The sequence below is a fragment of the Cellulomonas sp. HD19AZ1 genome, from assembly GCF_004535805.1.
Classification (GTDB): Bacteria; Actinomycetota; Actinomycetes; order Actinomycetales; family Cellulomonadaceae; genus Cellulomonas; species Cellulomonas iranensis.
The window spans coordinates 1-55,629 of record NZ_SPHX01000008.1 but is presented as its reverse complement, the minus strand read 5'-3'; the positions used below and the strand labels follow the sequence as shown (position 1 = coordinate 55,629).

At 73.9% G+C, this 55,629-nt stretch carries 55 protein-coding genes and 1 pseudogene (1 of these 56 only partly in view); 29 read left to right on the top strand and 27 right to left on the bottom strand.

The features are described 5' to 3' along the window. Window positions 1-1,933, top strand: partial view of an RNA degradosome polyphosphate kinase gene (locus tag E4A51_RS17170; RefSeq protein ID WP_046529093.1) — the 3' portion only. The gene continues 302 nt to the left of window position 1, outside the view; 1,933 of the gene's 2,235 nt are visible here — the last part of the coding sequence; its start codon lies beyond the left edge, outside the window; its stop codon occupies window positions 1,931-1,933. Beyond that, window positions 1,930-2,910, top strand: coding sequence for an NUDIX hydrolase (locus E4A51_RS17165; protein ID WP_134852473.1), 981 nt, complete (start codon window positions 1,930-1,932; stop codon window positions 2,908-2,910). The genes E4A51_RS17170 and E4A51_RS17165 overlap by 4 nt, the downstream gene beginning before the upstream one ends. Window positions 2,911-3,005: 95 nt before the next feature. Here the strand turns inward: E4A51_RS17165 and E4A51_RS17160 are convergent, their stop codons facing one another. The 3 genes from E4A51_RS17160 to E4A51_RS17150 form a co-directional block, all read right to left on the bottom strand. Next, window positions 3,006-4,010: an inorganic phosphate transporter gene (locus E4A51_RS17160; RefSeq protein ID WP_134852472.1), complete on the bottom strand. Its 1,005-nt coding sequence runs from the start codon at window positions 4,008-4,010 to the stop codon at window positions 3,006-3,008. A 6-nt stretch (window positions 4,011-4,016) separates the two neighbouring features. Beyond that, entirely contained in the window at window positions 4,017-4,637 is a 621-nt protein-coding gene (locus tag E4A51_RS17155; protein ID WP_046529096.1) for a DUF47 domain-containing protein, read from the bottom strand. 277 nt (window positions 4,638-4,914) lie between these two features. Beyond that, window positions 4,915-5,514 (bottom strand): hypothetical protein, encoded by a 600-nt coding sequence (locus tag E4A51_RS17150; protein WP_046530754.1) that lies wholly within the window; start codon window positions 5,512-5,514, stop codon window positions 4,915-4,917. 252 nt (window positions 5,515-5,766) lie between these two features. Between E4A51_RS17150 and E4A51_RS17145 the strand changes: the two genes are divergently transcribed. After that, complete coding sequence (locus E4A51_RS17145; protein WP_046530755.1) at window positions 5,767-7,239, top strand: sugar porter family MFS transporter; 1,473 nt, start codon at window positions 5,767-5,769, stop codon at window positions 7,237-7,239. Between the two features lie 221 nt (window positions 7,240-7,460). Continuing rightward, window positions 7,461-9,068 (top strand): MFS transporter, encoded by a 1,608-nt coding sequence (locus tag E4A51_RS17140; RefSeq protein WP_046529097.1) that lies wholly within the window; start codon window positions 7,461-7,463, stop codon window positions 9,066-9,068. A gap of 49 nt (window positions 9,069-9,117) precedes the next feature. Here the strand turns inward: E4A51_RS17140 and E4A51_RS17135 are convergent, their stop codons facing one another. From E4A51_RS17135 to msrB, 3 genes are all read right to left on the bottom strand, one after another. Continuing rightward, window positions 9,118-9,588, bottom strand: a complete 471-nt coding sequence (locus E4A51_RS17135) for a MarR family winged helix-turn-helix transcriptional regulator (protein ID WP_046529098.1) — start codon at window positions 9,586-9,588, stop codon at window positions 9,118-9,120. A gap of 42 nt (window positions 9,589-9,630) precedes the next feature. Continuing rightward, the gene (locus tag E4A51_RS17130; RefSeq protein ID WP_046529099.1) at window positions 9,631-10,407 is read right to left on the bottom strand and encodes a hypothetical protein; all 777 of its coding nucleotides are present in this window, start codon (window positions 10,405-10,407) and stop codon (window positions 9,631-9,633) included. A gap of 103 nt (window positions 10,408-10,510) precedes the next feature. Continuing rightward, window positions 10,511-10,942, bottom strand: coding sequence for a peptide-methionine (R)-S-oxide reductase MsrB (msrB, locus tag E4A51_RS17125; protein WP_070320429.1), 432 nt, complete (start codon window positions 10,940-10,942; stop codon window positions 10,511-10,513). A gap of 203 nt (window positions 10,943-11,145) precedes the next feature. On the opposite strand from msrB, the gene E4A51_RS17120 reads away from it, so the two are divergent. The 6 genes from E4A51_RS17120 (at window position 11,146) to E4A51_RS17095 (ending at window position 17,162) form a co-directional block, all read left to right on the top strand. After that, window positions 11,146-13,284, top strand: coding sequence for a bifunctional diguanylate cyclase/phosphodiesterase (locus tag E4A51_RS17120; protein ID WP_240696535.1), 2,139 nt, complete (start codon window positions 11,146-11,148; stop codon window positions 13,282-13,284). 104 nt (window positions 13,285-13,388) lie between these two features. Continuing rightward, window positions 13,389-14,096, top strand: a complete 708-nt coding sequence (locus E4A51_RS17115; protein WP_134852471.1) for a hypothetical protein — start codon at window positions 13,389-13,391, stop codon at window positions 14,094-14,096. Window positions 14,097-14,107: 11 nt separating this feature from the next. Beyond that, entirely contained in the window at window positions 14,108-14,836 is a 729-nt protein-coding gene (locus tag E4A51_RS17110; protein ID WP_226238913.1) for a signal peptidase I, read from the top strand. Between the two features lie 25 nt (window positions 14,837-14,861). Continuing rightward, the gene (locus tag E4A51_RS17105; protein WP_134852470.1) at window positions 14,862-15,083 is read left to right on the top strand and encodes a hypothetical protein; all 222 of its coding nucleotides are present in this window, start codon (window positions 14,862-14,864) and stop codon (window positions 15,081-15,083) included. A 106-nt stretch (window positions 15,084-15,189) separates the two neighbouring features. Further along, window positions 15,190-16,368 carry an LLM class flavin-dependent oxidoreductase gene (locus E4A51_RS17100; RefSeq protein WP_046529102.1) on the top strand — a complete coding sequence of 393 codons (1,179 nt, stop codon included), beginning with the start codon at window positions 15,190-15,192 and terminating at the stop codon, window positions 16,366-16,368. Between the two features lie 173 nt (window positions 16,369-16,541). Further along, complete coding sequence (locus E4A51_RS17095; RefSeq protein ID WP_046529103.1) at window positions 16,542-17,162, top strand: FMN reductase; 621 nt, start codon at window positions 16,542-16,544, stop codon at window positions 17,160-17,162. 98 nt (window positions 17,163-17,260) lie between these two features. Here E4A51_RS17095 and E4A51_RS17090 read toward each other — a convergent pair whose 3' ends face one another. Both E4A51_RS17090 and E4A51_RS17085 read right to left on the bottom strand, forming a co-directional pair. Further along, window positions 17,261-17,533 (bottom strand): adhesin, encoded by a 273-nt coding sequence (locus tag E4A51_RS17090; protein ID WP_046529104.1) that lies wholly within the window; start codon window positions 17,531-17,533, stop codon window positions 17,261-17,263. Window positions 17,534-17,806: 273 nt separating this feature from the next. Beyond that, a complete protein-coding gene (locus E4A51_RS17085; protein ID WP_134852469.1) occupies window positions 17,807-18,568 on the bottom strand; it encodes an endonuclease/exonuclease/phosphatase family protein in 762 nt (253 codons plus the stop codon). 166 nt (window positions 18,569-18,734) lie between these two features. Between E4A51_RS17085 and E4A51_RS17080 the strand changes: the two genes are divergently transcribed. Continuing rightward, window positions 18,735-19,415 carry a nucleotidyltransferase family protein gene (locus E4A51_RS17080; protein WP_205601541.1) on the top strand — a complete coding sequence of 227 codons (681 nt, stop codon included), beginning with the start codon at window positions 18,735-18,737 and terminating at the stop codon, window positions 19,413-19,415. Between the two features lie 91 nt (window positions 19,416-19,506). On the opposite strand, the gene E4A51_RS17075 is transcribed toward E4A51_RS17080, so the two are convergent. Continuing rightward, the gene (locus E4A51_RS17075; RefSeq protein WP_134852468.1) at window positions 19,507-21,423 is read right to left on the bottom strand and encodes an ABC transporter ATP-binding protein; all 1,917 of its coding nucleotides are present in this window, start codon (window positions 21,421-21,423) and stop codon (window positions 19,507-19,509) included. A gap of 132 nt (window positions 21,424-21,555) precedes the next feature. Here E4A51_RS17075 and E4A51_RS17070 point away from each other — a divergent pair, with 132 nt between their 5' ends. Then, window positions 21,556-22,335, top strand: a complete 780-nt coding sequence (locus tag E4A51_RS17070) for an aldo/keto reductase (protein WP_070320724.1) — start codon at window positions 21,556-21,558, stop codon at window positions 22,333-22,335. A 489-nt stretch (window positions 22,336-22,824) separates the two neighbouring features. On the opposite strand, the gene E4A51_RS17065 is transcribed toward E4A51_RS17070, so the two are convergent. The 3 genes from E4A51_RS17065 to E4A51_RS17055 form a co-directional block, all read right to left on the bottom strand. Beyond that, on the bottom strand, window positions 22,825-24,420 hold the full coding sequence (locus tag E4A51_RS17065) for a glycosyl hydrolase family 18 protein (protein WP_240696534.1): 1,596 nt from the start codon (window positions 24,418-24,420) through the stop codon (window positions 22,825-22,827). A 346-nt stretch (window positions 24,421-24,766) separates the two neighbouring features. Next, window positions 24,767-25,231, bottom strand: a complete 465-nt coding sequence (locus E4A51_RS17060) for a glyoxalase/bleomycin resistance/extradiol dioxygenase family protein (protein WP_134852466.1) — start codon at window positions 25,229-25,231, stop codon at window positions 24,767-24,769. Beyond that, complete coding sequence (locus E4A51_RS17055; protein ID WP_134852465.1) at window positions 25,170-25,607, bottom strand: MerR family transcriptional regulator; 438 nt, start codon at window positions 25,605-25,607, stop codon at window positions 25,170-25,172. Before E4A51_RS17055 ends, E4A51_RS17060 begins: the two co-directional genes overlap by 62 nt. A gap of 30 nt (window positions 25,608-25,637) precedes the next feature. Here E4A51_RS17055 and E4A51_RS17050 point away from each other — a divergent pair, with 30 nt between their 5' ends. The 4 genes from E4A51_RS17050 to E4A51_RS17040 all read left to right on the top strand — a co-directional run bounded on the left by E4A51_RS17050 (window position 25,638) and on the right by E4A51_RS17040 (window position 27,100). Further along, window positions 25,638-25,904, top strand: coding sequence for a hypothetical protein (locus E4A51_RS17050; protein ID WP_134852464.1), 267 nt, complete (start codon window positions 25,638-25,640; stop codon window positions 25,902-25,904). Window positions 25,905-25,909: 5 nt separating this feature from the next. Further along, window positions 25,910-26,179: a hypothetical protein gene (locus tag E4A51_RS17045; RefSeq protein WP_134852463.1), complete on the top strand. Its 270-nt coding sequence runs from the start codon at window positions 25,910-25,912 to the stop codon at window positions 26,177-26,179. A gap of 133 nt (window positions 26,180-26,312) precedes the next feature. Then, window positions 26,313-26,471 (top strand): hypothetical protein, encoded by a 159-nt coding sequence (locus tag E4A51_RS18470; protein WP_167748956.1) that lies wholly within the window; start codon window positions 26,313-26,315, stop codon window positions 26,469-26,471. After that, window positions 26,468-27,100, top strand: coding sequence for a Fic family protein (locus tag E4A51_RS17040; protein WP_134852462.1), 633 nt, complete (start codon window positions 26,468-26,470; stop codon window positions 27,098-27,100). The genes E4A51_RS18470 and E4A51_RS17040 overlap by 4 nt, the downstream gene beginning before the upstream one ends. 185 nt (window positions 27,101-27,285) lie before the next feature. On the opposite strand, the gene E4A51_RS17035 is transcribed toward E4A51_RS17040, so the two are convergent. The 6 genes from E4A51_RS17035 to E4A51_RS17010 all read right to left on the bottom strand — a co-directional run bounded on the left by E4A51_RS17035 (window position 27,286) and on the right by E4A51_RS17010 (window position 32,976). Then, a complete protein-coding gene (locus E4A51_RS17035; protein ID WP_134852461.1) occupies window positions 27,286-28,329 on the bottom strand; it encodes an alcohol dehydrogenase catalytic domain-containing protein in 1,044 nt (347 codons plus the stop codon). Between the two features lie 90 nt (window positions 28,330-28,419). Further along, entirely contained in the window at window positions 28,420-29,250 is an 831-nt protein-coding gene (locus E4A51_RS17030; protein WP_134852460.1) for an alpha/beta fold hydrolase, read from the bottom strand. A gap of 150 nt (window positions 29,251-29,400) precedes the next feature. Continuing rightward, on the bottom strand, window positions 29,401-30,867 hold the full coding sequence (locus E4A51_RS17025; RefSeq protein WP_134852459.1) for a DUF4232 domain-containing protein: 1,467 nt from the start codon (window positions 30,865-30,867) through the stop codon (window positions 29,401-29,403). Window positions 30,868-31,057: 190 nt separating this feature from the next. Beyond that, complete coding sequence (locus E4A51_RS17020; protein ID WP_070320954.1) at window positions 31,058-31,690, bottom strand: class I SAM-dependent methyltransferase; 633 nt, start codon at window positions 31,688-31,690, stop codon at window positions 31,058-31,060. A gap of 111 nt (window positions 31,691-31,801) precedes the next feature. After that, entirely contained in the window at window positions 31,802-32,731 is a 930-nt protein-coding gene (locus tag E4A51_RS17015) for a hypothetical protein (RefSeq protein WP_134852458.1), read from the bottom strand. Then, window positions 32,728-32,976, bottom strand: coding sequence for a hypothetical protein (locus E4A51_RS17010; RefSeq protein ID WP_046529118.1), 249 nt, complete (start codon window positions 32,974-32,976; stop codon window positions 32,728-32,730). Before E4A51_RS17010 ends, E4A51_RS17015 begins: the two co-directional genes overlap by 4 nt. An 87-nt stretch (window positions 32,977-33,063) precedes the next feature. Here E4A51_RS17010 and E4A51_RS17005 point away from each other — a divergent pair, with 87 nt between their 5' ends. Then, entirely contained in the window at window positions 33,064-33,651 is a 588-nt protein-coding gene (locus E4A51_RS17005) for a TetR/AcrR family transcriptional regulator (protein WP_070321006.1), read from the top strand. A 249-nt stretch (window positions 33,652-33,900) separates the two neighbouring features. Next, on the top strand, window positions 33,901-34,311 hold the full coding sequence (locus tag E4A51_RS17000; protein ID WP_046529120.1) for a TIGR03618 family F420-dependent PPOX class oxidoreductase: 411 nt from the start codon (window positions 33,901-33,903) through the stop codon (window positions 34,309-34,311). 87 nt (window positions 34,312-34,398) lie between these two features. On the opposite strand, the gene E4A51_RS18465 is transcribed toward E4A51_RS17000, so the two are convergent. Together E4A51_RS18465 and E4A51_RS19010 are read right to left on the bottom strand one after the other, a co-directional pair. Beyond that, window positions 34,399-35,028 carry a hypothetical protein gene (locus E4A51_RS18465; RefSeq protein ID WP_082131442.1) on the bottom strand — a complete coding sequence of 210 codons (630 nt, stop codon included), beginning with the start codon at window positions 35,026-35,028 and terminating at the stop codon, window positions 34,399-34,401. 196 nt (window positions 35,029-35,224) lie between these two features. Further along, window positions 35,225-36,268, bottom strand: a pseudogene (locus tag E4A51_RS19010) (MFS transporter); the annotation flags it as partial. 87 nt (window positions 36,269-36,355) lie between these two features. On the opposite strand from E4A51_RS19010, the gene E4A51_RS16985 reads away from it, so the two are divergent. Beyond that, complete coding sequence (locus tag E4A51_RS16985) at window positions 36,356-37,111, top strand: TetR/AcrR family transcriptional regulator (protein ID WP_134852457.1); 756 nt, start codon at window positions 36,356-36,358, stop codon at window positions 37,109-37,111. On the opposite strand, the gene E4A51_RS16980 is transcribed toward E4A51_RS16985, so the two are convergent. Further along, a complete protein-coding gene (locus E4A51_RS16980) occupies window positions 37,084-37,629 on the bottom strand; it encodes a DUF488 family protein (RefSeq protein WP_070320843.1) in 546 nt (181 codons plus the stop codon). The genes E4A51_RS16985 and E4A51_RS16980 overlap by 28 nt on opposite strands. A gap of 296 nt (window positions 37,630-37,925) precedes the next feature. Between E4A51_RS16980 and E4A51_RS16975 the strand changes: the two genes are divergently transcribed. Together E4A51_RS16975 and E4A51_RS16970 are read left to right on the top strand one after the other, a co-directional pair. Beyond that, the gene (locus E4A51_RS16975; RefSeq protein WP_070320842.1) at window positions 37,926-39,467 is read left to right on the top strand and encodes a non-reducing end alpha-L-arabinofuranosidase family hydrolase; all 1,542 of its coding nucleotides are present in this window, start codon (window positions 37,926-37,928) and stop codon (window positions 39,465-39,467) included. Window positions 39,468-39,669: 202 nt separating this feature from the next. Beyond that, entirely contained in the window at window positions 39,670-39,882 is a 213-nt protein-coding gene (locus E4A51_RS16970; RefSeq protein ID WP_046529122.1) for a hypothetical protein, read from the top strand. A 210-nt stretch (window positions 39,883-40,092) separates the two neighbouring features. On the opposite strand, the gene E4A51_RS16965 is transcribed toward E4A51_RS16970, so the two are convergent. After that, window positions 40,093-40,773 (bottom strand): TetR/AcrR family transcriptional regulator, encoded by a 681-nt coding sequence (locus E4A51_RS16965; protein WP_134852456.1) that lies wholly within the window; start codon window positions 40,771-40,773, stop codon window positions 40,093-40,095. Window positions 40,774-40,841: 68 nt separating this feature from the next. On the opposite strand from E4A51_RS16965, the gene E4A51_RS16960 reads away from it, so the two are divergent. Together E4A51_RS16960 and E4A51_RS16955 are read left to right on the top strand one after the other, a co-directional pair. Continuing rightward, window positions 40,842-41,678: an NAD(P)H-binding protein gene (locus E4A51_RS16960; RefSeq protein WP_134852455.1), complete on the top strand. Its 837-nt coding sequence runs from the start codon at window positions 40,842-40,844 to the stop codon at window positions 41,676-41,678. Window positions 41,679-41,787: 109 nt separating this feature from the next. Further along, window positions 41,788-42,057, top strand: a complete 270-nt coding sequence (locus E4A51_RS16955; RefSeq protein ID WP_134852454.1) for a hypothetical protein — start codon at window positions 41,788-41,790, stop codon at window positions 42,055-42,057. A 50-nt stretch (window positions 42,058-42,107) separates the two neighbouring features. Here E4A51_RS16955 and E4A51_RS16950 read toward each other — a convergent pair whose 3' ends face one another. Further along, on the bottom strand, window positions 42,108-43,613 hold the full coding sequence (locus E4A51_RS16950; RefSeq protein WP_240696533.1) for a VWA domain-containing protein: 1,506 nt from the start codon (window positions 43,611-43,613) through the stop codon (window positions 42,108-42,110). A 462-nt stretch (window positions 43,614-44,075) separates the two neighbouring features. On the opposite strand from E4A51_RS16950, the gene E4A51_RS16945 reads away from it, so the two are divergent. From E4A51_RS16945 to E4A51_RS16930, 4 genes are all read left to right on the top strand, one after another. Beyond that, window positions 44,076-44,624, top strand: a complete 549-nt coding sequence (locus tag E4A51_RS16945; RefSeq protein WP_134852452.1) for an SMI1/KNR4 family protein — start codon at window positions 44,076-44,078, stop codon at window positions 44,622-44,624. A 168-nt stretch (window positions 44,625-44,792) separates the two neighbouring features. After that, entirely contained in the window at window positions 44,793-45,062 is a 270-nt protein-coding gene (locus E4A51_RS16940) for a hypothetical protein (RefSeq protein ID WP_134852451.1), read from the top strand. 841 nt (window positions 45,063-45,903) lie between these two features. Continuing rightward, window positions 45,904-46,833 (top strand): hypothetical protein, encoded by a 930-nt coding sequence (locus tag E4A51_RS16935; protein WP_134852450.1) that lies wholly within the window; start codon window positions 45,904-45,906, stop codon window positions 46,831-46,833. Next, complete coding sequence (locus tag E4A51_RS16930; RefSeq protein WP_134852449.1) at window positions 46,818-50,324, top strand: DEAD/DEAH box helicase; 3,507 nt, start codon at window positions 46,818-46,820, stop codon at window positions 50,322-50,324. Before E4A51_RS16935 ends, E4A51_RS16930 begins: the two co-directional genes overlap by 16 nt. Window positions 50,325-50,455: 131 nt before the next feature. Here E4A51_RS16930 and E4A51_RS16925 read toward each other — a convergent pair whose 3' ends face one another. The 3 genes from E4A51_RS16925 to E4A51_RS16915 form a co-directional block, all read right to left on the bottom strand. Beyond that, on the bottom strand, window positions 50,456-50,830 hold the full coding sequence (locus E4A51_RS16925; protein ID WP_134852448.1) for a hypothetical protein: 375 nt from the start codon (window positions 50,828-50,830) through the stop codon (window positions 50,456-50,458). 421 nt (window positions 50,831-51,251) lie between these two features. After that, window positions 51,252-51,578, bottom strand: a complete 327-nt coding sequence (locus E4A51_RS16920; protein ID WP_134852447.1) for a hypothetical protein — start codon at window positions 51,576-51,578, stop codon at window positions 51,252-51,254. Window positions 51,579-52,095: 517 nt separating this feature from the next. Further along, on the bottom strand, window positions 52,096-53,046 hold the full coding sequence (locus tag E4A51_RS16915) for a hypothetical protein (protein WP_134852446.1): 951 nt from the start codon (window positions 53,044-53,046) through the stop codon (window positions 52,096-52,098). 190 nt (window positions 53,047-53,236) lie between these two features. On the opposite strand from E4A51_RS16915, the gene E4A51_RS16910 reads away from it, so the two are divergent. Together E4A51_RS16910 and E4A51_RS16905 are read left to right on the top strand one after the other, a co-directional pair. Further along, window positions 53,237-54,130 (top strand): site-specific integrase, encoded by an 894-nt coding sequence (locus E4A51_RS16910; RefSeq protein WP_167748955.1) that lies wholly within the window; start codon window positions 53,237-53,239, stop codon window positions 54,128-54,130. Further along, window positions 54,127-55,407: a hypothetical protein gene (locus E4A51_RS16905; RefSeq protein WP_134852444.1), complete on the top strand. Its 1,281-nt coding sequence runs from the start codon at window positions 54,127-54,129 to the stop codon at window positions 55,405-55,407. Before E4A51_RS16910 ends, E4A51_RS16905 begins: the two co-directional genes overlap by 4 nt. A 9-nt stretch (window positions 55,408-55,416) precedes the next feature. On the opposite strand, the gene E4A51_RS16900 is transcribed toward E4A51_RS16905, so the two are convergent. Then, the coding region (locus E4A51_RS16900) for an IS3 family transposase (protein WP_167748954.1) at window positions 55,417-55,629 on the bottom strand (213 nt) is incomplete at its 5' end.

Sequence of the window (55,629 nt, the reverse complement as noted above, 5' to 3'; positions counted from 1 at the left end):
GTCGGGGCTGTCGCCGCGGCAGGTGCTCGAGGCGATCAGCGAGCGCGCGCACGAGCTCATGGAGCGGCACGCGCGGGTCTTCGCGCAGGACGTGCAGCCGGCGCTCGCGGCCGAGGGCATCACGATCGTGCGCTGGGACGACCTGGGCGACGGCGAGCAGGACCGTCTGCACAAGTTCTTCCGCCGGCAGATCTTCCCGGTCCTGACGCCGCTCGCGGTGGACCCCGCGCACCCGTTCCCGTACATCTCGGGGCTGTCGCTCAACCTCGCGGTGAGCGTCGTCAACCCCGCGAGCGGCAAGGAGCACTTCGCGCGCGTCAAGGTGCCGCCGCTGCTGCCGCGGTACATCGCGGTCGACGCGGCGGGCCGCCCCTCGGCCCCGGACCACGCGACGGCGGCGCCCGAGCGCGGGCCCATGTCGTTCGTGCCGGTCGAGGACGTCATCGCCCAGCACCTCGACGCGCTGTTCCCCGGCATGGAGGTCCGCGAGTTCCACACGTTCCGCGTCACGCGCAACGAGGACGTGGAGGTCGAGGAGGACGACGCCGAGAACCTGCTCAAGGCCATGGAGAAGGAGCTGCTGCGGCGCCGGTTCGGGCCTCCCGTGCGGCTCGAGCTCGCCGAGGGCATCAGCCCGCGCGTGCGCAAGCTCCTGGTCCGCGAGCTCGGCATGTCCGAGGACGACGTGTACGAGCTGCCCGCACCGCTGGACCACACGGGCCTCAACCTCGTGGCCGACCTCGACCGGCCCGAGCTGCAGTTCCCGAAGTTCGTCCCGGCGACGCACCGCCACCTCGCCGAGGTGGAGTCGGCCACGCCGACCGACGTGTTCGCGGCGATCCGGGCGCGCGACATCCTGCTGCACCACCCGTACGACTCGTTCTCGACGTCGGTGCAGACGTTCCTCGAGCAGGCGGCGGCGGACCCGCACGTGCTCGCGATCAAGCAGACGCTGTACCGGACGTCGGGCGACTCGCCGATCGTCGACGCGCTCATCGACGCGGCGCAGGCCGGCAAGCAGGTGCTCGCGCTCGTCGAGATCAAGGCGCGGTTCGACGAGCAGAACAACATCTCGTGGGCCCGCAAGCTCGAGCAGGCGGGCGTGCACGTCGTGTACGGGATCGTCGGGCTGAAGACGCACTGCAAGCTGTCGCTCGTGGTGCGGCAGGAGTCCGACGGGCTGCGCCGCTACAGCCACGTCGGCACGGGCAACTACCACCCGAAGACCGCGCGGCTGTACACCGACCTGGGGCTGCTGACGGCCGACCCGGACGTGGGCCAGGACCTCACGCGGCTGTTCAACCAGCTGTCGGGCTACGCGCCGAAGTCGCGGTTCCACCGGCTGCTCGTCGCGCCGCGCTCGGTGCGCACGGGGCTGCTGGAGCGCATCGAGCGCGAGGCCGAGGCGGCGCGCCGCGGCGAGCCCGCGTGGATCAAGATCAAGGTCAACTCGATGGTCGACGAGGCGACGATCGACGCGCTGTACCGCGCGTCGCAGGCGGGCGTGCCGGTCGACATCAACGTGCGAGGCATCTGCGCGCTGCGCCCGGGCGTGCCGGGCCTGTCGGAGACGATCCGGGTGCGGTCGATCCTCGGCCGGTTCCTCGAGCACTCGCGGGTGTTCGCGTTCGCGCACGCGACGCCCGCCGACGGTGACGGGTTCGAGGGCCCCGAGGTGTTCATCGGCTCGGCCGACCTCATGCACCGCAACCTGGACCGCCGCGTCGAGGCGCTCGTGCGGGTCGCCGAGCCAGCGCAGGTGACCGAGCTCGTGGAGTACCTCGACGAGACGATGGACGACGGCACGTCGTCGTGGCACCTGGGCCCGGACGGCGTCTGGGTGCGGCACCACCGCGGGCCCGACGGCCCGCTGGTCGACCTGCAGGAGGTGCTCGTCCAGCGCCAGAAGCGCCGGCCGGGCGCCCCCCGGTGAGGGCCGGGGCACCGGACCCCGTCGAGGCGGCGGGCGCGCTCGTGTGGCGCGTGCGCGCCGGGCGGCTGCAGGTCGCGCTCGTGCACCGCCCGCGGTACCGCGACTGGTCGTGGCCCAAGGGCAAGCTCGACCCGGGCGAGATCCCGCCCGTCGCGGCCGTGCGCGAGGTCGAGGAGGAGACGGGCATGGCCGTGGTGCTCGGCCTTCCCCTGCCGGGCCTGCGGTACGCGCTGTCGGACGGACGCCGCAAGGTCGTGCACTACTGGGCCGCGCGCGTCGCGGGCCGAGGCGACGACGTGCCGCTGCGTGCGCGCCCGCCCGTGCCGCACGCCGACCGCACCGAGATCGACCACTGGGAGTGGTTCGACACCGCGCAGGCCGCCCGCAAGCTCACGCGCCGCGACGACGGTCGGCCGCTCGACGCGCTCGTCGAGGCGTACGCCAAGGACCGGCTGGACACGCGCGCGCTGGTGGTGGCGCGGCACGGGCAGGCCCGCAAGCGGGCGCTGTGGGGCGGGACGGAGGACGACCGCCCGCTCACGGGGCTGGGCCTGCGGCAGGCCGCGACGCTGACGCCCCTGCTCGCGGCGTTCGGCGTCGAGCGGGTCGTGACGAGCCGCTGGGAGCGGTGCGCGACGACGGTCGCGCCCTACGCCCAGGCCGCGGGCGTGACCCCCGAGGTGGCCGACGGCCTGACGGAGGCCCGTCACGACGAGTCCCCCGCGCGGGTCGCGGCGATCGTGGCGGACGCGCTCGAGGCGCGGCGCGACACCGTGCTGTGCACGCACCGGCCGGTGCTGCCGACCGTGCTCGACGTGCTGGAGGTGCAGAGCCGCCGGGCGGTGGCCGACGCGCTGCCGCGCGAGAACCCGTTCCTCGCCCCCGGCGAGGTGCTCGTCGCGCACGCCGCACGGACCCGCCGGGGCACGCGCGTGGTGGGGGTCGAGCGGCACCGGTCCCCCGCCGGCGCGGACTGACCCAGCCGGGGCGAGCCGGCACCGCCGGGCCGGGCCGACCGCGAGCACGACGACGCCCCGGTGCCGTGCGGCACCGGGGCGTCGGGCGTGCGGGCTCAGCCCAGGATCGGGTGGATGATCCAGAACACGACGGCCGCGACGAGCGCGGCGGCCGGGATCGTGAGGATCCACGCGCCGGCGATGTTCTTGGCGACGCCCCACCGCACGGCCGAGAGCCGCTTGGTGGCGCCGACGCCCATGATCGCGGACGTGATCGTGTGGGTGGTCGACACGGGCGCGTGCAGCGCGAACGCGTTGACGTAGAGGACCACCGCGGAGACCGACTCGGCGACGAACCCGCGCGCGGGGTCGAGCTCGATGATCTTGCGGCCGAGCGTGCGCATGATGCGCCACCCGCCCGCGTAGGTGCCGAGCGAGATCGCGGCGGCCGCGGCGAGCTTGACCCACAGCGGGATGCCTGCCTCCGGGTCCGCCCAGTTGGCGGTGAGGAGCGCGAGGTAGATGACGCCCATGGTCTTCTGCGCGTCCTGCAGGCCGTGCCCGAGCGCCATGGCGGCGGCCGAGACGGTCTGCGCGAACCGGAAGCGCCGGTTGACGCGGGTCGGCGGGCGGTTGCGGATCAGCCACAGCAGGCCGGCCATCGCGAGGAACGCGAGACCGAACCCGATGATCGGCGAGAAGACCATCGGCAGGACGACCTTGTCGATGATCGCCGAGCCGTAGATCCCGAACCCGGCGGCGAGGCCCGCGCCGACGAGACCGCCGATGAGGGCGTGCGTCGACGACGAGGGCAGGCCGAACCACCAGGTCACGAGGTTCCACGCGATCGCGCCGACCAGCGCGCACACGATGACGACGAGCGCCGAGTGCGACGGTGCGTCCTGCAGGTCGACGATGGAGGTCGCGATGGTCTCGGCGACCTCGGTGCCCAGCAGCGCGCCGGTGAAGTTCATGACCGCGGCCATGAGGAGCGCCGCGCGCGGCGTCAGCGCCCGCGTCGAGACCGACGTGGCGATGGCGTTGGCGGCGTCGTGGAAGCCGTTCGTGTAGTCGAACCCGAGGGCGAGCGCGACGACGAAGACGACGAGCACAGGTTCCACGGGGGCTCAGGACTCCTTGAGCGCGATCGTCTCGACCGTGTTCGCGACCTTCTCGAACGCGTCGGCGGCGTCCTCGAGCTTCTCCACGATCTCCTTGAGCTTCATCAGCAGGATCGGGTCGGAGATCTCGTCGAACATCTGCGCGAGCAGCTTGCGGTGCGACTTGTCGGCCTGGTTCTCGAGGCGGTTCACCTCGACCCAGTACTCCTGCAGCGAGTCCATCGAGCGCAGGCGGGGCATGGCCTCGGCCGTGAGCTCGGCGGCGCGCTGGAGCACCTGGACCTGGTCGGAGACGCGCGCGGGCAGCTCCTCGACCTTGTACAGGACGATGAGGTCGGACGCCTCGTCCATGTAGTCCATGCAGTCGTCGAGGCTCGACGCGAGGTCGTAGATGTCGTCGCGGTCGAACGGCGTCACGAACGTCTGGTTGAGGCGACGCATGATCGTGTGGGTCGCGTCGTCGGCGGCGTGCTCGGCCTCCGCCATCCGCTTGTTGATCTCTTTGCGGGTCGCGCGGTCGGCTCCGAGCATCTCGGCCAGCAGGTTCGCGCCCGTCACGAGGTGGGACGCGGAAGCGGCGAAGAGGTCGAAGTACTGGGTGTCGCGCGGTGTGATGCGCAGGCGCACGGAGGGCTCCGGGTCGTTCGACGGTGTGTCCCCCGGGAACCGGGGCGCCAACAGCCTAACGGGCGGTGAACGGCAGGTGCGCCGGACCGAGGTCGCACGCCCCTGTGCGCTCGGTGTGAGGTGAACGACGCCGGGCCGGGAGCGCCTCTCGGCGCGTGGCCGCTCGCAGCGGCTGATGATGGAGCCCGGGGCTACCGCGACCCGGCGTCGCCCGTCCAGTCTACGCGGCGTCACGCACGACGCACGGGCTCGGCGCGGCCCCGCGGCGAGCGGCGCGTCACTCGAGCCGGTCGGCCCGCCACAGCTGCGCGGCGTGCGCGAGCTCCTCGGCGGTGCGCACGAGCGACGCGGCGCCGCGGGTCTGGCGGTGCGCGGCGGCGGGGTCGACGACGTCGAGGTGGTCGGCGTCGAACGCCGCGCCCGTGGCCAGGACCTGGCAGAACGCGGCCGCACGCTCGAGCGCGACCGCGAGGTCGCCCGTGTAGACGCCCGAGAGCACGGCGTCGGCGACCGTGCGGACGTCCTGCGGTCCGGGCTGGTCGACGACGCCCGCGACGGCGTCGTGCACGGGTGCGGCCGCGACGCCCTGGCGGTACCGGTCGGCGACCGTGCCCGGGTCGCGACGCACCCACTCGCGCAGCACGTACAGCCGCCACAGCGCGCCGGGCAGCGTGTCGGCCGGGCAGTCGGACCACATCGCCGCGACGACGTCGAGCCCCTCGGTCTCGACGAGCGCGACGAGCCGCTCGACGACCTGCGGGTCCTGCGTCGCGCGCCCGTGCCGGACCAGCGCGGCGGCCGTGGTGTGCGCGATCTCGTCGCGCAGCGCGGGGTCGAGCGGGCCCGGCAGCTCGTCCGCGAGCGCGGGGTCGACCACGATCGGGCGGTGGTGGCGTCGCCCGCCGCCCGTGCCGCCGCCGCTGCCGCCGCTCGTGCCGCCGGTGCCTGCCGTGCCGTCCGTGCTCATCGCGGCATGATCCCCCGCCCGCGGCCCGCCCACCACCCGCCGCCCCGTCCCGGCGGGCACGTGACGTCCGTCGCACCGCCGCGCTCCGGGTGCGACGCGTGCACGGCGGGTTCACAGTGAGAACGACCGGGACGGCCCCGGACGGAACGGAGCGTGCTGGCCATGACGGACTCGTCGGCGGCGCAGGGGCCGGGCGGCACGCCCGGGGCGTCGAGGCACAAGGGCAAGGCGGTCGCGCTCGCGGTCGCCGCCGCGGTGGGCGGCTTCCTGTTCGGCTTCGACAGCTCGGTCATCAACGGTGCGGTCGAGGCGGTGCAGGGGCAGTTCGAGCTGTCGGGCGTCGTCACGGGCCTGGTGGTCGCGGTGGCGCTGCTCGGGTCGGCGGCGGGCGCGTGGCTGGGCGGGCGGCTCTCGGACCGGTGGGGCCGCACGCGCGTCATGGTGCTGGGCGCCGTGCTGTTCTTCGTGTCGTCGGTGCTCTCGGCGTTCGCGTTCGCGGCGTGGGACCTGGCGATCTGGCGCGTCATGGCGGGTGTCGGCATCGGCATCGCGTCGGTGATCGCGCCCGCGTACATCGCGGAGATCGCGCCGGCGTCGATGCGCGGGCGGCTCGGGTCGCTGCAGCAGCTCGCGATCACGCTCGGCATCTTCGCGGCGCTGCTGTCGGACCAGCTGCTCGCGACGTCGGCGGGCGGCGCGGCGAACGAGCTGTGGCTGGGTCTCGAGGCCTGGCGCTGGATGTTCCTGGTGTGCGTCGTGCCCGCGGTGGTCTACGGCGTGCTCGCGCTGCGCATCCCCGAGTCGCCGCGGTACCTCGTGGCGCAGGGCCGCCGCGACGAGGCGCGCGCGGTGCTGGCGGACGTGCTGGGCGCCGAGGAGGACCCGGAGCAGCGCGTCGAGCAGATCGAGCAGACGATCCGCAAGGACGAGGCGCTCGCGCAGCAGGCGAGCCTGCGCGGCCCGGCGCTGGGGCTGCTGCCGGTCGTGTGGGTCGGCATCCTGCTGTCGGTGTTCCAGCAGTTCGTCGGGATCAACGTGATCTTCTACTACTCGACGACGCTGTGGCAGGCGGTCGGGTTCGCCGAGAGCCAGTCGTTCCTCATCTCGACGATCACGGCCGTGACGAACGTCGTGGTGACGTTCATCGCGATCGCGCTCATCGACAAGGTGGGGCGGCGCCCGCTGCTGCTGATCGGCTCGGCGGGCATGACGCTCGCGCTCGGCACCATGGCGGTCGCGTTCACGCAGGCGACGGGCACGGGCGAGAACGTCAGCCTGGACGGCTCGTGGGGCGTGATCGCGCTGGTCGCGGCGAACGCGTTCGTGGTGTTCTTCGGTGCGACGTGGGGCCCGCTGGTGTGGGTGCTGCTGGGCGAGATGTTCCCGAACCGGATCCGCGCGGCGGCCCTGGGCGTCGCGGCGTCCGCGCAGTGGATCGCGAACTTCGTCATCACGCTGTCGTTCCCCGAGCTGCTGGACCGGTTCGGCGCGTCGGTGCCGTACGCGATGTACGCGGCGTTCGCGCTGCTGTCGTTCGTCTTCGTGCTCACCAAGGTCCCGGAGACCAAGGGGGTCGAGCTCGAGGACATGGAGGGCCTGCAGGTCGAGCGGCGGTCGCGCCGCGCGTCGGCCTGACGACGGCACGTCCGGCCCCGCTCTCTCCGCCCCGGGTGCGACGTATGTCGCACCCGGGGCGGAACACGTCACCCCCCTGAACTGTTGCCCGAGGTAACGACCCGTCGTAGAGTTGCCCCGAGCAACCGTCGCGCCCGGCTCCAGCACCGCCCGCGACGGCTCCCGACCGCCGACGACGCCCGGTCACCCCCGTCCCCGCGCCCGGAAGCGAGCACCCCCACGTGAGCAGCACCAGCAGCACCGTCGACGGCACCGCCGCCGACTCCCCCAGCGGGGCCATGACGCACCGCGAGGTCCTCGAGGCCCTGTCCGGGATCCTCCTGGGCATGTTCGTCTCGATCCTCGCGACGAGCGTCGTGTCCACGTCCCTGCCCCGCATCATCACCGACCTCGGCGGCAGCCAGTCCGCCTTCACCTGGGTCGTCACCGCGACCCTCCTCACCACGACCGTCTCGACGCCCATCTGGGGCAAGCTCGCCGACCTCGTCGACCGCAAGCTGCTCGTGCAGATCGCGCTCGTCGTGTCCGTCGTGTCCTCGGCGCTCGCCGGGTTCTCGCACACCACCGAGATGCTCATCGGCATGCGCGCCCTGCAGGGCATCGGCGCCGGCGGCCTCACCGCGCTCGGCACCGTCCTCATCGCCGACATCATCAGCCCGCGCGAGCGTGGCCGGTACATGGGCCTCATGGGCGCCGTCATGGCCGTCGGCATGGTCGGCGGCCCGCTGCTCGGCGGCGTCATCACCGACGCGGCCGGGTGGCGCTGGAACTTCTTCGTCGGCCTGCCGTTCGCGATCGCCGCGATCGTCGTGCTGCAGCGCACGCTGCACCTGCCCGCCACCGCCCGGCGCCGCGTGCGCATCGACTGGGCCGGCGCCGTCCTGCTGTCCGCGTCCGTCGCGACGCTCCTGCTGTGGGTCACGTTCGCCGGGCAGTCGTTCGACTGGCTGTCCTGGCAGACGGCCGTCATGGTCGGCGGGGCCCTGCTGGGCGTCGTCGGCGTGATCCTGGTCGAGCAGCGCGCCGCCGAGCCGATCATCCCGCTGCACCTGTTCCGCAACCGCACGGTCGTGCTCACGGTCCTCGCGTCCGTCGCCGTCGGCATCGCGCTCTTCGGCACGCAGGTCTTCCTGTCGCAGTACATGCAGCTCGCGCGCGGCAAGACCCCCACGCAGTCCGGCCTGCTGACCATCCCCATGGTCCTCGGCGTGTTCCTGTCCTCGACGCTGTCCGGCCGCCGCATCACGCGCACCGGCCGCTACAAGGCGATCATGGTGGCCGGCGCCGTGCTCCTCACGGGCGGCCTGGGCCTCATGGGCACCATCGACGAGACCACGAGCTTCGTGCTCGTCGGCGGCTACATGCTCGTCGTCGGCGTGGGCGTCGGCATGCTCATGCAGAACCTCGTCCTCGCGACGCAGAACACGCTGCCCATCACCGAGATGGGCGCCGGCACCGCGACCGTCGCGTTCTTCCGGACGCTCGGCGGCGCGATCGGCGTCTCGGCGCTCGGGGCGCTGCTGTCCAACCGCGTGCAGCACCTCATGGTCGACGGCCTCACGGGCATCGGCATCGACCCCGCCGCGATGGGGTCGAGCGGCACCAGCACGCTGCCCGACCTCGCGACGCTCCCCGGCCCGGTGCGCCAGGTCGTCGAGCACGCGTTCGGCATCGGCGTGTCCGAGCTGTTCCTCGTCGGCGCGCCGATCGCGCTGCTCGCGCTCGTCGCCGTGCTCGCGCTGCGCGAGGTGCCGCTCGGCCACGCGTCGGGCGTCGAGCAGCGGCTCGCGGCCCAGGCCGCGCAGCAGGAGCCTGCCGCGGCGTCCTGAGCCCACGGGCCGCGGCACCACCGCGCGCGACGCCCGTCCCGACGACCCCTCAGGGACCGTCCGGGGCGGGCGTCTGCCGTTCGCCGTGCCGCACGAGGTCGTCGTTGAGCCGCGCCATGAGGTCCGCGAGCTGCGCGAGCTCGTCCGCCCGCCAGGCGTCGAGCGAGCGACGCATGTACTCCTGCCGTCCCGCGCGCGCGTGCTCCAGCCGGCGCTCACCCTCGTCGGTCAGCACGAGCGGGTGGCTCCGCGAGTCGTGCGGGTCCGCCGCGCGCGTGACGAGCCCGAGCCGCTCGAGCCGCGCGACCTGCCGCGACATGGTGCCGCGCCCCACGCCCAGCAGGTCCGCGAGGTCGCTCGCGCGCGTGCCCGGCGTGCGGGCGACCGTCGCGAGCAGCTGGTACGCCGACGGGTCGAGGTCGGGGTGCACGCTGCGCGCGACGCCCGCCGACGCGGCCCGCGCCCGCCGCATGAACAGGCCGAGCTCACGCTCGACGCGCAGCACCGGGTCGTCGCTCATCGCCCCATCCTCGCGCAGCACGGCACGCCCACGGACCAGCGGTCAGCGGGCCCACGTCGTGCGCCGCCGCGCGAGCCCGGCGATGGCCTTCACGCGCGCGGCGTCGACGTGCGGGTGCATGCGCCGGAACACGTTCGGCACCTCGTGCCGCGCGACCACGAGCGCGTCCTGCGGCGGGTGGTGCGCGTCGCGCTCGAGGTCACCCGTGACGACGAGCGCGGCCCGCACGTGCACCCCGGCGCACCCCACCGACTGCAGCAGGCCCTGCACGCGCGCCGCCTCGAGCCGTGCGTCCCGCAGGTAGGTCACCGCCCGCCCGTCGACGTGCATCGTGCGCGCCGCGACCCGCACCCGGCTCCCCGGGTGCCGCCGCTCCGAGACCGTCCAGATGCCGCCCGGGCCCACCAGCAGGTGCTCGATCACCGAGCCCTGCCGGCCCAGCGGCACGTCGTGCACGGTCTCCCAGCCGTCGTCGGCCAGGCGCTCGAGCCGCACCCCCAGCGGGCTGCCGCGCAGGCCGTGGTCGGAGCGCGCGCCGTCGCGCACGTCGCCCAGCCACGCCTCGAGGCCCGTGCCGAGCCCCTCGAGCGCGTCGAGCGACGCGAGCTCGGAGGTCACCGGCAGCACGAGCTCGGGGACGTCGGACCGCAGGTAGGCCTGCGCGGCGCGGCGCACGCGGGCCTCGAGCACGGGGTCGTCGGCGACCACCTCGCCCGACTGCAGGTCGACGGAGCCCACCCGCGCACCGGTCTCGTGCGTGACGTAGAGACGGTCGGCACCGTACCTCCGCCACCGTCGAACGGTCAGGACCTCGTCCACGTCCGCATTATCGGCACTGCGGCTCGTGGACTTCAGTCCCGCCTCCGGGGGACTTCACCCCGGACCGGCGTGTCGGGCGTGTGTCGTCACCCGACCGGTCCCTTCACGGACGGGCGTCCGTCGTGCTCTCGGCCGCGGGCTCGAACGTCAGGCTCACCGAGTTCATGCAGAACCGGTCGCCCGTGGGCGTCTGCGGCGCGTCGTCGAAGACGTGCCCCAGGTGCGAGCCGCAGCGCGCGCACCGCACCTCGGTGCGGACCATGCCGTGCGACGTGTCGGTCAGCAGCTCGACGCGGTCGCCCGCGAGCGGCGAGAAGAAGCTCGGCCAGCCGCAGTGCGAGTCGAACTTGGTGTCGGAGCGGAACAGCTCGTTGCCGCACGCGCGGCAGCGGTAGACGCCCTCGCGGTGCTCGTCGAGCAGCGCGCCGGTCCACGCGCGCTCGGTGCCCGCGCGCCGCAGGACCGCGAACTCCTGCGGCTCGAGCTCGAGACGCCACTGGTCGTCGGACTTGGTCACGGGGTACCGGTCGGTCACCACAGCTCCCTGGGGTCGTGGGGCGCGTCCCGCGGGTGCGGTCGCACCACGCACAACACCCGAGCGCGCCCGCGCGTTCCCGGGCCGCCGCGACACGACACGCGGACGCCGCGCGGCGGGTCGGACCGAATCAGGTCGGACGTCCTACTCTGTCCGGGACGTCCCCGGCCGGGGGCGTCGCGCCGACGCGCCGGGGAGGGGCCGTGTCGCAACGCTCACGGCGCCGTGGCAGCCTCACGCGCTCGTTCGCGCTGGTCAGCCTCGTCGGCATGGTCGCGCTCGGCGTCGCCCTCGTGACCCTCACGGCGCAGCAGATGCGCGCGCAGGCCGTCGGCGACGGCACCTCGATGGCCGCCGTGGTGGCGCGCTACGCGGCCGGCGGCGTCGCGGCCGGCTCGTTCGTCACGGGCGTCGCGTCGCCCGACGAGACCGCGGCCATCGCGGCGCGCACGAGCGCGTTCGACGAGCGCCTGATCGAGCTGCGGCTGTGGGGCCTCGACGGCCGTCTCATGTACTCGTCCGACCCGGGGACCACGAGCGGCCTGCCGCACTCCGAGCGCTTCGCGGCCGCGATGTCGACCGGCGCGCCGGACCCCGTCGTCCAGGAGGACGTGCGCCGCGGCACGGGCACCGAGCCCCAGCGGCTCACGGTCCTCGACGTGTACGTGCCCGTGCTGCCCGACGACACCGCGGACGACGCGGTGCCCACGGGCGGCTCGGCGGGGCAGCCCGTCGGGGTCGCCGAGGTCGTGCTGGACCACACCGAGACGCAGGCGACGCTCGCGCGCACGTCGCGCACCGTGACGCTCGCGGTGGCGGGCGGTCTCGTGGTGCTGTGGCTCCTGCTGTTCCGGATCGTGGGGACCACGTCGCGGCGGCTGCGCAGCACGGCGCTGGAGAACGCGCGGCTCGCGATGCTCGACTCGCTCACGGGGCTGCCGAACCGCCGCCTGCTGGGCGACCAGATGCGCCGCGCGATCCTGCGCGCGGAGGAGGACGGCGGGCGCGTCGGGCTGATCCTGCTCGACATCGACCGGTTCAAGGACATCAACGACACGCTGGGCCACGACCACGGCGACACGCTGCTCGAGCAGGTCGCGCAGCGGCTGCGGGAGTCGCTGCGCGAGGAGGACGTGGTCGCGCGCCTCGGCGGCGACGAGTTCGCCGTCCTGCTGCCGGACGTGCGGTCCGTGGCGAACGCCGAGCGCCTCGCGGGCCGCGTGCGGCAGCTGTTCGCGCGGCCGTTCGAGATCGGCGACATGACGCTGCACATCGACACCTCGATCGGCGTCGCGTGCCTGCCGGACCACGCCGACGACGCGTCGTCGCTCATGCGGACGGCCGACGTCGCGATGTACGCCGCGAAGCACCACCGCACGGGTGTCGCCGTGTACTCCCCGGACACCGACGACTCGTCGCCGACGCGCCTGGTGCTGCTGGGCGAGCTGCACCAGGCCCTCGCGGCGTCGCGCGCGGCGCGGCGCACCGAGCAGCAGCTGCTCGCGGCGGGCCGCGCCTCGGGCCCGGACGGCCGCGGCGACGCACCCGCCGGGCGCCCCGCCGCGGCCCAGCTCGTCATGCACTACCAGCCGAAGCTCGACCTCGGCACCGACCGCGTCGTCGGGTACGAGGCGCTGATCCGCTGGTCGCACCCGACGCGCGGCGTGCTCGCGCCGTCGGCGTTCGTGCCGATCGCCGAGCAGTCCGGCCTGATCCACGACGTGACGCGGTTCGCGCTCGAGGCGACGGTCGTGCAGCTCGCGCGGTGGGAGGCCGAGGGGCGTGACCTGCCGGTGGCGGTCAACCTGTCGGCGCACGACGTCACGACGCCCGACGTGGTCGCCACCATCGAGCACCTGCTGGCCGAGCACGCCGTCCCCGCGCGGCTGCTCGAGGTCGAGATCACCGAGACCGCGCTGGTGGCGGACACCTCACGCGTCGTGCCGGTGCTGCAGCGGCTGCACGCGCTGGGCGTGCGGGTCGCGATCGACGACTTCGGCACCGGCACCACGTCGATCTCGCAGCTGCGCGACCTGCCCGTGGACACGCTGAAGATCGACCGCGTGTTCATCTCCGACCTCGGAGAGCAGGGTCGCGACGGGTCCGAGGTGGTCGTGCAGGCGATGGTCGACCTCGCGCACTCCTTCGGGCTCGACGTGGTGGCCGAGGGCGTCGAGGACGCGGGCACGGCGCGCGTGCTGACGCGGCTCGGCGTGGACCAGGCGCAGGGGTTCCTGTGGGCGCGCCCCGCGCCGGCCGAGGCCATCGCGCAGGTCGGTGTGGCCGACACGCACGGCCCGCACCCGGACGGAGTCACCCGACCGGGTGAACTCACGGCATGATGCCTCAGGTCGGCCGCGCCGCTGCCGATGACTGCCGAGGAGCACGCGTGCTCCCTCACGCACCCGACGCCGGATTCGCCCCCGCTCGACCGGAAGGCCCGCTCATGATGGACGAGATCCTCGAGGAGATGATCGACCCCGCTCCCGCGCGCGAGGACGTCCTGCGGCGTCGTCGGCTGTGGGCGACGGGCGCGATCCTCGTGCTCGCCGGGGTCGGCGTCACGTCCCTCACGACCGCCGCGGTCTTCACCGACCAGGACACCGTGAGCAGCGGCATCACGACCGGCTCGGTCGTGCTGACGGCCCCGGGCGAGCCGGTGGAGTTCACGGTGCCCGACGAGCTGCTCGCGCCCGGCGGGTGGGCCGTGGCGCCCGTGACGGTCCGCAACGACGGGTCCCTCAACCTGCGCTACGCGGTCTCGCTCGCGGCGGAGGTCGCGACGCCGTCCGGCGGCGCGCTGGGCGACGGCGACCTGCGCGAGGCGCTGCGGCTGCGCGTGTACGAGGCGCCCGCGGCGGGCTGCTCGGCGCTGAGCGTGCCGACCGCGCCCGAGGGTGCGCTGGGCGACACGGGCCAGGGTCTGCCCGCGACGACGACGCCGATCGTGGGCAGCCCCGAGCGCGGCGCGCAGCCGGGCGACCGGCAGGTCGGCCCGGGCGCGACCGGCGTCGACGCGCTGTGCGTGCGGCTCGACATGGCCGACGGCGACCCCGCGAGCGGCGTGCCGTCGGGCACCGACGACCGGTACCAGCAGACGGCCGTCGCGATCTCGCTGCAGTTCGACTCCGAGCAGACGGTGAACAACTCCTGACCTCGCCCACCATGACGCCGCGCACACGGCCGCAGCCGTTCGTCGAGCGCCGGGCGCCGCGCGTGGCGGCGCCCGCGCACCGGCGTCCGCGGGCGCCGTGGGCGCGGCGCGCGGTCACGGCGCTGCTGTGGACGGTCGTCGTGCTGGGCGTGACGGGGTTCGTCGCGGCGACGGTCGTGCCGCTGTGGTTCCAGGCGCGCGACCAGCGCCTGCTGATCGTGACGTCGGGCTCGATGGAGCCGCGGTTCTCGGCGGGTGACGTCGTGGTGCTGCGCGCGGTCGGCGACGCCTCGGAGCTGCGGCCCGGGCTCGTCGTGACGTTCCAGCCGATCGGCTCGTCGGAGCTGGTGACGCACCGGATCGTCGAGGTCGTGCGCCTGCCCGTGATGCGCGAGGTGCCCGGGACGGACGGTCGGCAGGCGCCGGTGCTGGACGCCGCGGGCGAGCCGGAGACGCGCGCGTACATCCGGACGCAGGGCGACGCGAACAGCGCCCCCGACCCGGACGCGACGCCGGTCGAGCGCGTGCGCGGCGTGCTGCTGTCGGTGCACGAGGGCTGGGGGCGCGCGCTCGCCTGGGCCACGTCGGCGGCCGGACGTGCGATGCTGCTCGGACCCCCGCTGCTCGCGCTCGCGACGCTCGAGGTCCTGTCGGTGCTGGACGACCGCCGGCGGCGGGAGGACCGACGACGACGGCAGGCGCCGCAGGACGGGAAGCTCGATGCGCTCCTCCTCGAGTGAGGACCACCGCGACCGCGGTGCCCGCGTGCGACTCGTGCTGGTCGTGGCGCTGCTGGTCGCCGCGGCCGCGGCGCCGGTGGTCGGGCGGACGTCGGCGGTGCTGACGGACCACGACGCGGTCGAGCTGCGCGTGACGGTCGTGACGGCCACGCCGTCGGCGGCGCCCGACGGCCCGTCGGAGCCCGCGCCCGACCCGTCGCCGACGGTGCCGGGCACCGCGGACCCGGCGTCCGCGACGGACGGCTGAGGGCCGCGGAATACGTGCGGGGGGGGGCCGTGTTGTGGCGAGCGGTCGATGCAAATGCATAGAACTCCCGGGTGGCAGGGCCGCCCGGCGGACAGCGAGGTGGACCATGCAGTTCGGGATCTTCTCCGTCGGTGACGTCACGACCGACCCGACCACGGGCCGGACGCCCGACGACACCGAGCGCGTGCGCGCGATGCTCACGATCGCCGAGCACGCCGACGCCGCGGGCCTCGACGTGTTCGCGACGGGTGAGCACCACAACCCGCCGTTCGTGCCGTCGTCGCCGACGACCATGCTGGGCTACCTCGCGGGCCGCACGAAGAACATCGTGCTCTCGACCGCGACCACGCTCATCACCACCAACGACCCCGTACGGCTGGCCGAGGAGTACGCGATGCTCCAGGTCATCTCCGACGGCCGCATGGACCTCATGATGGGCCGCGGCAACACCGGCCCCGTCTACCCGTGGTTCGGCAAGGACATCCGCCAGGGCCTGCCGCTAGCGATCGAGAACTACGCGCTGCTGCGCCGCCTGTGGGAGGAGGACGTCGTCGACTGGAGCGGCAAGTTCCGCACGCCGCTGCAGGGCTTCACGTCCACCCCGCGCCCGCTCGACGGCGTCGCGCCGTTCGTGTGGCACGGCTCGATCCGCTCCCCCGAGATCGCCGAGCAGGCCGCGTACTACGGCGACGGGTTCCTGCACAACGCGATCTTCTGGCCCATGGAGCACACCGCGCAGATGGTGAACTTCTACCGCCAGCGGTTCGAGCACTACGGCCACGGCCGTGCCGACCAGGCGATCGTCGGCCTCGGCGGCCAGGTGTTCATGCGCAAGAACAGCCAGGACGCGTGGAACGAGTTCAAGCCCTACTTCGACGTCGCGCCCGTGTACGGGCACGGGCCGTCGATGGAGGACTTCACGCGCGAGACGCCGCTCACGGTCGGCAGCCCGCAGCAGGTCATCGACCGCTACGGCGCCTTCTGGGAGCAGGTCGGCCACTACCAGCGCCAGCTGTTCCTCATCGACCACGCGGGCCTGCCGCTCAAGACCGTCCTCGAGCAGATCGACATGCTCGCCGAGGACGTCGTGCCGGTGCTGCGCGCCGAGGCCGAGTCCCGCCGCCCGGCCGACGTGCCGTCGGACCCGCCGTCGCACGCCGAGCGCGTCGCCGCCGCGCGCGCCGCGGGCAAGGTGCACCAGCAGCAGGCCGCGGCCGCCGACCACTGGACCGGCCGCACGGCCGAGGACGACACCGACGCCGCCGACGCGGTCACGGTCTCCTGACGGCACCGGATCGCCCTCCCGCGCGTCACCGGACGAGCCCCGCTCGCCCACCGGCGCGCGAGAGGGCGATCCAGCCCCACCCCCACCACCCCCGCGAGAGGGCGATCCAGCCCGCCGCGCGCACCGGCACCCCCGGTGGCAGCGTGGACGTACCCCGTCCCAGGAGGACCCCCATGACGTCCCGTTCGATCGTCGTCGTCTCGGGTGGCGTGTCCCAGCCGTCGTCGACACGGCTGCTGGCCGACCGCCTCGCCGAGGCGACCGTCGCCGACCTCACGGCGCGCGGCATCGACACGACCCTCGAGGTCGTCGAGCTGCGCGGCCTCGCGCACGACGTCGTCGACATGACGCTCACCGGCTACGCGCGCCCCGACCTCGCGGCCGCGCAGGCCGCCGTCGCGGGCGCCGACGGCGTCATCGCGGTCTCGCCCGTGTTCACCGCGTCCTACGCGGGCCTGTTCAAGTCGTTCCTCGACGTGCTGGACACCGACGCGCTGCAGGGCACGCCCGTGCTGCTCGGCGCGACGGGCGGCACGTCGCGGCACTCGCTCGTGCTCGAGCACGCGATGCGCCCGGTGTTCGCGTACCTGCGCGCCGACGTCGTGCCGACCACGGTGTTCGCGGCGACGGACGACTGGGCCGAGGCCGGCGACGACGACGTCAAGCCGCTGCCCGAGCGCGTGCGCCGCGCGGCCGCCGAGCTCGCCGAGCGCGTCGCGGGCCGGCAGCGCGCCGCACGCGGCGGGCTGTACGACGCCGTGCCGTCGTTCGAGGACCTGCTCGGCGGGGCCTGAGGCGGGCCCACCCGCCACGACGACGAGGGGCGGACCACCCGCGGGTGGTCCGCCCCTCGTGCGTGCGGGACCCGGCGCGCGGGGCGCCGGCGCGACGCCTACTGTCGCGTGAGCGTGAACGCGGTGCCGGTGCCCGAGGGCTCGACGTCCAGCTGCTGGTCGGTGAGCGACTGCGACGTGCGCTGGTCGACGTAGACGCGCGCGGCGCCCTGCGCCACCACGTCGTCGCCCGGTGCGGGCTCGGCGACGAGCGCGAGCTCGAAGCCGCCCGAGTCCTGCTCGGCGATGCGCAGTCCGCCCTCCTCGGGCAGTCCGGCGCGGGTCGTGAGGGTCTCGACGGCGGTCTGGGCGTTCTCGGTCAGGGTGAGCACGTGGCGCTCCTCTCCGGTGGCCTGGGTGACGTCGGCCGGGCCACCACGCCCCGCCCGCCACGGCACGGGGGGAGGTGCCGGGGGCGGGACGACGAGCCCCGGTCCGACGCCGTCGGACGTCCTCCACCGTGACCCGACGCGGTGCGGGGACGCAAACGCTGGTCCGCGTCGCGAGACCGGACCGGACACACCGGGCACGCGTGCTGCGGCGCCGCGGCGGACCCCCTACGCTGCGCGGTCACGGCCCCGACGCGCGCCCGTGCGCGACGGCCGTCAGCGCACGACGTCGACGACCAGCGCGCGGTGGTCCGACAGGCCCGTGTCGACCGACTCCCCTGCCGCGGCGGCACGCACGCCGGGTCCGCCGAGCACGTGGTCGAGCTGCCGCACGGGCACGTCGACCGGGAACGTCGCGGCCCGCACGAGCGGGCGCAGGCCCGTGAGCCGCGCGGGCTGCTCGCCCGCGAGGTTGAGGTCGCCCATCACCACGTGCGACCCGGGCAGGGCGCGCACCGTGCGCACGAGGTGCCGCAGCTGGCGCACGTTCCAGCCCGGGATGAACGTGAGGTGCGTGCCGACGACGGTGAGCGGCCGGCCGTCGTCGTCGAGCACGGCCGCGAGCGCGGTCCGCGGCTCGTCGCGCACGAGCGCGGGCCACCGCGCGCCCGGGAACCGCACGGGCGCGCGCCGGCGCAGCGTGGGCAGCGTGAGGACGTGCCACTCGAGCACGGGCACGCGCGAGAGCAGCGCGACGCCGTACGCGGCCGACGCGGGCTGCTCCTCGCCCGTGCCCGCGACCCACAGCCCGGGCTCGCCGTGCAGCGTCGCGGCGAACCGGTGGTGCGCCGCGCCCATCGCCTCGGCCGCGACGGCCGTGAGGTCGGCGCCGTGCGAGCGCGGCTGCGCGCGGTCGACCTCCTGCAGCGCGAGCACGTCGGCGTCGAGGTGCCGGACCGCCGCCGCGAACCGGTCGAGGTCCACACGGCCGTCGACGGGCGAGCGCCCGTGCAGGATGTTGAACGTCGCGAGCCGCACGCCGCGATTGTGGCCCGGGGCGTCGGCGCCCGCACGGCGGCCCCGGGGTCCGGCGGCGCGCCGGTCCGGCCGGCACGGTGCGGGTCCGGCCCGGGTCCGGTCGGCGCGGTGCGGTGCGCCCGCGCCTCGGCGCGCGCGCCGCACGGGCCCGGTGTAGACACCGTGCATGCCCTCCACCCCGACGCCCCTGCCCCTGACGGGCGCGGCCCCGCCGCCGCTGCCGGTGCCGACCGGCGCCGCCACGCCCGACGACCGCGCGGCCCTGCAGGACGGGCTGCGCCGCACGGCCGTCGCGCTGCTCGAGGCGCAGGTCCCGTTCGCGCTGGTCGGCGGGTACGCCGCGTGGGCGCGCGGCGCGCCCGAGCCGAGCCACGACGCGGACTTCGCGGTCGCCGAGCAGGACGTGGACGCCGCGCGCGCGGCGCTGACGGCCGCGGGCCTGGACGTGCAGGATCCGGCCGAGAACTGGCTGTTCAAGGCGTACCACCACGGGCAGCTCGTCGACGTGATCTTCCGCATGGTCGGCGAACCCGTGACGCACGAGGACCTCGCGCGGGCCGACGAGCTCGAGGTGCTCGCGGTGCGCATGCCGGTGCTGCCGGCGACGGACATCATCTCGGCGAAGATGCGCGTGCTCGGCGAGCACTACTGCGACTTCACGTGGCTGCTGCCGATGGCGCGTGCGCTGCGCGAGCAGATCGATTGGGAGCGGGTGCGCACCGAGGTCGAGGGCCAGCCGTACGCGCGGGCGTTCCTGTTCCTCGCCGACGAGCTCGGGCTGACCGGCCGCACCGGCGAGCGCCTCGCGGCGGGCCCCGGGCGGACGGACCCCGGCTCGGAGGTCTGAGCCCGGACGCCTGAGCTCGGACGCCTGAGCTCGGAGGTCTGAGTTCGGAGGTCTGAGTTCGGAGGTCTGAGCGCGGACGCCTGCGCGCGCGTCAGGCGGGGCCGGCGGCGGTCTCGACCGTCGCGTCGACCGGCGTGCCGCCCGCGGCGCCGTCCGGCGCGTCGACGGCGCCCTCGGGCGCGTCCGCCGGCGCGTCCGCGATCCGCAGCGCCTCGACGAGCTCGCGGTAGAGCGCGTCGGACGCGAGCAGCTGCGCGTGCGTGCCGCTCGCGCGGACGCGGCCGTGCTCGAGCACGACGATCGTGTCGGCGTCGACGACCGTCGACAGCCGGTGCGCGACGGTGACGACCGCGCCCGTGGTCGCGAGCGCGCGGATCGCGTCGTGCACGGCCGCCTCGGTGAGGCCGTCGACCTGCGCGGTGGCCTCGTCGAGCAGCATGACCTGCGGGCGGCACAGCAGCGCGCGGGCCAGCGCGATGCGCTGCCGCTGCCCGCCCGAGACCGACGTCTCCGACAGCCGCGTGTCGAGGCCGTCGGGCAGCGCGTCGAACGCGCCGTCGAGCCGCACGGCCGCGAGCGCGCGCGCCAGCTCGGCGTCGGTCGCGTCGGGGTTGCTGAACAGCAGGTTGTCGCGGATGGTGCCGGGCACGACCGGGGTCTCCTGCTCGACGTACGCGAACCGCGCGCGCACGTCGGCGTGGCTCCACGCCGCGTACGGGCGGCCGTCGAGCAGGAGCTGCCCGGCGGTGGGCTCGAGGAACCGCAGGAGCAGCGAGAACACGGTGGTCTTGCCCGCGCCGGACGGCCCGACCAGGGCCGTGTGCCCGCGGCGCGGCACGCGCAGCGAGAGCCCGTCCACGGCCGGCGGCAGGCCCGGGCCGTAGCGCGCGGTGACGTCGCGCAGCTCGACGACGGGCGTCGCGTCGTCGGCGGCGTCGCCCGACCCCTCGCCCGACCGCGCGGGGTCGTCGACCCGGGCGGCCGCGCGCGTCGGCACGTCGGACGCGTCGGGCTCGACCTCCATGGTCGCGACCTCGTTGATGCGGGCCGCCGCGGCGACGCCCGACTGCAGCTGCGTCAGCGACTGCGTGAGCTCGCTGATGGGGCCGACGATGTTGAACGCGTACAGCAGGAACGCGACGAGGCTCGACACCGCGAGGTCGCCCTGCCCGACGCGCCACGCGCCGAACCCGAGCACCACGATGATGGCGAGCTGGATGCCGCCGCCCGAGACGGTCCACGCGAGCGCGGACGTCCGCACGGCGCGCACGGCGTGGTCGCGCGCGTCCCGCGCGGCCGCGAGCACCGCTGCGCCCTGGCGGGCCTCGGCCCGGCTGGACTTGACCGTGCGGACCGCGCGCAACGACCCCTCGAGCGTGCCGCCGAGGCGCCCGAGCGCCTCCTGGGACGCCTTCTCGGCCGCGCCGATCCCGGGCAGCAGCAGCGCCATGCACACGCCCACGACGACGATCGCGGCGACCGTGGTGCCGAGCAGCACGCGGTCGAGCACGCCCATGAGGACGAGCGTGCCGACGAGCGCGACCACGCCGTTGACGAGCCCGACGAGGCTCGACGACGTCGCCTCGCGCAGCAGCACCGTGTCGGACGTGACGCGCGTGACGAGCTCGCCGGCAGGGCGGCCGGTGATCGCCTGCACCGTCGCGCGCAGGTACCGGCGCACGAGCGACTCGCGCGCGTCGAGCACGATGCGCTCGGCGAGCGCGCCCATGACGACGGCCTGCACGTACCCGATCGCGGCACCGACGACGCACAGCACGAGCAGCCACGCGACCGGCCGCGCGAGCGACTGCCCCGTGCCGAGGGTGTCGAGCACCCACTTGGTGACCATGGGCGTCGCGAGGCCCAGACCGGTGGCCGCCAGGCCCAGCAGCAGGCCGAGGCCGAGCGTCCCGCGGTGCGGGCGCACCAGCGCGAGCAGGACGCGGAACCGCTCGCGCGTGCCCCCGCCCGTGGGCGTCTGGACCGGAGGGGCGGGTGCGGCGGCCATGCGTCCAGTCCAGCAGCGGGGTGCGGTGCGGTCGATCCGTCGCGCGACCGACATCGCGCCACGGGCTCCGTCCCGCGGACGAGATCCGCCCCCGACCTGCGGCGTCCCGCGGCCTCGGTGACGATGAGGGGCATGGCCGACATCACCACCCCCACCCTGACCATCCCCGGCGGCGCGATCCCCGTGCTCGGGTTCGGCACGTGGCAGGCGGAGGGCTCCGACGCGGAGCTCGCCGTCTCGGCCGCGCTGCAGCTCGGGTTCCGGCACGTCGACACCGCGACGGGCTACGGCAACGAGGCGCAGGTCGGGCGCGCGCTCGCGACCGTGGGCATCGACCGCGACGACGTCTTCGTCACCACCAAGCTGCCGCCGGACCACGCGGGCCGCGAGCGGCAGACGATCACCGAGTCGCTGGCCGCGCTCGGCACCGACCACGTCGACCTGTGGCTCATCCACTGGCCGCCGCACAAGCAGGCCAGCCCCGAGGTCTGGCAGGAGCTGCGCCGCGCGCGCGACGAGGGCCTGACCCGCTCGATCGGAGTCTCGAACTACTCGATCGCGCAGATCGACGAGCTCGTCGCGGCGACGGGCGAGGCGCCCGCGGTCAACCAGATCCCGTACTCGCCGGTCGACCACGACCCGGACCTCCTGGCGGCGCACCGCGAGCGCGGCGTCGTGGTGGAGGGGTACAGCCCGCTCAAGCGCACCGACCTCGACGCCGAGCCGATCGTCGCGGCGGCGCGCGCGCACGGCGTGACGCCCGCGCAGGTGGTGCTGCGCTGGCACGTCGAGCACGACGTGGTCGTGATCCCGAAGTCGGTGCGTCGCGAGCGCATCGAGGAGAACCTCGGCACGCTCGGGTTCTCGCTGACGGCCGACGAGGTCGCGGCGATCGACGCGCTGGGTCGCTGAGCGCAGGTCGCTGAGCGCGGGTCGCTGAGAGCGGGTCGCTGAGCGCGGGTCGCTGAGCGCGGGTCGCTGAGCGCGGGTCGCTGAGCGCTGCCTCGCTGCGCGCGGCGCCGGCACGCGGGCGACGGGGTCCGGGCGGCGACGCCCGGGCCCCGTCGTGCTGTCACGGCGCGGTTGCGCTGCTGCGGAGGCCGCGCTGCTGCAGCGGACGGGTTCGGGCGCGGAACGGGCCGCGTCCGGGGAGGTGGTCGCGCTCCCACCTCGCACGTGCTCGCCGTCGTCGCTCTGCGCGACCGACGAGCACGTCGGGCGTCCGGCCTACCGAGGGACCGGGCCCGTACTGCGGTCGGCGTCACGCCGTTGTGGCACCGGACGCAGGTCTACCGGAACCGGACACGTGACGTCAACCACACGTCCGGGGACGTTCCGCCCCGCGCGTGCCCCCGGCCTCGACCGGCCGGGGGCACGCGCGTCACGCGGGTCGGGTGCGCGTCACCAGCCGCCGGCGACGGCGCGGATCAGCTCGCCGTCGGGGGTGTCGCCCGACAGCTCCCAGAAGAAGGCGCCGCCCAGGCCCTTGCCGCGGGCCCACGTCATCTTGGACGCCATGGTCTGGGGGGTGTCGTAGCTCCACCACTCGCTGCCGCACCTCGCGTACGCGGTGCCCCCGACCGTGCCGGTCGCCGGGCACCGCGTCTTGAGCACCTCGTAGTCCTCGATGCCCGGCTCGTACGTGCCGGGGGCCGCACCGGTCGCGGTGCCGCCGGGCGCCGACTGCGTCACGCCCGTCCACCCGCGCCCGTAGAACCCGACGCCCAGCAGGATCTTCCTGGCGGGGACGCCCTTGGCGATGAGCTTGTTCACGGCCGCCTCGGAGTTGAACCCCTGCTGCGGGATGCCCGGGTACGACGTCAGCGGCGAGTGCGGGGCCGTCGGGCCCTGCGGGGCGAACGCGCCGAAGTAGTCGTAGGTCATCGGCATGATCCAGTCGAGCTTGGTCGCCGCGGTCGCGTAGTCGGTCGCGTCGATCTTGCCGCCGTTCGAGCCGTCGGCCGTGATGGCCGCGGTGACCAGCGCCGACGAGCCGAACTTGCTGCGCAGCGCCGTGACGACCCGGTCGAACGCCTGCGGCCCTGACGCGTCGCACGTGAGGCCGCACGCGTTGGGGTACTCCCAGTCGACGTCGATGCCGTCGAAGACGTCCGCCCAGCGCGGGTCCTCGACGAGGTCGTAGCAGGACTGCGCGAACGCCTCGGGGTTCGCGGCGGCCTGCGTGAAGCCGCCCGACCACGTCCAGCCGCCGAACGACCAGATGACCTTGAGGTTCGGGTGCATGGCCTTGAGCTTGCGCAGCTGGTTGAACGACCCGCGCAGCGGCTGGTCCCACGTGTCGGCCTTGCCGTCGACGGACTGCTCCGCGGTGTAGGCCTTCTCGTAGTCGGCGTAGGAGTCGCCGATCGAGCAGCGGCCGCCGGTGGTGTTGCCGAACGCGTAGAGGATGTGGGTCAGCCGGTCGGCCGAGCCCGAGGTCTGGACGTCCTTGACGTGGTAGTTGCGGCCGTAGACGCCCCACTCGGCGAAGTAGCCGACGACCTTGGACCCGCCCGGGGGCGGCGTCGTCGGCGTGGGCGTGGGGCTGGTCGTGGGCGTCGGCGTGGGTGTCGCCGTGGGCGTCGGGGTCGACGTGGGCGTGGGCGTCGGGGTGGGCGTCGCGCCGCCGCCGGTGCACGAGCCGCCGTTGACGGTGCAGGACGTCGGCGCGCCCCAGGCGCCCGAGGCGACGTAGCCCCAGGTCTGCGACGCCCCTGGCGCGAGCGCACCGGCCCAGCTCTTCTTGCCCGCCCGGTAGGACTGTCCGTCGCGCGTGACGTCGGCGTCCCACGAGCTCGTGATCGCCCGGCCGTCCGGCAGGCGGAAGTCCACGGACCACGTCGAGACGCTCGTGGTCCCCGTGTTGGTCACCGTCACCGCGACCTCGTGCCCGGTGGTCCACGAGTCGCGGGCCGCGAACGTCACCGTGACGCCACCCGCGGCGTTGGCGGCCGGGGCGGCCGCGAGGCCGGCGACGACGAGCGCGAGCGACGCCACGACCGCGCCGACCGTGCGCCGCCGCGTGCCGCGCGACCACCCCGGACCTCGCCCTCCCCCCGAGGTGCCCGGCTCCCCCTGGTCCCCCGCCGATCTCCCCTGCGTCCTGCTGCGAGACATCTCGACTCCCGTCGTCGAATATGTAAGGACTGCGTACTAATCGGACGGGTACGACGCTAGCGGCGGGCGAATCGGACGGTCAATGATGTGATGACTTGTCGAAGGGCGACGGGTGACTGCGTGGGAACGCGACCGCAGGGGTCCCCGTGCAGGTCAGCGCAGGCCCGCCACACGTTCGGATGAACCGTGCGTCAGGGCGGCGTGGTGACGCGTCGCGCTCACCCCGCTACCGCGGACGGGCGTCGTCCGTCGCGAACCCGTCCCGTGCCCGCCGCTCGTCGAGCGTCTCGAGCTCCTGGAAGAACGTCACCTGCCACCCGGCGGGCCCCGCGACGCGGGCGTTGACGGTGCGGAACGGCGTCGTGGTCGGCGGCGCCAGCACCCGTGCCCCCGCCGCCGTCACGGCCTCGACGGCCTGCACGGTGTCCGCCACCTCGAGCGCGAGCCGCAGCGTCGGGCCGTCCGCGGCGGGTGCACCCTCGACCTCGTCGACCGCCCGCGCGTGCGCGGGCGTCGCGAGCTCGATCGTCGCCGTCGCGACGGTCAGGATCGACACGCGGTCGTCGCCCGCGGTCGCGAACGCCGGCTGCTCGGGCAGGCCGAGCACGTCGCGGTAGAACCGCACGGCCTCATCGAAGTCGGCGGTCTCGATGATCAGTCGGAGCTGGCGGGGCGGCTGCGGGAGCGTCATGCGGACCACCGTGCGCCCTCACACGCGTGTCAGGGGCAACCCCCAGCCGCGCCGCGAGCGACCGCAGCGCCGCGAGCTCGGCGTCGACCGCCGCGCGTTCGCCCTCGAGCCGCGCGACGGCCGCCCCGAAGGCCGCCCGCAGGCGTGCGGGGTCCTGCTCCGGCGCACCGAGCGCGGGCAGCAGCTCGCGGACCACGGAGCTGCAGAAGCCGGCGGCGAAGAGCTCCTGGATGCGCGCGACGACGACCACGTCCTGCGCGACGAAGACCCGCTGGCCGGCCGCCGTCCGGGCGGGCGCGAGCAGGCGCTGCTCCTCGTAGTAGCGCAGCGAGCGGACGCTCACGCCCGTCGCGGCGGCCAGCTCGCCGATCCTCACCGCTGCCCCCTCGTCGCCACGGATCTCATCTTGCCCGGGCGCTGGCCAGCAAGGTCACTTGTCGACGCGGCCAGCGAGCCGATCGTTCTTCACAGCGCCTACAGGCACGGCGTATCAGAGGACTCGCTCAGGCACGCGCTACGCAACCACGTCGACCTGTTCGACGTCGGAGACGGGATGACGATGGTCATCGGTCCGAACCGCAGCAGGGGTCTCATCGAGGTCGGCGTCGTCGAGCGCCACGACGACCTGCACGTCGCACACGCCATGCCAGCACGACCGAAGTTCCTGAGGTGATGCCGATGCCCCACTCGCTCGAAGAGATGATGACCCAGGCCGATGACCTGGCCGACCGCTTCGATGCGGACGAGCCCGAGCCCGGTGACCGTGACACCTTCGCTCCTCTCACGCGGCTGCGGCTCGCTGCCCTCAAGCGCAACGAGGTCGAACGTGAGATCGCCGAGGCCGTCGCGAACGCCCGACGCTCGGACACCTCGTGGAAGGTGATCGGCGCGTCTGTCGGGACGAGCGGCGAGGCGGCGCGCCAGCGGTACGTCAAGCGCGCGTCCTGAGAGACAGGCGATCCCGCCGAGGCGACCATTCCCCGGTCCACCCCTCGATGCACTCGCCCTCGGTCACACCCCGGCCGACAGCGATCGGAGAGCCCGCGTAGCATGTCCGTGTAGGTACCAGGAGGAGGCGGACATGGAGCGTCGAGTCGTCGACAAGGACGCGATCAAGCGTTCCGCCGAGCGTTCCACCCGCGTCTCCGCCAAGCTCGAGGGCCGCGTCGTCTCGAAGGAGTTCGTGCGCTCTCCCAAGGTCGAGCAGTTCGTCACCGCACGCACCCGTCGCGCTTCGTGACACCGCTCGAGCCCGGTTACGGCGAGACACCGCTCGACTGGGACGAGCTCGCCGCACTCCTCCCGGACGCCCGCGAGGTGCTGCCCGATCCCCCGACCAAGGCAGACGTCTACGACCTTGAACAAGCGGTCGAGGCGGCTGTCACCGAGGATCTGATCGGCATGGTCCTCGATGGTGCGGTCGGCGTGCACGACGTGGTCACCGATCACTTCCTCCGGTCGACGCACGCCAGGCTCTACGGGGACATCTGGACCTGGGGCGGCAAGCTTCGGCAACGCGAGCTCAACATCGGCGTCGCCCCGGAACGGATCGCCATGGAACTGCGGGGCTCGCTCGACGGGCTCCTGTACCGATGGCAGCACACCTCGGACTGGACCGCTCATCAGATGGGTATCGCTGTCCACGCGGAGACTGTCCGCATCCACCCCTTCGCGGACGGGAACGGCCGCTCCACCCGCCTGCTTGCCGACCTCACCCTGCTCGCGGCGCAGGGCATCGACGAACCACCGGCGACGTACGACTGGGAGGTCGACAAGCGGCAGTACGTCGAAGCCCTGCGTCGCTACGACCAGCATCGCGATCCGACCGAACTGGCCACCGCCGTCGCGCACCGCCCCATCGGCGAGTAGTCCTCCGCGCGGCATCACCGGACCAGGCATACCCATTCAGGAAACGCCCACCGCCCCTCGAACAGCTCGAGGTAGCCGCGCCCCGCCCGGCGCACGGCGTCGGCCGGGGTCCGACGTCGCCGGGGCGCGCGGGTCGGCTCGTCAGCGCCCGTCCTCACCAGCCCCGACCCCGAGCGGCACGCAGCTCACGGGACGACGACCGTCATGCCACCGGCACCGGGCCGCGCGAGGCCCGCGAGCGCGTCGGCCGCCTCGTCGAGCCCGACCGTGCGACCCACGAGCGACGACGGCGCGAGCCTGCCGTCGGCGATCGCGGCCAGCATGGCCGGGTACTCGTGCGCGGCCATGCCGTGCGAGCCGTGCACCGACAGCTCCCACGCGACGACGCGGTCCATGGGCAGCGCCGTCCACGCGTCGTCGCGCAGCAGCAGCCCGACCTGCACATGGCGCCCCCTGCGGCGCAGCGCGAGCACGCCCGCCTGCGCCGTGGCGGGGCTGCCGAGCGCGTCGAGCGCCGCGTGCGCGCCGCCCCCGGTCGCCTCGACGACGCGCGCGGCCAGCGCCGGCGGGTCGTCGTCGCCCGGGTCGAGCACGACGTGCGCGCCGGCGTCCATCGCAGCGGCGCGCGCGGCGGGCGACGGGTCGACCGCGACGACGTGCGCACCCGCCGCCGCGGCGACCATGACGGCCGACAGCCCGACGCCGCCGCAGCCCAGCACCGCGACCTCGTGCCCCGTGCGCACCGCGGCGTGCACCGTGACGGCGCGGTACGCGGTCGCGAACCGGCACCCCAGCGCCGCGGCTGCCACGGGCGACAGGCCGTCCGGCACGCGCACGAGGTTCGTGTCGGCGTGGTCGAGCGCGACGAGCTCCGCGAACGAGCCCCACTGCGTGAACCCCGGCTGCGTCTGGTGCGGGCACACCTGCTGGTCCCCCGCGCGGCACGTCGCGCACGCGCCGCACGCCATCACGAACGGCACGGTCACGACGTCGCCGGTGCGCCAGCCGCGCACGTCGGGGCCGACCTCGACGACCGCGCCCGCGAGCTCGTGCCCCGGCACGTGCGGCAGCCGCACGTCGTCGTCGTGACCCTGCCACGCGTGCCAGTCGGACCGGCACACACCCGTCGCGGCGACGCGGACCACCACGCCGTCGGGCGGGCACGCCGGGTCCGGGACGTCACGGACCTGCGGGAGCACCCCGAACTCGTCGACCACCAGCGCGCGCACGGGCCCATCCTGCCCCGCGCGCCGGCGGACGCGCCGAGGCCGGGCCGACGCACGGCGCGTCGACCCGGCCCCGGCTCACGACCTCGGCCCTCAGGACGCGAGGAACTCCAGCAGCGCGGCCGTGACCTCCTGCGCGTGCGTCCACAGCAGACCGTGCGGCGCGCCCTCGACCTCGACGTACGTGGCGTGCGGCAGCAGCGCGTGGAACGGCCGGCCGGTGGCGTCGATCGGCAGGATCCTGTCCCCCGTGCCGTGCAGGATCAGCGTCGGGACGTCGATCGCGGCGATGTCGGCGCGCAGGTCGGTGTGCCACGTCGGCACGACCTCCCACGCGGCCCACGGCGCGGCGCCCGCGGCGACCTGCCACGAGCCGCGCACCGCGGCCTCGCTGATGCGCGAGCCGAGGTTCTCGTCGAGGTTGTAGAAGTTCTGGAAGAACTCGTCGTACCAGGCGAACCGGTCGCGCTGCGCGTTCGCCGCGATCTCGTCGAACGCGCTCTGCGGCAGGCCGTGCGGGGTCTCGTCGGTCTGCAGCAGGAACGGCTCGATCGACGCGAGGAACGCGGCCTTCGCGACGCGGCCCGAGCCGCGCGTGCCCAGGTACCGGCCGACCTCGCCCGTGCCCATCGAGAAACCGACGAGCACGACGTCGCGCAGGTCGAGGGTCGTCAGCACCGCGTCGAGGTCCGCGGTGAACGTGTCGTAGTCGTAGCCCTGCGTGGCCTTGGTGGAGCGGCCGAAGCCGCGACGGTCGTACGTGACGACGCGGTACCCGGCGTCGAGCAGCGCGACGGTCTGCTTCTCCCACGAGTGCCCGTCGAGCGGGTAGCCGTGGATGAGCACCACGGGCTGCCCGCTGCCGTGGTCCTCGTAGTAGAGCTCGACGGTCTGGTCGGTGGCGGTGCTGGTGACGTACGGCATGCCCCTTGCCTTCCTTCGTCGCGGCGCCCGGCGGTCGCGGGCGCTGAGGGCCCGGCGTGCACCGGGCACCGAGTGCATCGTGCAGCACCCGCGGCGCGGCCGCCCGGCGTCCGTGCGTCCCCCGGCGCCCGGTGCGGCGTCGGCGCGACCTCAGGGCGCGGCGGCCGGGTCCTGCGCGGGCCGCCACGGGCCCACCCGCACGGTCGCCCCGGCGAGCACGTCCAGCGGCGTCGGCAGCGCCAGGTCGACGTCTGGGCCGCCCGGGACCGGACGGACCGTGACCCGCACCGCGACGTCCGGGTCGTTCGTCGTCGACATCGCACCCCACCGCACCTGCGCGTCCGCCGCGTCGCCCGGTGCGAGGACCGTGGTCGGCGGCGCGTCGGGCGCGACCACGTCGACGAGCTGCGTGAGGTCCGGCACGGGCGTGCCGGACGCGCGCGTGAACGCGAGCGCCGGGACGCCCGCGAGCGCGCACGGCGCCGCGCCCGCGTTCGTCGCGCGCAGGAACAGGAAGCGCGATCCGGCCGCCGCGTCGGTGCCCGTGACCTCGACGGCCAGCGCGTCGCCCGGGCAGACCGCGACGCCGTCGACCGTCGCGCCAGGCGTGGGCGCAGGGGCGGGCGCGACGCCGCCCGACCCGACCGTGCCGGGCACGCCCACGTCGCCCGCGCGCACGTCGTAGGTGACCGGCTCGCCCGGCTGCACGAGGGCGTCGAGACGCCGCGCGACCTCGCTGCGGTACGCGTCCGCCTCGGTCTCGACCGTGAGCGACGCCGACGCGGGCGCCCCGCCCGTGAGGACCACGCGGTACACGCCCTCCCAGCCGGCGACGTCGACCGCCAGCGCGACCGCCTCGCCACCGGGCCACGCACCCGCGTGCACCTGCCGCACCTCGACCCACGGGTGGTCGGCGCCCACGGTCGTGGGCGGCAGGTCCACCGCGTCGACCGCACGCACCGCACCGGCCACCTGGTCGCCCGACGCGACCAGGACGTGCGCGGACTCGGGGCCCACCCAGACCGACGTCGCGCCGGACGCGGCGAGCACCGCGGCCGCGGCGGTCGCCGGTGCCGCGTCGCCGCCGGGCGTGAGCACGACCTCGAGCGTGCGCTGCGTGCCGTGCACGCCGAGCCACCACGTCCACGGCGCGCCGGGGTCGGCCGCCGCGAGCACGGCGGACGCGAGGTCCGGCACGGCGGACGCCTGCGCGACCCCCGCGTCGACGCCCAGCTGCCACCGGGCGGGGTCCGCGCCGGGGTCCGTGCCGTCGGCGTCGTCCGGGCCCGTGAAGCGGCACGTGACCGCGAGCTCGTCCGTCGCGCCCGCGAGCGCGTCCCGCACCTCCCGCGCGGCGGCGCGCAGCGCGGCGGGCGGCCGCGGGTCGCCGTCCACCGTCGCGCACCCCGCGGCGCCCGGGAGCCGGTCGGCCACGCCCGGGACGCGCAGCAGCAGCGCCGCGACCACCGCGAGCACGAGCACGGCGACCGCGACGGCGAGCGAGCGGCGCCGGTGCGTCGTGTCGGGTGCGCCGGCAGCGGGCGCCCCCGGTGCTCGGTCGGCGCGGTGCGGCCCGTCGCCCGGCGCGGCGGGCGGGGTCGGCGGTGCGACGCTCACGCCTCGGGACCCTACCCGCGCCGCACCGCCGCGGTCGGGCGTCCCGGGAGGACCGAGGTCAGATCGCGCAGCCTCGCCGACGCACCCGTGGCGGCCGTGGTGGCCGTGGTGGCCGACGCGTCGCAGGTCGTCGCCGCGGTGGTGCCGGTGCGCGACGCGCGCTGACGGCGCCGCCCCGGCAGGGCCGCGGTCAGCGCGCGCCGCGCGCCAGCTCGGCGAGCAGCAGCACGTCGTGGCCGTCGGTCCACGTGCCGTGCCGCACGACCGCGAGCCCCGCGTCCGCGACCTGCGCGTCGAGCGCCTCGACGGTCGCGAACTCGGCGTGCCGCTGCGGGTACGGCGGCTGCGACCCGGGCTGCTCGCGGTGGTGCTGCGCGGGGTCGTAGCTCGCGAACGTCGCCGTGACCACGCGGCCCGCGGGCCGCAGCACGCGCGCCCACTGCGCGACGACCGCGGGCGTGCCGGGGATGAGGTGGAGGCCCGTCACGCACGTCACGAGGTCGACGCACGCGTCCGGCAGCGGCAGGTCACGCGCGTCGGCCTCCCGCAGGTCGGCCCCCGGCAGGTGCCCGCGCGCGACGGCCAGCATGCCCGCCGACACGTCGACGCCGACGAGCCGCAGGTCCGCCCCGCCGGGCCGCTCGCGCAGCGCCCGGAGCACCAGACCGGTGCCGGTCGCGACGTCCAGCACGTCCGCGACGCCGTCGAGGTCGACGAACGCGGCGACCGCGGCCGCCAGGTCGCGGTGCATGGCGCTGCCGTCGTACGACGGCGCACGGTGGTCGAAGCGGTCCCGGACGGCCTGCACGACGTCGTCGCTCACGCCGCGAGCCTAGGACCGGCAGGGCGCGCGGCACCGGGACCGTCGGCCCGCGCGCCCGGTGCCGCTCGTCCGCTCCCCCGCGCGGACGTGGCGCGGGCGCGACGGCGCACGTCAGCCGAGCCGCACGCCCGGGACGCGGGCGACGTCGTCGAGCGTGAGCAGGTCGGCGCTCGTGACGACCCCGCGCCCGCGTGCGGCGGCCGCGGCCTCGACCGCGCGCGCCGCGAGCAGCCCGGTGGCGGCCGACTGCCCGCGACCGTGCGCGGCGACGCGCTCGCCCGTGCGCCGGTTGACGGCCCCGACCTCCCAGCGGTCGTCCCCGACGTGCGGCATGCGCGCGACGAGCGCGCGCAGCGCGGGGAACCGGCCGACCAGCGCGAGCGCGGCGGTCGTGGCGGCGCCGCCGGCAGCGAGGTGGCTGCGGACGGTGACGCCGCGCGCGCGGCCGACGAGCACGTGGTCGGGGAAGTCGGCCCGCAGCAGGCGCCGGGTGCCCGAGCGCGTCGGCAGCACGCGCGCCGAGCGCAGGTTGATGACGGTGCCGCCCTCGGGCGGGTCGTGCAGCGCCGCGCCCGCGAGCCCGGCGGTCCACGCGACCGCCGCGTCGCCGTGCGTCTCGCCGGTGCCGAGCAGCACCGCGACGTCGATCTCGTCGCCCGGCCGTGCGTCGAGCGACGCGACCAGCACGGTGCTGAGGCCCGGCACGAGCCCGGCCCCGAGCACGAGCGTGCCGCCGGGTGCCACGGCCGCCGCGAGCCCGTCGAGGTAGCGGCCGGTCGCGGAGGCGTCGACCAGCGGGGTGCGGCCGACGGCGCGCGCGAGCGCGGGGTCCTCGACGGCGGACGCGTGCAGGACGACGTCGTGCTCGGCGGCGGCCTCGCGCACGCGGGCCAGGCCGTCGGGGGCGCGCAGGTCGACGCGCAGGTCCACGCCGGGCCCGGGCGTGCGACCGGCGCCGGTGACGTGGTGCCCGGCGGCGCGCAGCGCGTCGGCCGCGACCGCGCCCACGGCGCCGCGCGCGCCGAGCACGAGGGCCCTCATCGGGGCGTCCCGGGCTGCGCGGCGCGCGGCGCGCGCGACCCCCGCAGCGCGGTGTACGCGCGGGTGAGGGCGGGGACCGCGACGAGCACGGCGACGGGCACGACGACGGCCATGAGCAGCGCGGTCGCGGCGACGTCGGGCCAGCCGTCGACCACGGGCCGCAGGAGCGCCCGGGCCACGACGACGAGCGGGAAGATCGCGAGCCAGGTGACGGCGATGCGGGGCAGGAGCGGGAGAGGACGCACGAGAACTCCAAACGATCGGTTGGAGAGACGGTAACCCCGGCGCCCGCGGAAACCAAACGATCAGTTGGAGTCGCGTAGGGTGGCGCCGTGGCATGGGACACCGCAGGCACCCGACGTCGGCTGCTCGACGCCGGCGCACGGCAGTTCGCCGCGCGCGGCTTCGCCGGCACGACCATGGACGCGCTCAGCCGCGACGCGGGCGTCAACAAGGAACGCGTGTACGCGTACTTCGGCGACAAGCGCGGACTGTTCGGCGCCGTCCTCGCCGACCGCCTCGGCGGCCTCCTCGACGGCGCGCAGGTCGAGGGCACCGGCCCCGCGGCGGTCGGCGCCTGGGCCGGCGAGCTGTTCGACCGCTACCGCCGCACGCCCGACCTCGCCCGCCTGCTGGCCTGGGAGAGCCTCGAGCTCGACGAGGCCGCGTCGGCCGACCACCGGGCGGCCACGTGCCGCGACCGCGCGACGCACCTGCGCGCCGCGCTGCCCGGCCTGGACGCCGCGCGCGCCCAGCACCTGCTGCTCAGCGTCGTCACGCTCGTCACCGGGTGGTGGACGCTCGCGCGCCTCGGCGACGTCGTGCTGACCGCGGGGACCAGCACGGGACCCGACGACGCCGCCGACGCACGACGCGCGGCGCTGGTCGCGCAGGTCGAGGCGCTCGCCGGCGCCGCCTGAGCACGCGCCGGACCGCACGACGTCCCGGGGCGAACGGACCGACCGCCCGGGACCGGCGACGCGACGCACCGATGACGCGCCGCCGAGCGTCGCCCCACGACCCCGCCATCCGTCGCACCCACCCGCTCCGACCCGCCACCGATGACGGGGTCACCACGCGGCAGGCGGCCCCGACGGGGGCCGATCACGGGGTCGCCTCTCGACCTTCGCCCGCGCGACACTGGACGCTCCCCGTCGAGAGGACCCGCCGTGCCCACGCCTCCCCTGCCCGCCGACGTCGCCGCGCTGCTCGCGCAGCCCAACCCCGCGGTGATGGCGACGATCCACCCCGACGGCCACCCCGTGACGGTCGCGACCTGGTACCTGCTGGAGGACGACGGCCGCGTGCTGCTCAACCTCGACGCGTCGCGCGCGCGGCTGCGTCACCTGCGGCACGACCCGCGGGTCTCGCTCACGGCGCTGTCGCAGGAGAGCTGGTACACGCACGTGAGCGTCCAAGGTCGCGTCGTGGAGTGGCGCGACGACGTCGACCTCGTCGACATCGACCGCCTGTCGGTGCACTACGGCGGCAAGCCGTACCCGGTGCGGGACCGCGCGCGCGTGAGCGTGCTGGTCGAGGTCGAGCACTGGCACGGCTGGGGCGCCGCGAAGCAGGACTGAGACCCTCCGGGCCGTCGCGCGACGGCGCGCGGGCGCACCGGGACCGCCGCGCGTCGGGCCCGTGCGGTGCCGCGGGCCCGACGCCGGTCAGGTGCCGCGCCGACCCGGCGACACGAGCCACAGCCCGGCGGCGACCGACCCGACGCCACCCGCCACGAGGTCGCCGATCGTGTCGGCGTACGTCACGAAGATCGCGTCGTCGACGTAGGTGTGGCCGACGTACTCGCCGACCTCCCACAGCGCGCTGAGCGCGAGCCCGAGCGCAACCGTGACGACCACGGCGCCCGCGCGCGCGGCGCGGCCGTGCACGGCGGTGGGGTCGGGCACCGCGGTCGGGTGAAGCGCGGCGGTCGGGTCGGGCACGGCGCCCGTGGTGCGCGCGAGCGCGAGGTGCGCGACCGCCGCGACGAGCCCGGTGACGCCCACGTGCGCGACCACGTCGAGCCACGGCACCGCCTGGTAGAGCTCGAGGACCGCGCACCACGCCGCGACCAGCAGCGACGCTCCGTACGCGGCGTCGAGCGCGGCGGGGGCGCGCACGACGACGGGCACGACGAGCCCGCCGAGCACGAGGACGAGCAGCACGGCGTCGACGGGTCCGCGCGCGACGAGGGCGACGAGCACGCTGACCGCACCCGCGGCCCGCACGACACCGCCCGGGCCCGCGAGCAGCAGGCGCGGCACGGGGGCCGGCAGGCCGGTGCGCGTCGTCGTCATCGCCCCCCTCCCCCGCGCCCGGGCCGGCCCGGCGCGCGGCGACCGTACGACGAGGGCGTGCGGTGCGCACGCCCGGCGGGCGACTCCGCGCGACGGCGTCGGGCGTGCGCTCCGACGGCTCGACGCCCGGGGCCGGCCCGCCGCGGACGCCGGCGGCCCGCGGCGTCCGGCGGGGTGCCGGGACGGCGGCGGCGAGCAGGAGCACGGCACCGAGCAGGAACGCGGGGCCGGGGCCGGCGGCGTCGGCGACGGCGCCCGTCACCGTGGCGCCGACGGCCTGGCCCGCCGTGAGCGCGACGAAGAGCACGGCGGTCGTGGGGCCGGGCGCGGCGGGTCGCAGGTGTGCCGCCCACGCGATGAGGACGCCGCTCAGGGCGGTGTACGCACCACCGAACAGCGCGGCGGCGAACCCCGCGAGCACGGGACGGTCGGGGGCGAGCGCGAGGCCGAGCGTGCCGACCGCGCTCGCGACGGCGGTGAGCCACCACGCACCGCGCAGCCCCAGCACGCGCACCGCGTCGCCGCTGACCGCACCGAGCACGGCGGCGACCCCGAGCAGGCACCACAACACCGCCGACGTGCGCGCGGGCAGCCCGCCGGTCGTCGTCAGGAGGTCGCGACCGAACGTCCAGACCGCCGCGCTGCCGACGCCCGCGAGCACGGCGGCGAGCGCGGGCCGCCGCAGCGACCGCCCGTCCGCGCCGCCCGGGGGACGGGACCGTCCCGCGCCCGTCGGGGCGGGCCAGGACGTGGCGCGGTCGACGACGGCGGCGACGAGCAGCGCCGCGACGGCGGCCCCCGCCCACACAGGCCGCCACGCGTGCGGCGCGACGAGCGCCACCGCGCCCGCGACCGCCACGCCCGCCCCCGTCCCGGCGTTGACGACGGCCTGCGCACGGTCGGCCCGCGCGGGCGCCACGCGCGCCGCGACGGCGACGACGAGCGCGGGCGACGCGGCACCGGCGGCACCACCGGCGACGAGCACGCCGACCGCGAGCACCGCGGCGGACGGCGCGAGCGCGACGAGGACGCCGCCCGCCGCGGCGAGGACCGCCGCGACCCACAGGACGACGCGCGCGCCGCGGCGCGGCACGAGCCGGCGGGCCAGCAGCGCGGTCGCGCAGTAGGCGGCGAAGCTGCCCGCGGCCACGAGCCCGGCGGTGCTCGGGGTGAGGCCGAGCTCGGCTGTGATCGCCGGGAGCTGCAGGCCGTACCCGTACCGGACGACGCCGTACGTCACCGCGACGAGGCCCGCTCCCCCGGCGACGACACCCGCGGCGCCCGGCCGTAACGATCGTTTCACTGTCACGATCGTTACGGTAGGCACATGACCAGCGGCACGGCACGCCCGGAGGCCCGCGAGCGCCTGCTCGCGGCGGCCGAGGAGCTGTTCACCGAGCACGGCATCGCCGCCACCGGCGTCGACGCCGTGCTGCGCCGCGCGCAGGTGGCACCCGCGACGCTGTACGCGCACTTCGGCGGCAAGGACCACCTCGTCGCGGCCTACCTCGAGCGCCGGCACGCGCGGTGGCGCGCCGCGTGGGACGACGCGCTCGCGCGCTGCGGCGACGACCCCGACACCCGCGTGCTCGCGGTCTTCGACGCGCTCGACGCGTTCCCGGGCCCGACGCCGACGCGGCGGGGCTGCGCGTTCCTCGCCGCGGCCGTCGAGGTCACCGACCCGGGTCACCCCGCGCACGCGTGGCTCGTCGCCGACACGCACCTGCTGCGCGAGCGCCTGCACGACCTCGCCGCGGCGACCGGCGCGGCCGACCCCGCCGCGCTCGCCGCCGAGCTGCTGCTGCTCTACGACGGCGCGCTCGCCGCGCGCGCCCGCGACGGCGTGACCGGCACCGCGGGCGCGGCTGCCGACGTGCGGGGACTCGCCGCCGCCGCGGTCGCGCGTCACCGCGACCCGCACCGGACGACGGCGGGCGCCGCACCGCTGCCCGGGTCGCCCGACGGCGGCACACGCGAGGCCGGATCGCCCGAGAGCACACGCGAGGCGGGCGCGCGCGACCGCACACCGGCGGCACCCCCGCGCGACGAGGCTCGTCAGGCGGGCTCGCGCGGCGCGTCGTAGACGAGGCCACGGGGCGTGACGCGCGCACCGGCGGCGGGCGGGTGCGGCGTGAGGCGGCCGTCGTGGCCCAGGTGCCGGACGTCGACGCCGTGCAGCAGGACGGCGGCGTCGGCGACGACCCGGCGGTGGCACCGCCACCAGACCGCCTCGCTGCACATCACCGCGACCTCGCCGTCGACCGTCCGCACCTGGCCGAGCAGGTCCGCGAGCGCGGCACCGAAGACGTCCGTCCGCGCGTAGGCGGCGTAGGCCCGGAACGCGTCGACCTGCCACCAGGTGTCGAGGTCGTCGTCCGCGGCGCGGCGGCGACGTCCGCCGAGCCGCTCCTCCCAGCGGTAGTCGACGCCCGCCGCGGGGAGCCACGCGGCGAGCGCCTCGCGTGCGACGTGGGGGTGGCGGCGGCTGCCGGGGAAGCGTCGGACGTCCACGACGTGCCGCACGTCGGCGCCGCGCAGCACGTGCGCGACCTCCTCCTGCGCGAGCGCGCCGTGCCCGAACGTGACCAGTCGTGCCGCCATCGCCCCGACCCTGCCAACGCCGACCGAGGGTCGCACGCCGGGGGCCGGGCACCCGGCACCTCCGGGTCCCCGCTGCACCCGGTCCGGACCACCGGAAAGCTCAACCCCCGAGTGAGTAAACGTTTAACTCCACCACGGACCCCTTCAAACCGGCGTAGGGGCCGTGGCAATGTGAAGGTTCACATCGCGGTCCGCCCGGGCTGCGCCGACCCAGCAACGTCGCGGGTCCGCGCAGGTCGCACGCGGAGCAACCGCTTCGACCCACCCCGTCCACGGACGACTCGAAGGAGAGCACCATGAGACCAGCACGCGCGCTCGGGGCCGCCGCCCCGGTGCGGGGGACCCGACGCCGCTGGACGTCGGCCGTCGTGGCGGCCGCGACCGCCGTGACCGCCGGCGGGCTCGCGCTCGCCACGGCCCCCGCCGCGACGGCCGCGACCGTCGACACGAACGCGTCGTACGTGCTCATCAACCGCCAGAGCGGCAAGGCGCTCGACGTCTACAACCTGGCCATGAACGACGGCGCCCGCATCACGCAGTGGACCCGCAACGACGGCCAGCAGCAGCAGTGGCAGTTCGTCGACTCCGGCAACGGCGACTACCGCATCAAGTCCCGCCTGTCCGGCAAGGTGCTCGACGTCTACAACTGGTCGACCGCCGACGGCGCCGCGATCAACCAGTACACCGACCACAACCAGGCCAACCAGCGGTTCCGGCTGCAGGACGCGGGCGACGGGTACGTCATCCTCATCAACCGGCAGTCCAACAAGGCCGTCGAGGTGCAGGGCGCCTCGACCGCCGACGGCGCGAACGTCGTGCAGTACACCAACTGGGGCGGCGCCAACCAGCAGTGGCAGCTCGTGCGCCTGGGCGGCGGCACCAACCCGACGCCCACCCCGACGCCGACGCCGACGCCCGGCAACCCCGGCGGCACGTGCCAGCTCCCCACGAGCTACCGGTGGACGTCGACCGGTGCGCTCGCGCAGCCGCAGAACGGCTGGGTCTCGCTCAAGGACTTCACGGTCGCGCCCTACAACGGCCAGCAGCTCGTCTACGCCACGACGAACGACGGCCGCAACTGGGGCTCGATGAACTTCGGGCTGTTCACGAACTACTCCCAGATGGGCTCCGTCGCGCAGAACCGCATGCCGTTCAGCGCGGTCGCGCCGTCGCTGTTCTACTTCGCGCCGAAGAACATCTGGGTGCTCGCGTACCAGTGGGGTGGCGCGGCGTTCACGTACCGCACGTCCACCAACCCGGCCGACGTGAACTCCTGGTCGGCGCCGCAGAACCTGTTCACCGGCTCGATCAGCAACTCCGGCACCGGGCCGATCGACCAGGCGCTCATCGGCGACGACCGGAACATGTACCTGTTCTTCGCGGGTGACAACGGCCGGATCTACCGGGCGTCGATGCCGATCGGGAACTTCCCGGGCAACTTCGGCTCGTCGTACCAGACGATCATGACCGACACGACCGAGAACCTGTTCGAGGCCGTGCAGGTCTACAAGCTCCAGGGCCAGCAGAAGTACCTCATGATCGTCGAGGCGCAGAACGGCCAGGGTCGCTACTTCCGGTCCTTCACGGCCACGAGCCTGGACGGCACGTGGACGCCCAACGCCACGACGTTCAACAACCCGTTCGCGGGCCGTACGAACACGGGCGTGACCTGGACCAACGACATCAGCCACGGTGAGCTGCTGCGCACCAACGCCGATCAGACCATGACGATCGACCCGTGCAACCTGCAGATGCTGTACCAGGGTCGCGCGCCGGGTTCGGGCGGCGAGTACCACACGTGGCCGTACCGCCCGGGGCTGCTGACGCTCCAGCGGTAGCCGTCCCGCCGGTCGCCGTGCACGGGGCCGGGGTGGGGTCCTCCCGAGGGCCGCACCCCGGCCCCGTCCGCGCGCCCGGTTCCCCGCTGAGCGAACACGCTCGCGGAAGACCCGCGGATGGACGATGGTTCAGGTGAGCAGAACGCGGCAGGCCGTCGTCCCGACACCCGCCGCGGGCCCCGAGGAGACGAGGAGTCCGGCCATGTCCGTCATCACCACCGACGCCCCCACCGCCCAGCTCACCCGCCAGGACCGCTGCGACCGCTGCGGCGCGCAGGCGTACGTCCGCGCGACGCTCGCCACCGCGGGCGGCGCCGAGCTGCTGTTCTGCGGCCACCACTTCCGTGCGCACGAGTCCAAGCTGCTCTCCGCGGGTGCCGTCGTCCTCGACGAGCGCCACCTCATCGACGCGTGACCGTGCGGGCGCCCTCGGGTGCCCTCCGGCCGCACGACGACGGCCCGGGACGTCACCGACGTCCCGGGCCGCTGTCGTACCAGGCCGTCATGGCATCGGGCAGTCGTGGCATCGCGCAGTCGCGGTGCCGGCCCGCGCCGCCCAGGCCGTAGTCGTTCCTGGCCGTGGTCGTCCCCGGCCGGGCGTCGTCGCCGGCGCACGCTGCCCGCGTCAGGGGGTCGCCGTCGCGTCGAGCCCCGCGAGGATCACGTCGATCGCGAAGTCCCGGCGCGCGCGCTCGTCGGGGCCGGTGAGCGCGCCCGCGAGCCGGTGCACGTGCGGGAAGCGGTCGGGGTCGACGTCGGCGTAGACGTAGTGCGCGCGCCGGGGGTCCGCGCCGCGTCGGCCCGGCCCACCGCGAGCGGTGCGCTCGACGGCCGTCGCGGCGGCGAACTGCGCGATGAGGTCGATCGCGAGGGCCGCCCGGTCGTCGGGCACGCCGCCGCGGCGCAGCAGGTCGAGCTCGTGCTCGGCGAGGCGCAGCGCGCCGGGGAGCGTCGGGATGGTGCCGAGCGCGACGGTCGCGAGGCCGGGGTGCCGTTCGAGCGCCTCGACGGTGCCGACGACGGTCCCGGCGAGCGCGGCCCGCCAGCCGTGCGGCTCGGGGTCGACGAGCTCGACCGTGCCGTAGACGTGGTCGAGCGCGTGCTCGAGCAGGGTCTCGCGGCTGTCGAAGTAGGCGTACAGCGACGCGGGCCCGGTGGCGACGGCGCGCGCGACGTCGCGCAGCGAGACCCGCTCGACGCCCCGTTCCCGGACGAGCGCGAGCGTGGCGTCGAGGATCGCCTGCCGCGACAGCGCGGGCTTGGCCGGGCGCTCGCGCCGCGATGCGGGCTCGGGTGGCGTCGGCATGGCGCGAGCGTAGTTGACACGAACGCAGTTCGCGACGAACACTGTTCGTGTCGACGGAGGGAGACGTCATGGTGGTCCTGGTGGTGGGCGCGAGCGGTGCCGTGGGCGGCGCGGTGGTCGCGGGTCTGCTGGAGCGCGGTGTGGAGGTGCGCGCGACGAGCCGCACGCCCGAGCGACTGAGCCTGCCGTCGCAGGTGCGCACGTCCGCGGCCGATCTCGACGACCCCGCGTCGTTCGACCCGGCCCTCGAGGGCGTGGAGCGCGTCTTCCTCTACGCGGACATGACGCACCCGGAGCCGCTGCTGGCGCGCGTCGCCGCGGCCGGCGTGCGGCACGTCGTGCTGCTGTCGTCGTCCGCGGTGACGGCACCGGGCGCGGCGGACGACTTCAACGGCGCGCGGTTCCTGCGGGTCGAGCGCGCGGTCGAGGACTCCGGGGTCGCGCACACGTTCCTGCGGCCCGGCGGGTTCGCGAGCAACGTCGCGCGGTGGAGCTGGAGCATCCGCACCGACGGCACCGTGCCGCTGCCCCACCCCGCCGCGGCGCAGGTGCCCGTGCACGAGGCCGACGTGGCCGACGTCGCGGTCGTCGCGCTCACCGGTGACGCTCTGCTCGGCGCCGCACCCGTGCTCACGGGGCCGCAGGTGCTCACGCTCCGCGAGCAGGTCGCGACCATCGGTGACGTGCTCGGGCGCGACGTGCGGGTCGTCGAGCAGACCGAGGCCGAGTCGGCGGCGCTCCTCGCGCGGCACGTCCCCGAGGTGTGGGTGCGGCAGATCATCGGCGACTGGCGCGCGGCCGTCGGCGCGACGCCCGCCGTGTCGCGGGAGCACGAGCGCCTCACCGGGCGCCCGGCGCGCACGTTCCGCACGTGGGTCGAGGACCACGTCGACCTCTTCCGCTGACGTGCGCCGCGTGGCGCGGTGCACGACGCCGCGCGCGACGACGGTTGCGTGCGGTCACAGCGCCGCCGACGCTGGTCGCGTCCGATTCCGACACGCAGGGGGAACCGTCATGACGCGCATCACCAGGAAGCTCGGAGCCACGCTCGCCGCCGCGGGCCTGCTCACCGCCGGCGGCGTCGCCGCCGCCGTCCCGGCGCAGGCCGCGACCGTCACCAGCTACGTCATCGCGTCCGCCACGTCCAGCGGGTGCAACACCGCCCTGCAGGGCGACATCCACGACCTCAAGGCGCAGGGGATCTACAAGAACCACACCCCGTGCACCAACACCGGCGCCTCGTCGTACCCGTGGCGCGCGCAGGTCTGGTACTACGCAGTCTGAGCGGCACGGCCGGCCGGGGCGACCCGGCCGGCCACGACCTCGGGGCGAGGCTACGCCGCGATCTCCTGGTACCGGTCGACGAGCTCGACGAACTCCGCCCGCAGCCCGTAGCGGTCCTCGCCGAGCGCCGCCGCGGCCCGCCCCCGCGCACGCCGCGGGTCGGCGTCGCCCGCGTGCTCGGAGCGCGTGACCGCGAGGCCGAACTCCGCCACGGCCGAGGCGAACAGGAAGTCGGCCGACGGCCGGTCGGTCCAGGCGTCCGCTCCCGCCACGACGACGACCTCGGTGCTCTCGGCGGCACCCGGCTGCTTGTAGCGCACGTGGACCGTGAAGAAGTCGGTCGACGTGCCGATGCGCACGTCCTGGTAGGTGAGGTCGGCCCCAGGGGCCCCCTCACCGTGCGGGACGAGCTCGTAGAACGCCGTCACCGAGTGGCCGGCCCCGACGTCGCCTGCGTCCTTGGTGTCGTCCGCGAACTCCTCGTCCTCCAGGCGACGGTTGTCGTAGCCCAGCAGCCGGTACCTGCCGACCGTGGCGGGGTTGAGCTCGACCTGCACCTTGAGGTCCTGCGCGACCACGAACATCGTCGCGTCGAACTCGTCGACCAGGACCTTGCGGGCCTCGTCGAGCGTGTCGACGTACGCGTAGTTGCCGTTGCCGTGGTCGGCGATCGCCTCCATGGTGCTGTCCTTGAGGTTGCCCATCCCGAAGCCCAGCACCGACACGTAGACGCCCGAGCGCGCGTGCTCCTCGATGAGCTCGGTGAGCTCCGCGGGCGTCGACGGGCCGACGTTGAAGTCGCCGTCGGTCGCCAGGACGACGCGGTTGTTGCCACCCTCGACGAAGTGCTCGGTCGCGAGCTCGTACGCCGTCTGCAGACCCCGGGCCCCGCCCGTCGAGCCGCCGGCCCGCAGGCTGCGCAGGGTCTGCACGAGCTCGTCGTGCCGGTCCCCCGGCACCCCGGACGCGAGGACCTCGTCGCTGCCGGCGTAGGTGACGATCGAGACGGTGTCGTCCGCGTCGAGCTGCTCCACCAGGAGCGCGAACGACTCCGCGAGCAGCGGCAGCTTGTTCGGGTCGCTCATGGAGCCCGACACGTCGAGCAGGAAGACGACGTTGTTGCCGCGCGTCGTCGGCCGCGCCTGCGTGGCCTGCACGCCGATCATCGCGAGCTGATGGCCGGGCGCCCACGGCGCGGCGGCGACCTGCGTGGTCACGGTGAACGGGACGTCCGCGTCGGGGTCGGGCGCCGGGTAGTCGTAGTCGAAGTAGTTGACGAGCTCCTCGATGCGCACGCCCTGCGGGGCCACGCCCTGCCGCAGCTGGCGGCGCATGTTGCTGTACGAGGCGGTGTCGACGTCCGACGCGAACGTGGACAGCGGGCTCGTCACGACGTCCTGGAACGGCTGCTCCGGGGAGTCGTTGTACTCCTCGCGCGACGTTCCGGGCGGGCCGACCCACGCCTCGGGGAGCTCCTGGTCGTAGCCGATCTCCCGGCCGGACGTGCTGTCGCCCGTGCCGTCGCTGCACGCCGCGAGCGTTCCTGCGAGCGTCACGGCGGCTGCCGCGGCGACGACGCGGGTCCGGCGCCGGCCGTGGGGGCGACCCCCGGGGCCACGCTCCTCGCCCGGATGGAGCCGGGCTGACAACCGACCACGCATGTGTCCCCCTGTGCTCGTCGAGGACTGCAGCCTGGCGGGTCGCGCACGTCGTCAACCAGCACGGGGCGGTCACACGACCGTCCCGGTCGGGTAACGGGCCGTGTGTGCGCGTCCGGGGTCACCAGCCCGCTGAGCAGGCCGAACGGGTGAGCGCGCCGCGCTCCGGCCACGCGTGGTCACCCGCCCGGAGGACGCGACGACGGCTCCACGAGGCGCGGATGTCGTGACCGGAACGTCACCGACCGCGAGTCTCCGCCTCGTGCGCGACAGAATCTCGGTCCACCGGATCCGCTCGTCCACGGGCCACGACCGGTCGACCTGCGGGATCCTGAGAGCGGGAAGGGATGGTTCGACTCCATGACTGAGAACGTGCCGTGGCCGGTGCTGGTCGGAGAGATGCTGATCCGCCGCATCCGCCTCAACGAGTTCGAGCCCCGCATGTACCCGCCGTCCATCCCCGGCGAGCGGGCCACCGACGAGCAGATCGGGGCTGCGCGACGACGCCTCGGGCACCCGCTGGACGACCTGCACCGGGCGGTGCTGCTGGAGGGTGACGGCTGGGAGAACGGCTTCGGCTACGGCGACCTGCTCTCCACCGACCAGCTCGGGCACGGGCACCGCTGGCAGCAGGCCATGACGCACCTGGACGACCTGTACGAGAACCTCGACCCCGCCGATCTGCCCCCGCGCGACCGGCTCTACCCGGTGCACGTCGGTGACGAGGAGATCGTGGTCGTCGACCTCGCGGGCCCCGTGACCGACGGCGGGCACCCCGTCCACTGGCTCGGCCACGACGAGCTCATCCAGAGCTGGCCGAACCTCTACGAGTACTGGCTCTCAGCCCTCACCTATCTCCAGAAGGACGTCGACTGGGCGCTGGAGCAGGCTCGAACAGGGGCGAACTGACGTCAGCCGAGATCCCGCACGACAGACCCAGACGAGCGCGGCCCCGGCCTCGGTGCGGGAGTACGCGGCAGCATGGGGCATCACCATGCTCGACACGTCATGCAGAGTGCGCAATCGAGCTGAGCTCGACGTTCAGATGACGGACATTCTCGGGAGCGGCGGCAACTGATGCTCTGGCGCCACGCGACGATCGATCTGGACTACCCCGACGGTGAGCGGTACTACCACCGGGTGCGTTCCACGCGCCGGCGCAAGGCGCCCTTCGAGCCCGACGGGCACGTCCGCGTGGAGATCACCGACAAGACCGTCGATCCCGGCACACGAGACGTCTTCACCAACGACGACATGACGGTCCAGTCGTTCTGGATGACTCACCCGAACTTCGGTGAGTGGGACGAGCTCACCGACCCCGAGTTCGGTACGGCGCCCACGACCTGACCCGCGTCGGGGACCCACCCGACGCGACCTCCCGCGCCCACGCCCCCACCAGCCCCGACCTGTCTGTCCCGCCGATTCGTCACCCGCCGCACCGCTCACCGTGCACCCGCGGACGACACGCGCGTTACCCAGCGACGTGGGAGCCCACCTCGTCGCGGCGAGCGGCGGGGCGGTGGCGACCAGACGACGTTCACCACGCTGGCACGTGACGTGCTGCCCGTCGTGCGCGAGGTCACCGGGTACGACATCGGGCACCAGCCGGACCCCTACGAGCGCAAGCTGCTGGGCCTGACGGCTTGACCGCGAACCCCAGGGCGACTCCTGCCGACGCCGGGGCGGTGCACGCCCGGCGCGACCACACCGCCGTCATCCCGAGGGTTCCACCGACCGGCTACGGCGACGCGAACCACGGTCCACCACCGCCGCGACGCCCACGCCACCGGCTCCGGCCAGCCTGTACCGTCGACCTCGTCAGCCGCAGCGGCCCTCACCAGGCACCCGCGGAGGACACGGGTGCTGTCCCGTGGTTTCCACGAACGAAACCCCTCATCACCCGGGCCTCTCGGGCATGGGGAAATCGTCTCCTTCCAGGGAGAAGACGACTTTGGACGCACACCCGACGCCCAAGTCGCGGACGACTCGGGCCCGAGTCCGGAACGTAGACCGCAGAGTCGTGGAACGACACCCCGGTCCCTCACCACGGCAGACGCCGGTATGGGGCCCAATCCCAGTTGGGCTCCTCGGGCGCCGCGCGCAGCAAGTGCCAGACAGAGGCGCGTCCGCTAGGCGAGGATGGCAGCGTGGAGACGCGGTCTGGCACCCAACTCAACGGCTGGCACCGTTGACGACATCGAGCGAGGCCGCACCACGGGGTTCGGAGCCCGCGCCAGCTGAGCCAACTCCTGCCGCATCCGAGGAGTTCGCCAGAGTCAACAACCGCCTAACCGTCCACGACTACCTGCCCCGCACGTTCCACGACGGAACCGCCGCAGCGGGCAAGTGTGAATGGAGCTCACACGTCTGCGTCGACCTGACGCTCGAGGAGGCCGGGGCCCTCGCCTGGGTCCTGGTAGACACGATCATGTCGGCTCGCTTCGGCCGCGCAACGCATCTCCACGCTGAATGGCGCCAACACACCCTGGAGGGCACCAAGCTTGCCGCGCCGCGCGACCGCCTCATCGGATCGTTCGTCGCGCCAGTCTTCGGGCTGCCGGGCGCCGCGAAGAGCGATGACCACCTACACGGGCACGTGGGCGAGTGGCTCTGGCACCTGCTTACGAAGGACAACCCCGCTGTCCGCGTTCAGCCAGACCCGAAGGGTGATGTCACCGACGCAGGAAGCGATGGCTTCTCCATCTACGAGACGGGGACCGGTGAACTCCGGTTTCGACTCTGGGAGAGCAAGAAAAACACCGGCTCGGGGTCCCTGGCTGCAAGTCTCAACAGGGCCTACGCGCAACTCGAGGGCCACGGCCAGCGGTACGTCGCCAAGATCGTTGGCGCGTTCGGAGGCGTCTCCAGCGAGACGCCCAACGAAGTCAAGGCCCTCGTGACCGATCTCCCCGAAGCTTGGCTTCAGGGCGACAAGCTTGTCGGCGCGGGGGTAATGCTCGCGACGCACCAGGACCTTCCCGCAACGCCTTTCACGGGCATGGCGATCAAACTGCCGTTGCTCGACAAGCCCGGCCAACTGCGGGGCCTGGTCACAAGCCTTAGCTGCTTCGTCGAGATCGCGATGATGGTCAGGAGGTACGCGTGGACCGCGCTCTAGCCACAGACCACGTCGCAGGCGCGTTCGGCGAGGTCACGCTCAGCGAGCTCCCCACCGTTGACGAGTTGACCGAACTCATCGCCGAGCTTGAGATCGAGCTCGTCCGCGGCCTGACCGAAGACGGATTCCGAGCGGACCTCGCGCCGTTGCGACGAGCGGCGTGGTATCTGCACGGGATCGCTTCAACAGCCGAGGCGTCTCGATACCCCGCCGCGCAACGCCGCCGAGCCTTCGCCGTCAGCGCACACGTCCTCGACCTGCTCCTCGAGGATGCGGCTGAAACCGGCCGCGACCGCTTGGCCACCGCCTTCGCTGCACAGGTCGGGTACCACCGGGCCGACGAGAGCCCAAATGCAGGCGCCATTCTCCGGAGGATGCGACTCGTTCTTCTCGAGCCTACGGCATTTACCGAGAGCGCAGAAGTGGCTCTGCAAGCGGGGATCCTCCTGCTCGGCCTGGACATGTCGTTGCTCAACCAGCACCTGCGCGCCTGGGCTTCGGCCGCGACGGTTCTGACGCGCGACGCCCAGCTCGACAGCCTCGACGGGACCACGTTCGGCCCAACGCAGCGACTACTGCGAGGCATCACCGACCTCACGACGTACCTGCGCGAAGGCAACACTCAAGCCCTCGAGAACGCGCACGCGCACCTTCTGCTCGTCCTGCGCGCCGAGGTGGGCCTGAGCGACCTGGACACGCGATGGGTTGCCGGACACGTGCTCAGGGTCGCGGACGAGTTGAGCCGCAGCAGTGTCTGGGCGGTGCTTCCGGGCGACGTTCCGGCCGCCGTGAAGCAGGCCTTCACGCTCGATCGACAGCCCGTGCTAACGCTCTGGCCCCCCCAGCGCAGCCTTGTCACCCACCCGACGCTCAGCCCTCTGAACCCAGACACTAAGAGGCTACTCGTCTCCGTCCCGACGAGCGCCGGCAAGACGCTACTCGCGCAACTTATCATTTGTGCACATACTGCACAGGATGAGCGTGACGTCTGCTACGTGACGCCGCTTCGCAGCCTCGGCCGAGAGATGCGCCAGTCGCTCCGATCCCGGCTCAGGTACATCGACCGCCGGCTGGGTGCCGACCTGCCCGACGGCTTCGGTACGGAAGATCTCACCAGCGATGAACCAGGCGACACCGATAATGTTGGTCCGACACCGCAGGTCGAGGTGATGACGCCCGAGCGACTCATGAACGCACTGCGGCAGTCGCCGCAGGAGGTGCTGAGCCGGTTCAGCCTGTTCATCATCGACGAGGCGCACCTCATCGCTCAGCGTGGCGGCCGCGGACTGCTCCTCGAAGGGCTCTTGTCGCTATTGGATGCCAGCAGCGCGAGGCTGATGCTGTTCTCGGGGGTGATCGGAAACGCCGCCTCCCTCGCAGCGTGGACATCGTCGGGGACAGAAGAGGTCCTGTTTACTGATGAGTGGCGCGCGCCGCGGCGCCTACACATCCTGACCGCGACCGACAGGATCGAGGCGAGTAGAACGGACATCCCTGGCCGCCGTGGTGGTGTGGACAAGATCCGATACGACCTGCGTGCGCAGCTCGCCGTCCGCCCGACACGTTCAACCGAACGTCGACTCGTCACCAGCGACGACACCCCGATCGGTCAACTTGTACTTCGAGCCGACAACCGACGCAAGGCAGCAAGTGGCAACACGGCGGCGTACGAAACCACCGCAAGAACAGCCACCCACCTTCTTCGGGCGGGCAGCCTGTTGATGGTCGTCTCTCAACGCAACATCGCACGCAACGCGGCACGAGTCATGGCTAGCGAACTGGAAGATGACCCGCGCTCGCAAGGTCTCGCGGACTCACTTGCAGCACGCCTCGGCACGAGCCATCCACTGATCGACTGCGTCCGCAAGGGCGTGGCGTACCACCACGCCGGACTGCCCGTAGAGGTGCAGGAGGCGGTCGAAGACGCGATCCGCGCCGAAACAATCAAGGCGGTCGTTGCGACGAGTACGCTCACCGACGGCGTAAACCTTCCGGTCCGAACAGTCGTCATAGCCACGACTGAATACGACGGCCAGGACCCGGGTCAGCGGATGTCCGCAGCGCAGCTCCTCAATGCGGTCGGCCGGGCTGGCCGGGCCGGCAAGGAGTCCGAAGGGTGGATTGTCCTCGCCCTGCAGAAGGCTCTAGAAGGTCGCGATTTCGAGCGGCTAGCACCGACGCCGGCAGACCTTGAGGTGCGCTCGACGCTTGCCGACACTGACGCGCTAGCTGCGCTCGCCGAGGCAGAGGCCCTAGTGGCCGAGACGCAGGACGCGATCCTGCGGCTCCCTCCCGACCGGGCGGCCGGTGGCTTCGTGAACTACGTCTGGTTCATCCTCCATGCTTTGGAGCTCGTACCCGACCTCCGTTCAACGCGCACATGGCGAGACGTCGTAAATCGACTCTTCGCCTTCACTCAACTCCCCGAAGATCTTAGGTGGCGGTGGCTCCGGCTCGCTGAAGTCGTCGCCGCTCGCTACCAGCTGACGCCGCAGATGTCGCGGCGTCGGTGGGCGCAAGCAGGGACCAGCCTCGGATCTGCGGCTGCCATTGAGTCGATCGCAGCTGCTCTCGCGGACGGCGCTCAGCTCCGGGACGTCGGGGATGAACTTTCGCTAGCCGAGACTCTCGAGGTGCTCGCGGCGCAGGACGTCTATGCCCAGCTGTTGCAGCTCCCCGAACGCGGCAGAAGCTGGCGGTTCCGCACCTCGCCGCGTGGCGAACCTATTGAGGTCGCGACCGACGCGATAGTTCGTGACTGGATTGCGGGTCGCGACCTCACTGATCTCGCCAACACGCATCTCAGCGCGGTCATCGATCCGGCTTTTCGGCTTGAGCAGATGGTCGACGGCATCAGCGAGGGCGTCCAGCACTACCTCTCCTGGACAGTCGGACTTGTCGTCGCCCAGGCGAACGAGATCCTGCTCTCGCGGTTTAGCCCAGTTCAACTGTTCCCTACAACGTCCGCCCACCTCCGCTACGGCGTCGACACGCCACTTGCCGTCGACCTGCTCGTCAGAGACGTAAAGTCTCGCGCCCTGGCCCGAGACCTTGGTCGGATCGCGCGAGACCTCGGACTCGATGTAATCGGACTGCGGGAGTACCTCAGCGAACAGCACATCGGCGGATGGCGCGCCTCCCTCGGGGCGACGCCGACGGATGTGCTCGACCTGCTCCAGTACGTCCAGGGCGCAGACCGACACAAGTTGAGCGAGCTGATGGAGACAGGGTCAGTCACAGCGCAGATGCGCCCGACCAGCGAGGACCGGGTCTCGGAGCGCGCTGCTGCACTGCCCGTCACTATCGTCCCCACTTCGGACGGCGACGAGTTCAAGGTCATCGCTGATGGTGCGGTTTTCGGGATCATCGTCGCGCGTGATCACGCTGGAGTCGCAGCCGTACTGGATAGCGGCGTACTTGTCGACGTCAACCTCCGCGGTACGACAGTGACAATCACGCGAGCCGTCGGAGGGCAACTCAGCTTCCTCTAGTCCTGCGACGCCCTCGCAATGAGCAGCTCAAGAGTTGTAGTCCAGATGCTGGGGTACACGCGGGCACGGGAGGCGAACGCCCAGGGGCCGACGACGGCGCCGCCGCCGATCGGTCGGCGGCGGCGCCTAACTCATGCGGCCTGGTGAATCTTCGCGACGACAGTGAGGCGGCTCGGCTCGATTGACGCGTTTGCTCCTCGACAGATGCCGCACCGAGCGTTGAATGCGCCCGGTTCGTGTCCAGCCGCGTCGCAGCCGGTGGCCCACGCGGCGAAGAGCCCAGCATGGACCTTAGGTGCCTGGACTGCGATCTCGTCTTCGACGGCGACCATCGCCATGAATGCGTCGTGGGCGTCGTCGAGGTTGTGGCTCGCGCGCTCCGTGGCGTACAGGGCGAGGCGGTCGCGGACTTCGAGGAGCCGCGCGACGTGGCGGGTCAGGTGCACCCCGCTGATGTGGATGGCTGCCGACTCGGTCGAAGCGGCCGGGTGGTTCGTGGTGGGCATGTCGTCCTCCTGGTTGGCACGCGGGTCGTGGGGCGCGGCCCGTCGTGCGGAGCGCCAGTGGCGCTCGTCTCGCACCGCGACGGCTCGACGCGGTGTGGCAGTGGCCCGTGGGGCGGCGCGGGCAGCCGGCCGTATCACCTCCTCTCGTCGGTGGCTGCTCGCTCCCCAGCTGCAGGGCCTGGGGCTCTGTTCAGTTGTCAAGGTGCAGTGCTGGTCGCACCGTGCGGCGTAGTGCGCGCGCGGCAGTCGGCGCACGCCGCGGTCCGCGTTCACCAGACGTGTCTCGGCGCGCGGCCGATGGCGTGCCTCCACCCGGGTGCGCCCTCGCATCGACGCGGGGCGGGCGCCCTCGCGGTGGCGCCACGGCAAGGGTGCACTCATCGACGTCGCGCGCGACGCGTTTCGTGCTGGCCGACACGGCCTACGCGTCACCCTCGAGGGGCTCGATCGCGGTGCACGTGCGGGGGATCCACCAGCGGTGCTCGTCGGATGCCGGCACGGGGTCGGTCAGGAAGCGGTGCCGGTCGCCGACGCGTATGACGCCGGTATCCCCGCGGGTCGACGCGACCTCGACGAGCGGGACCCACTCGTCGTCGTAAGGCATGGCCGGGCTGCCGGGGCCGCGCCGGCGGGAGAGCAGCATCGCGTCCAGGTCGAGCAGGCAGACAGTGGTGCTCGTGCTGCGGAGCAGCCAACGCCCGCCCTCGTCGATGCGCAGCTCGGTCTTGGTCGTGTGGTTGTTTGTCATGCAGCGACCGTGCGCGCGGGCGTGCTGGTGACATACGCCGCGACAGCGACCGCTGGCGCCCCCGTTCGGCGTCGGTACACGCGTGGCCCAGCTCAGGGCCGGCCACACGTCACGCAGGAACGGTGGGACTTGCAGGCCCATGCGGGCCAAGGTCTCGCGGACGAGCGCCCGCGTCTCGTGAATCTCGGTGGACGTGGACCGGCCCGTCCCAGCGCGCCACGTGACGGCACACTCACAGCCAGCCACCGGGCAGAACAGCAGCCCCATGGGCACGGGGTGCCCGGTAGGCAGTGACGCGAGCAGATGCCCGTCTCGGTCATGGGTACACGTGGTGCAGGACGGGCTGGGAGCGATGGGTTGATCAGGCCCACCGCCATGGGCGTGCATCGGCTCGACGCAAGTCCGTGTCGCATCGGCGACATGCGCCGGTCACGACGTCGGCGCCGAGGCAACCCTCGTGGAGCCGTCGGCCGTCGGGAGGCGGGACCGCGCTGGCGCCAGCACGCAGTCTGTCTGATCATCTCGTGCCTGGGTGTGCTCCGGTGAGTGCGATGTGCAGCTGGAGCGGAACGGCGTCGAGTGCCTTGTCGAGCAGCTGCTCGAGCCAGACGGCGCTCGGGCTCTTGTCGACGTCGATGGCGCGCGTCCACTCCACCGGCCGATACCGGGCAAGCATCGACAAGGCGTAGAGCATCACCCACCAGGCGAGCAACGGGTCGAGATAACCGCCCCCTTCGCGCCAGGCGGGCATCAGCGCCGACGAGCCGCGGTAGTTGCTCAACGTTCGCTGCGCGTCCGGCAACTGAAAGCGGCGCACGGGTGTCCCCTGGCCGGGGGTGTTCCCCGTGTAGCCGTAGTTGCCGTCGGTCAGCTCGGCCGAACCGAGTTGCGGGTAGGCGGCACGGAGCATGCTCGCGTCTTCGTCGTCGTCGGGGACCGCTAGACGGAAGGAGTCGCCCTCGGCGTCAACCAGATGAGTGGGGTGGTGCCCGTCGATCGGGAAGTCAAAGCTCACCTCGGGAAGCATCATCCACACCGCGGCAAGGCTGACGCCCTCGGGCTGCAGGCTGTCAGACCCCGTGAGCCACGCGAGCCGACCGAACGAGGTGTCACGACCACCCTCGCCGCGCACCTGCAGCTTGAAGACGTCGTCACCGGGGCGCAGGGCGTCCAGCTCGTGAACCTTCAGGCCGTGCTTGGAGACGACCGGACTGATGCCCTGTCCGTCCGGGGTGCGTGCGGCCGCGATCGCTCGCCCTGCCTGTGAAAGGCCGTAGAACAGGTTCAGCGGCCTCGACTCCGGTCCCACCGAGGCGGCCGCACGGAACTGCTGTTCGGCCTGTTCGAGCGCGCCGGCGTACAGCGCGCGCCTCGAATCGGCCGTTCCATCGGGGAGCCTGGAACGCGTCAACCTGATCGCACGCCAGGCGGTCTGCCTGTCACCGTCCATCTCGAACCACCGGACCATGGCCAGCATTGTGGCCTTGACGCCCGCCGTAGGAAGCGAGTCTGCCGGCCAATGTCACCAGCTGTGTCTCGATCACGGTGTCGCCGCGTTGCGAGGCCGTGGGTGCCTCGGCGCCGGAGGTTGACTCCCCATGGCACGACGACTGCCGACCGACGAGGTCCCGCACCGTCCACACCGGCCGGTGCGCGGGATGCAGGACACGCTGGAGGGCGTGATGCTCCAGTGGCAGATCTCCGAGGTGCACTCCCCTCAGACCTACGACCGGATGACCGAGACGGTGCACCGGTTCGCTGCCCGCCTCGCCGCCCAGGGCATCGGCACGTTCGCCGCGGTGACGGCCGAGCAGGCGGCGGCCTTCGTCCTGGCCCCGACACGTGAGGGTCGGCGCCCGGAGGTAAGCACCCAGCACGCTCGGCGGACGGCCGTCCGCACCCTGTACAGGACCTTGCGCCGCCTGGACCACCCTGTCGGCGACCCGACGTTGGACCTGGTGCTGCCGCCGCGCGGGCTGAGGGTCGCCCGGCCGCTGACCGACGACGAGGTGACACTCGCCCGCGCGTCCGCGCAGGCGATGCCAGGCCGCCGCGGATGGATGCGCGCCACCGCGTGGGCGCTCGGGGAGGCCGGCGCGGTGTCATCGGAGATCACCACGGTACGGGTCAGCGACCTCAACGACCCGGACAACCCCCAGCACGTCCACCTGCCCGGCACCCGGCGGCTGCGGCCACGGCGGGTCGAACTGACCCCGTGGGCCCATCAGGTACTCGCCTACCGGGTGATGACGTTGCGGCGCGCCGGCCGCGGCAACCCCGGCACTCTGCTCGCTTCCGGGGGTGCGACGCCTCCCGGCGGGGCGAAGGCGCAAGCCACGGTCTGCAACGCTCTGCGCGACGTGCTGAACGCGGCAGGGCTCAGCGGTGAGCCGGACGTGCGCCCGTCCTCGCTGCGGCACTGGGTCGGACGCCGCGCGTTCGACGCCGGAGCCCCGATCGAGCAGGTCGCCACGCTGCTCGGGCACCGCTCGCTGGACGCCACGGCTGAGGACATCGCCCTGGACTGGGCCAAGGAGGCCGACCACCGATGAGCGCCCGCACATACGCCCTACCGCCGGCCCCTCGAGGCCGCCGCTCCCCGGCCGCGACCCTCACGACCGCCGAGCAGATCACCGCGGTCTTCACGCACCGCGCCCTGTACGAGATGGCCGCAGCCGTCCCGGAGAGGGACCGGATCGGACGGCCTCGCAAGTTCCCGACGTACCTGATCCTCGGGTTCGCGGTGCTGCAGCGGATCTACCGTTCCGGGGCGCGCGCGGAGCACGAGCTGACCGACCCGACGACCTGGTCGACGGTACGCGCCGCCATCACGACGGCACAGGCCGACTTCGACGACCTCTCGATCCCCGACCCCGGCCCCGGCCCCGGCCCCGAGCCTCCGCACTGGCAGGCGTTCCGCTACGCCCGCAACCGCTACCTCACCGACCCCGACGTCCAGGCCGACCTGGTGGAGGTGTTCACCTGGCACGCCGTGCGGCAGGCACGCGAGATGGGTCTGCTCGAACCCGCTGGGCCAGGTTCGCTGTGCCACCCGGACACCACGCGCACCGTCTACGGCGACAGCACGGTCATCCGCCCGATGTACCGGCCACCCGCGGCGCGGCGCACCACCGACCCCACCACGGGGAGCCCAGCGATCACCTACCTCGACCCAGCCGGCCGGCCGATCGACAAGCCCACGCGCCGGTTCGACCCGGACGTGGCCGAGTACCACGGGCACACCGGCCCCGTGCACGGGCAGATCTTCGTCGCCTGGTCGGTCCGCGGACCCGGGCCTCACCAACGCGTCGTGCTGACCGTCGGCCGCGTGCAACGTCCAGGTCAGGAAGCCGACGACGCCATGGCCGCGTTCTGGCCGTTGCATGCCATTGCCGGCGCGGGCATCCAGGCCGTCGTCTACGACGGCGCCATGCGCGGAGCACACATCGACGAGCTCATGACCCGGGCCGACGTCGTCGTGATCAACAAGGTCCACGCGTCCTCCAAGACAGCGGCCCGGCGCGGGAAGACGACCAAACCCCGCTGGTTCACCCTCGGCACCTGGCAGCACGACGCCGCCACAGGTCCGTGCACGCACCAGCTCGCGGCCGTCGACGGAGCCGTCAGCGAGATCGGACTCGACGAGGCCGGGCGGCCCGTCGTGCTCGGCCGCCTGCACCGGGCGCAGGTCAAACGGCCCCGACGTTCCTCGGGACGCTTCCACTTCAACGTCGGCTACACCGTGCCCTGCCCACAGGGGGCATTCCCCGCCTGGGTCACGCCGCACGGCGCCACAGGCGACACCGGGGTCTGCTGCACGAGTAGGTGACAGCGGAACTCAGGCGGCGAGTGTGACCTGAGTGGTCATGATCGTCTCGTACTCGATGGGGGTCAGGCGGCCGAGGCGGACCTGGCGCCTGCGGCGGTGGTAGGTCCGTTCGATCCAGGTGATGATCGCCAGGCGCAGTTCTTCACGGGTGGCCCAGCGGCGGCGGTCCAGGACGTTCTTCTGCAGCAGCGAGAAGAACGACTCCATCGCGGCGTTGTCCCC

What these genes read in the sequence shown, in the direction of transcription:
- E4A51_RS17145 (WP_046530755.1), top strand. Translation starts at nt 5,767, where the DNA reads ATGACGGACTCGTCGGCGGCGCAGGGGCCGGGCGGCACGCCCGGGGCG.
- E4A51_RS17135 (WP_046529098.1), bottom strand. Translation starts at nt 9,588, where the DNA reads ATGAGCGACGACCCGGTGCTGCGCGTCGAGCGTGAGCTCGGCCTGTTC.
- E4A51_RS17115 (WP_134852471.1), top strand. Translation starts at nt 13,389, where the DNA reads ATGATGGACGAGATCCTCGAGGAGATGATCGACCCCGCTCCCGCGCGC.
- E4A51_RS17110 (WP_226238913.1), top strand. Translation starts at nt 14,108, where the DNA reads ATGACGCCGCGCACACGGCCGCAGCCGTTCGTCGAGCGCCGGGCGCCG.
- E4A51_RS17100 (WP_046529102.1), top strand. Translation starts at nt 15,190, where the DNA reads ATGCAGTTCGGGATCTTCTCCGTCGGTGACGTCACGACCGACCCGACC.
- E4A51_RS17095 (WP_046529103.1), top strand. Translation starts at nt 16,542, where the DNA reads ATGACGTCCCGTTCGATCGTCGTCGTCTCGGGTGGCGTGTCCCAGCCG.
- E4A51_RS17080 (WP_205601541.1), top strand. Translation starts at nt 18,735, where the DNA reads ATGCCCTCCACCCCGACGCCCCTGCCCCTGACGGGCGCGGCCCCGCCG.
- E4A51_RS17075 (WP_134852468.1), bottom strand. Translation starts at nt 21,423, where the DNA reads ATGGCCGCCGCACCCGCCCCTCCGGTCCAGACGCCCACGGGCGGGGGC.
- E4A51_RS17070 (WP_070320724.1), top strand. Translation starts at nt 21,556, where the DNA reads ATGGCCGACATCACCACCCCCACCCTGACCATCCCCGGCGGCGCGATC.
- E4A51_RS17060 (WP_134852466.1), bottom strand. Translation starts at nt 25,231, where the DNA reads ATGACGCTCCCGCAGCCGCCCCGCCAGCTCCGACTGATCATCGAGACC.
- E4A51_RS17045 (WP_134852463.1), top strand. Translation starts at nt 25,910, where the DNA reads ATGCCCCACTCGCTCGAAGAGATGATGACCCAGGCCGATGACCTGGCC.
- E4A51_RS18470 (WP_167748956.1), top strand. Translation starts at nt 26,313, where the DNA reads ATGGAGCGTCGAGTCGTCGACAAGGACGCGATCAAGCGTTCCGCCGAG.
- E4A51_RS17030 (WP_134852460.1), bottom strand. Translation starts at nt 29,250, where the DNA reads ATGCCGTACGTCACCAGCACCGCCACCGACCAGACCGTCGAGCTCTAC.
- E4A51_RS17015 (WP_134852458.1), bottom strand. Translation starts at nt 32,731, where the DNA reads ATGAGGGCCCTCGTGCTCGGCGCGCGCGGCGCCGTGGGCGCGGTCGCG.
- E4A51_RS18465 (WP_082131442.1), bottom strand. Translation starts at nt 35,028, where the DNA reads ATGACGACGACGCGCACCGGCCTGCCGGCCCCCGTGCCGCGCCTGCTG.
- E4A51_RS16985 (WP_134852457.1), top strand. Translation starts at nt 36,356, where the DNA reads ATGACCAGCGGCACGGCACGCCCGGAGGCCCGCGAGCGCCTGCTCGCG.
- E4A51_RS16980 (WP_070320843.1), bottom strand. Translation starts at nt 37,629, where the DNA reads ATGGCGGCACGACTGGTCACGTTCGGGCACGGCGCGCTCGCGCAGGAG.
- E4A51_RS16975 (WP_070320842.1), top strand. Translation starts at nt 37,926, where the DNA reads ATGAGACCAGCACGCGCGCTCGGGGCCGCCGCCCCGGTGCGGGGGACC.
- E4A51_RS16970 (WP_046529122.1), top strand. Translation starts at nt 39,670, where the DNA reads ATGTCCGTCATCACCACCGACGCCCCCACCGCCCAGCTCACCCGCCAG.
- E4A51_RS16965 (WP_134852456.1), bottom strand. Translation starts at nt 40,773, where the DNA reads ATGCCGACGCCACCCGAGCCCGCATCGCGGCGCGAGCGCCCGGCCAAG.
- E4A51_RS16960 (WP_134852455.1), top strand. Translation starts at nt 40,842, where the DNA reads ATGGTGGTCCTGGTGGTGGGCGCGAGCGGTGCCGTGGGCGGCGCGGTG.
- E4A51_RS16955 (WP_134852454.1), top strand. Translation starts at nt 41,788, where the DNA reads ATGACGCGCATCACCAGGAAGCTCGGAGCCACGCTCGCCGCCGCGGGC.
- E4A51_RS16945 (WP_134852452.1), top strand. Translation starts at nt 44,076, where the DNA reads ATGACTGAGAACGTGCCGTGGCCGGTGCTGGTCGGAGAGATGCTGATC.
- E4A51_RS16940 (WP_134852451.1), top strand. Translation starts at nt 44,793, where the DNA reads ATGCTCTGGCGCCACGCGACGATCGATCTGGACTACCCCGACGGTGAG.
- E4A51_RS16925 (WP_134852448.1), bottom strand. Translation starts at nt 50,830, where the DNA reads ATGCCCACCACGAACCACCCGGCCGCTTCGACCGAGTCGGCAGCCATC.
- E4A51_RS16920 (WP_134852447.1), bottom strand. Translation starts at nt 51,578, where the DNA reads ATGACAAACAACCACACGACCAAGACCGAGCTGCGCATCGACGAGGGC.
- E4A51_RS16915 (WP_134852446.1), bottom strand. Translation starts at nt 53,046, where the DNA reads ATGGTCCGGTGGTTCGAGATGGACGGTGACAGGCAGACCGCCTGGCGT.
- E4A51_RS16910 (WP_167748955.1), top strand. Translation starts at nt 53,237, where the DNA reads ATGCAGGACACGCTGGAGGGCGTGATGCTCCAGTGGCAGATCTCCGAG.
- E4A51_RS16905 (WP_134852444.1), top strand. Translation starts at nt 54,127, where the DNA reads ATGAGCGCCCGCACATACGCCCTACCGCCGGCCCCTCGAGGCCGCCGC.